This window comes from Sporosarcina sp. Y1004 (assembly GCF_057669665.1).
Window position 1 is genome coordinate 1 of record NZ_JBYHFQ010000021.1, and the last position, 57,671, is coordinate 57,671.

Consider the following 57,671-nt stretch of genomic DNA (forward strand, 5'->3'; position numbering starts at 1 on the left):
TAGCATAGGCTTTTTTTAATTGTCCTTTACACAGGGTACAGTTTAAACGTAGCTTGAGGTTTTTTCATTTTCAATCCTATTTTCCACCACCTTTTGTTGAGTTGGGGTTAAAACGCTCTTGAAAACATCCTCCTGGGATATAATTTAAAATGTAGATTCAATAAGAAACACCTGAAACTTTGTTAATTCAATGTTTCAGGTGTTTTGATCTTGTTGAGACACCTTTCATTTCACCCCACCTATGCCCTTTCTTAAGTCTCAAAATGTCCCTAGAATTTGTCCGAAGTGGCTCTAAAATCTGGCACACGTGTCACTATCTCATGTCCATATCCAGTTCAAGATCTTTTATATCAAAATTAACATTAAATTAATAGATTACGACTAATTTCGACATTATATTTAGTGAAAGTGTACTACAATATATGGAAAGGTTATTAATTAATACAACATGTAGTGAAAAGGGAAGGAAGTATTGTCGCATGACAACGGTAGAATTACAAGAAGAATTCAAGCGTATTTTAGAATATGGATATCGTCGAGGAAATGAGAATGATTCGATTAAAATGGCTGATTTTATTGGAGAGTTATCCGAGCAGCTAAGAATAGAGTTTAACAAGGATGAAATAGAAGGCCTAAATCCTAAATATAAGATAGAGGTGGAATAAAAAATGAAAAATGATGCCTGCGGAAAAGCGTGCCTGTGCACCGCACAATTCATACGCTATTCAGACAATTATAGAAGTGAATGAATGGAGTTGTTGAGTATTGCGGACAGAATGAGCCAGCTGTGCGGAGTTTTGAGCCACCGTTTGCGGACGTGAGAGCCTGAAAATCCATGCCTGTGCACCGTGCAATTCAGATGCTATTCAGATAATTGCAGAAGTGGATGATTACAGCCAAGGAAATGTACCACCCTTGACATTGTTTTTACCACTACATAACTTCTGGAAGATTTAAGATGAAAAATCATATTTTCTGTAATCAAGAAATTCGCGCTCGTTATACAAATTTGATTGATTTTCAGTAAGATCAGTCTTCCGCAAACGGGCCAAATTATTAAGTTATGGGGGGGGTATGTTTTGAATACAATAGTGTTATTTACAATACTTGTTTCTCTGCTAGTTCACACCATAACTTGCTGAGTGTTCTAACAGCATTGGTTGTAAATGCAGTAATTCTACTAATAGCAACCGTCCTTTTTAATAAATTAGATGTACAAGCATTTCATAAACAAACAGATGCCGTCTTTAGCAGTTTGGGAATACTAGTATTTGCGTTTTTTATTCCAGTGCAGCGATAATGGTATTAGAACAGGACTTGTATTAATTGCGTGAGTGGTGCTTTAAAAACAGCTTTAAATTATGAAGAGAAGGAGAATACTATGAAAGAAAAAAATGAAAAAAATCCTGAAAACGATACGGTTAAAGCAAGTGCTGAAGCTGCAAAAACTCTTGCTGATTTAGCGAAAGAAGCCCTGAAGTTTGGAAAAAGTAGTGAGGATATAACTATAGCTGATCAACAATCAACCTCGGAATACAATGCTGCCCTCTCAGAAACATTAAATTCAATTAATAAAGAAATTAGTGAAACTAACGAACCAGAAGAAAAATCTAGTCTTTACAAGCAAAGAGAAGATATTATGAATAGGATGAGAGAAGAAAAAGAAAAACAACGGCAGAATAATAACGAAAGAGAAGAAAAAGACAGAAATCAAGCAACAGGTTTTTTCACTATCGTTACAGCAGTTGCATTAGGAGCTGGAGCATTTGCAACTAAATTATTATTAGATAACAAAAAAGCTTAGATAGTAAGATCTCGATTTGATTGATTTATAAATACTTTGCCAGTCCCTTAAACTATTCAAACCTCAACCAGCCGTTTAATTGTCAGAATGGTGTGAGTGACACTTTTAGTAAGTCATAATCTGTATTGCAGTTCATCAATCGGGGGCAATTACTTAGTAGTAATCGTTCCTCCAACGATAACTAGCGGATCAATCGAAGAACGTGACAAACGAATTGCTGAGTTAACAATTAGAAGGTTTGAAGTTGTGCGCTTTTTTGAAAAGATAGTGGAAAGCATCGATTTGGCATAGTCAGAGAGCAGCAGTACGTCCCTATATGCTGCATGATGCAAAATAATGACTAAATTCAGAATATTGACTAGACTTTTACCATTCTATGGTTTATTATATTAATTAATCGAATAGTAGCGGATGAATATTATGGGAGAGACTAAACGTATTGTTTAGCACCGAAGGAGCAAGTTCCGAAAAACAGGAATCAATCTCTCAGGTAAAAGGACCATAATAGGACGCGTCTCTGGAGAGCGCCATGTGCCACCAAAGGAGTTACACTCTCAGGTAAAAGGACAGAGGAAGTATAGGTGAACACCTATATTTCCTCTGCCCTTTTTTTGTGGTGAAATGTGGTAAATTGTAAATAGGAGGGTACATCAACATAGTCTATGAGGAAATCTACTTATCAAATTATTATTGTTAATCGGCGGTCTATTATGTATTTACAATTATTGAAAATGTAAGCGCTTTATTATGAAGTGACAGAAGTGTGAAAGTATGATCAGAAGACTCGTTATTACTAACCTGAAAATTAAGGAGTGAAACATTTTATGCAGGAACAACAATTGGAAAGAGGCCTAAAAAATAGACACGTACAACTAATTGCAATTGGCGGGGCAATCGGAACCGGATTATTTCTAGGAGCAGGAAAGTCTATTCATCTAGCAGGACCTTCAATTTTATTTGCTTACCTTATTACAGGTATAATTTGCTTTTTGATTATGCGCTCACTTGGAGAACTACTCTTATCCAATTTGAAATATAATACTTTTGTGGACTTTGTACAAGATTATTTAGGGAATATGGCAGCTTTTATGACTGGCTGGACCTACTGGTTTTGCTGGATTTCAATCGCAATGGCCGATATAACAGCTGTTGGTCTCTATGCCCAGTACTGGTTCCCTGAAATACCACAGTGGGTGCCGGGGTTAATTGCGCTAGTCGTTTTGTTAATTATGAACCTTGCAACTGTAAAGCTTTTTGGTGAAATGGAGTTCTGGTTCGCATTGATTAAAGTTATTGCGATTCTAGGATTAATCGTAATTGGATCGGTTATGATTATTAAAGGATTTTCAACGAGTGAAGGTCCATCTAGTTTCACGAATCTATGGAGCCACGGCGGAATGTTCCCGAATGGCATCAGTGGATTTATTCTCTCATTCCAGATGGTAGTATTTGCGTTTGTTGGGATTGAACTTGTTGGTCTGATGGCGGGCGAAACAAAGGATCCGGAAAAGGTTATTCCAAAAGCCATCAATAATATCCCTATTCGGATTATTATCTTCTATATTGGCGCCCTGATTATCATTATGAGTATTTATCCGTGGACTGCAGTCAAGCCTTCGGAAAGCCCATTCGTTCAAGTTTTCGTAGGGGTTGGAATCATTGCAGCTGCTGGTATCGTCAATTTTGTTGTCCTGACATCCGCTGCTTCGGCATGTAATAGTGCTATGTTTAGTACAAGCAGAATGATGTACTCACTTGCTAAAGACAAATATGCACCTGAACGTTTAGCAAAACTTAATAAACGTAAAGTACCTGCCGGTGCATTGTACTTCTCAAGTATCGTTATTCTAATTGCTGTTATTTTGAACTATGTTATGCCAGAAGGCGTATTTACGCTAATTACAAGTATTTCTACAGTATGTTTCATCTTTATTTGGGGAATTACGGTTATCTGCCATATGAAATATCGTAAAACAAGACCAGAGCTAGCGAAAGCAAGCAAATTTAAAATGCCGCTTTACCCGATTGCCAACTACGCAATCCTACTTTTCCTAGCGTTCGTTCTTGTTGTTCTTGCACTTGCGGAAGATACTCGTGTTGCCTTGTTCGTAACGCCTGTTTGGTTTATTTTGCTAACTATAACGTATAAGTTCCAGGTGTCGAAATTAAAACATGTTCATCAGCCAAAAGTAGCGGAAAGTTAAGTCCGTGACCTACCTCGCGTAGGCCTCAAGTGTAATGCATTAAGTCAACGAAGAAGCAGGTCCCCAAAATGACTTAGAATCAATAGTACAGGAAAAACGACAGAAAAGGGATGCAGATGCTACCCTTCTCTGTCGTTTTTGTGTGAGGATAAAGATAGTAGGGTTAGAATATTATTCACCTTCCGCTTGTACAAACTTATAGCAAATAGGCGTTGTTATCTAAACCGCTTGAAGGGCACTTATATCGCTTTCGATTAAGTAATTGATAGGAATCTTCTAGGGCGAGGGATGGCTCTGTATCGAGTCTAGGCGATGGATTTACTTCGTAACGTTAAAGGCCACAATTACGATTGAAACTTCCGTTAAGAAAACAAACATAGATGCATCAGTGAACAGTTTTCTCCACACAATCGAATCATTCCTTCCGAATTTATATGTGTATATAAAAGTTCATGAAGGACGCCGTTTTGATTTACAGACTAAACAAGATGATATTCACTGTTTCTTCGAATCTATTCACATGTTTTTCAAAGTCGCTTCTTCTTCGATTTGAAAAACTTGGCCCGTTCCGCAACCCGACAATAGCACTCCCAGTATAAAGAAGTGAATATGGTTTTCTATTAGATAAATACTAAAGAAAGGGGGGAGTGAGGTTAAAATACTTATTGATAAAGTACTCGTAGTATTTTCGATAATTTTATTAGCTGGTTGTACTGCATTGAATGAACCTTCAATTGGATTAACCAACAAGTCTTCGGACATTCACATTGCTGAAAATGATATACAGAGTTTAGACGTAGTGTCAGGTACCTGTGCGTTGATCTATTCTGATTATTCACCACAACTACATATTCATGAACAGGAGATTAGATAGGTAGCTGATTATCTAATCTCTTTTGCTTTTTATACAATTGAGAGAGTTATTGGTTTTTTTGTTGCACAGGCACACAAACAACTACTTTGTTCGATCAATTACTATTTCACCTCGAAAGAAAACTTGCTTTATCTTTTCAATCTCAGTAATTTCTAAGCCAGGAACACCTTCCGCCACAAGGAAGTTTGCATCTAAACCCCATTCTAGCCTACCAAAGCAATCTCCTTTGCCTAAAATTTCGGCTGGATGTGCAGTTAACATTGCTAAAATCTCATTTTCATCATAGTCATGTTGCTTTAATAACTGCATGGCCGGGTTGGCAATGAGCATCAATACATCTGGTCCTTTTAGGGTTTGATCTTGAAATGGCAACCATGAAATTCCTTGATAAGGGGGTAAGTAAGCATCTGTAGAAATTGAAACACCAATATTATTATTCATTAATTTTAGAATCTCTTCAGGTGAATTAGGCCGTACATGAGTTCCGCCCATCGGTGTAGCGACAACTTTCACCTGTTGTTCTGCTACTTTAATTATTAACTGTTCCGTAATGCCATGTGCATGGTGCAACACATCAACACCAGCCTCCAAGGCCATTTGCAGAGCAACCTCACCAGCAACATGCGCACCTATTTTCTTACCAGATTGGTGATAGATTTCTACGATCTGTCTTAATTCTTCTAGTGTATAAATGATTTCACCTGCCCTTGGGACTTCATCTGCAGTAAAATTTGCTGGCGTCGCATTGATAAAAATATTTTCACCTGGATAGTCACTTGCCAGAGCAATCCGTTGCACTAAATTAGGATTGACTAACTCTTTTTTCTCTATGGTCTGTGACTGTGTGATAGCCGTATAATGAGCTAATTTTTCAAAACCAATTGATATACTCGTCGTTGCAAAGGAAACATCAAGCGGCATATCTAAAACAGCACTTCGATAATCGCTCAACGTAAAATCACAGAAAGGATGCCCGCATATTTGTTCCCCAAGTGCTGTAATCCCAGATGATAGGGCACTAAGGAGTAGCGCTTTTCCTACTGCAAAATGATTTTCGGGAGAAGTAGAATATAGTGAAGATGGTGCATACTCCAATAAGTGGGTATGGCAATCAACCAGGGATGGTGTTATGACATAATTCGAGTAATCCATAACAGGTAAACTAGGATAGTGTTCCTGAAGTTCTTCCCATTTCCCCACAGCTAAAATCTTTCCATCTTCCACAGCAAAAGCACCATTATCAATCGTCCCTAACTTACTGACAGTGACAATCTTTTTTCCCCTAACTATATAGCGATGACTCTTCATCTAAATCACCAAAAACGGAGTTAAAAAAGCAGCTAATGCCAAAGCTGTAACAACTCGGAGTAGCAGTCCAATCAGTGCAGCTTTTAAAGCTTCTTTTTCATTAAGATCAGATGTTTCCGCCCAAGTGACTGGAATCTGACCAAAAATGACGGACAAGGGCAACCCTGAATTCGCCAAAACAAATGATCCGACAATTAACCGTGGATCCACTGTACTTGCAAGATCTGCAAGTTGAGCAACTGCCAACGTAGGAGCAGCAAGGATTGAAATGATGCCCGTTGTTGGTTCAATACTTATGAAAGTTAAGATTGAAGATAAAGAGGATTCAATTACACTCCAAACACCAAAAAACTTTAAAGCACCAATAAAGAAGAACACAGCTGCAACAGCTGGAATTATGATTAACAAAAGAAGTTCTACACCTTCTTTTGCTGAGGAAAATACCGTCTCCAGAAACCTTGTTTTTGGCGTAAAGCGAGGTAGATGTTCCAATTCAACCCTTTTGGTATCTCGATAAATTGTTTTTGATAAAATAAAAGGAACCACGATAATGGGAAGGAAAATCGAGAGGACAATAAGTGGAAAGGATTGAATACCAAAAACGGAAAGTGCAATGAGCCCTAATACCAGGGTAGCGAATGATTGTGGAGATTGAATCATTGTTGCGATAGCTATTTTTTGTTCCGCCTTAGTAGCCTTTGCTTTAACGAGAATCGGACCAGAAATTTTTCCAGCCGCGTTAATATCACCAAGGATATTATAAACACTCGGGATGATAACAGCTGGATTGATTTTAAGCCACTTCATTACTGGAACAAAAAGTCGTATGAGACCATCCGTAAATCCTAACCGTTCCAATAATCGTCCAAAAATCACACTGACAATAATCGCAATCCCCACTTCACTTGTTAAAAAAACATCTACAACGATTGGTTTCACTTCCCCAATGATCGTATTAAAAAAATCAGCCAGTGAGTTAGGAGCAAATAATAGGATAATCAGTGAAATGCAAACTAACAAAACCCCTATCACTTCAAAAGGATACCATTTTGACCTTGGAGATTTGGCTTTTGAGGTAGATGCTTGTTTTTTGTCCATAGTAAGACCCCCTATCGTTTTACTAACTTATGTGTGGAGGAATTCTTGTGTGTTTGTCTAATTTTAGGTAATTTTAAGTATTGGTGCAAGGTTGTATTCGGACAATTCACTGGAATTATATATTTATGAACAGGAGATTAGATAGGTACATGACTATCTGATCTCTATTGGTTTTTTATGCAATTGGGTGAATTGTTGGTTGTTTTTGTTGCACAGGTACCGATTTTTAATATTTTGTCTCCCTATTGCAATAGTTTTTACTGCTGTATTAATTTTAATATAAGTGGTGTATTGTTAAGAATATAATGAAAACAAGATTGGAGGGATATAGATTGTTTGAGAAGTTTAAAAAAAGCAAGAAATATAATTCAGAAGAGACAAATCTAGAGGAAATAACAGATGATTTAAAGATAGAAGAGGTACAAGATGAATTGAAGATAGAAGAGTTAATAATAGAAGCAGAAAATATGGACGAGGTAGCTATTCATAAACATGAAAAGCATTACTCCAATGACGGGTTATGGAATAAGGTTCAAAAATTTTCCAAGAAGGCTGGTTCAACAGTTGTATATGCTGTTCTAATCCTTTATTTCACGTTGCAGAAACCAGAAATACCTTTGAAAATAAAAGCTACTATTCTAGGAGCACTAGGGTATTTTATACTTCCATTGGACTTAATTCCAGATGTTGCTGTAGGGGTAGGCTATGCCGATGATTTAGCTGCAGTTACCTTTGCGCTATTCCAGGTATCTATGTATATTGATGAAGATGTCAAAAAACGAGCAAAAGATAAGCTTAAGGTTTGGTTTGGAGAAGATGTAGACACATCTGAATTAGATGATAAATTAGATGGTAAATCCCAATTGGAGTAAAAAGAATTAATTTCAGGTACCTGTGAACGAAACTGCTCTGGCAATTCAATACAATTACATATTTATGAACAGGAGATTAGATAGATACTTGACTATCTAATCTCTATTGTTTTTTTACATATATAACCCCGCTAGAAAAATTCCTAACGCCTCTTGATAAATTTCATCAAACTGGTCTAATGGAAGCGGATTTATTCCTGAACCAAGTTCAACTGTGAATCCAGGTCTCCGCCATTCCTGAATAAACCAATCCTTATATCCAGCGTAGCTGTCAATTGTTTGAACTGCTTCGTATCCGCTGACCCTACTGAACTCGTTAACAAGAACTTCAGACTCAGGAGGTTCAAGGTTCTCGTACCCCCAATAAATCACTTCTCCCTGTGTATGAAAAGCGAGTACCCTTGCGAAATCACGTTTTCTTGTCAGGTCCGCAATCGCAATTGCCTCAGGTTCGGACAAAGGACTTTCACCACCATAATCTCTTGGACCCGGACTCTTAGGATTACGGGCTCTTTCCAAATCCCAATTGGCAGGAAATTGATCATTGAGATCCACACCCCTAATATTGGCTTTCCACTCCGAAAAGTCCAAGCTGCCATTATTCCATTCAACAACGCTGCTTCGCCATGGCTCATTTGCAGGCGGACCATTTAACACCAAATTTACGCCATCCGGGTTGACCATCGGAACAATGGATAATGTCGTTTGCTGGTAAAAAGGGAATGTGAAAAGACCGCGGATAGGAGTTTGGTTCGTTAAGGAAAGCAGATAATCATTTAAAAAAGTCAAAGTGATAGGGGTAGTAATCCATTCATTCGCATGAAATGAAGCATTATAATGAACTCGTTTAGTTCCACTACCTACCAAGATTTCTGGTATTTCCAGTCCTAAAACGGAATTTCCGATAGGAGGGGTTTGCAAAAATGGATAAACGGCTAGTAACCTTCTGATATCATTCATCATGATGTCGTAATCATAGTTTTGTTTCCCGTTTACAAGCCTCCAGGTAATCCTTTTAGGAATTTTAATCACCTGTCCGACTTGCAGGCGGTTCGGTTCAAGATTAGGGTTGACAAGGAAAAGTGTATACAAAGGAAGATTTTGTCTTTGGGCAATCAACCATAGAGTATCTCCTGATTGAATTGTATAATTGATAGCAACAAATCCAGGAATTTGAATTTGCTGACCTACCGTAAGTATTTGTGGGTTGATGTTTCGGTTGGAATCGATAATCAGTTGAAGAGGCATCTTGAATAGCTGGCTGTAATTCCAAAACGAATCTCCGGGTCTAACGAATATGTCCATGTCGTACCTCCTCTTAGTTAAAAATACTTAGTAATAAGAGTATATGAAGTATTGAGGATTTTAATTTCATACCTGTTCAGGCAATTCACTACATATTTATGAACGGGAGATTAGATAGGTACTTGACTTCTATTGGTTTTTTATATAATTAGGTGACCGCTCGTATATCGATAGAAACCGCCCGAATCTCGCGGCTGACCGCTCATATATCGAGAGAGACCGCCCAAAGCCCGTGCCTGACCGCTCATGTATCGAGAGAGACCGCCCGAAGCCAGTGGACGACCGCCCATATATCGGGTTGGACCGCCCGAATGTCGCGGCTGACCGTTCATATATCGAGAGAAACCGCACGAAGCCCGCGTCCGACCGCTTAATTTCAGGTACCTGCACACAAGGTTATTCCGACGATTCACCACAATTACATACTTATGAACAGGAGATTAGATAGGTACTTGACTATCTAATCTCTATTGGCCTTTTATACAATTAGTTAGATTGTTCGTCTTCGTTTGATGCACAGGTACTATTTTTAATGAAATTGATTCACTTACTTTGGAAAACACGTTTGAAATATTCCTTTTGTTCATTATCTTTTGCTGCGTTTAATTTATGTTGTCTATCCTCTTCAAGTTTAGTTCGGAGTTTGGTTTCATCTCTGTGTTGATCTAATTTGATCTTTAAATCATGGACGGTCGATGAAATATAATCACACCATTCCCCTTTGTGATTCCATTCTACTTCTATATCCTGATAAGAATGATTACGGGCATAATCAATCGTTTCATTATTCCAATCTATTTTTAGACCATCTGATTTATATACCGTAAAATTCTTATTATCATGATTTAAAACAATGGTAACGGTCCATTCTGCCCATTCAGAAAACTTAATACTTACACCTTCAAACACAAGGATTCTTGTTTTAGCTAAGAGTGCTTCTCCTTCATGCACATCTTCATTCTTAATATTTAAATTAACTTTATCACCATGTTTCACCAAGTCTAATAATGTAACGAGTTTAATATTTTCCACAACCGCCGTTTTTTTACGATAAAGGCCAAATATATTAAGTCCCCCTCATATTGAAAAGTTTAGTAAGTATATTGCTAAAAGATTAGTAGTATTCTTTAAGGCTCATAAATAAAAAGGTTTTCTCCTCCAGAGAACGAAGTGACTGCAGTACAGGAAATAATTTAGATCGCAAAACAGCTGCCGTTCGAAAATTTTATGTGCAACAAAAAACAACCAATAATTCACTCAATTCTATGTTCGCTTTATGGTCGAACCGTGTGTTACCTCTAATTACACTAGCTTTTAAATTTGAAATAAGTTCCTTACAAAACCCATATAGTGATAATAACCATAGTACAATATTTCAAAAGGAGGGATATCCTTGAGAAACATTCTAGGTCTTATTATTTCAATTCTTGTAATCGTTTTACTGCTTAAACTATTAGGCGTATTGTAAACCGTCACATTATCCCCTTTTAAATTTAAAGTCAGTTTTTTCCAGGTTCTGCTTCTATATGTTAGTTATCATACTTGATTATTTCATTTTGGTAACACCATCACCGGGGTGCCTGGGAAAACAAATTGATTCTGGCTTGATAATACCTAGTCTCCTTTTTATTTTCTGCATATGATGGATCTCCTGTTTCCGCGTGCTACGTAACAACCTCGTTACATTCATCACAATGAATAATTTTCATGTACCTGTGCACGAAACTACTCAAACAATTCATTACAAATACATATTTATAAACAGGAGATTAGATAGGTACTTGACTATCTAATCTCTTTTGGCTTTTTATATAATTGGGTGAATTGTTGGTTGTTTTTGTTGCACAGGCTCATTAAATGGTGAAATCGAAAAATCTTGATATATCAAAAAAATGCCCCCAATTGACTAGCTAATTGGGGGCCAATTTAGGGTTAAAGTTTAAGGGGAGTGATCTAAAAATGAAAGGCTAATAAATTAAGGAAGGTGGCTTTCTATTTTAGACAGGAGCCTTGGTTGCTCGATTGGCCTAGTTTGTCCGACGCCCTAGTTCCTTCTGAACCATTTCAAGAATGGACGACCGGAGCTTGCGCTCGTATGGGTCAGTCTCGGATTCCGGCTTGGCTAGATAGTCCTCGTTGTACTTGATTTCGAGGTAGAGAATGTCCGTCGATTCCATGACGGCGTGGCGTTTGGACTTCTCCACCTCTGCCTCGATTTTTCCCGCCTCGTACTCCGCAGGGTTTCGCTTTGCAATCTCCGACAGGATAACGTTGATTGATCTGGTGTCCGGTGACTTTTCGTCGTTCAGGATCGTTAGCCGTTCATACAACTTCTTGTTGGTGAACTTCTTGACCTTAGCTTCACTGTAATGTAATCTCACAATTTCTCCCCCCTCTGTAAAAATTAACTTATTCTAACATTGAGTTAATGCTTATTACACTAAACCGCATTACTATAATTCATGAAGTTAACTATAATTACATATTTATGAACAGGAGATTAGATAGGTAGCTGATTATCTAATCTCTATTGGCTTTTTATACAATTGGGTGACCGCTCGTATAACGAGTGAAACCGCTCGAAGCCCGTGGGTGACCGCCCATATATCGAGAGAGACCGCTCGAAGTCTGTGGATGACCGCTCATATATCGATAGAGACCGCTCGAAGTTCGTGGTCGACCGCTCATATATCGAAAGAGACCGCCCGAAGCCCGCGGATGACCGCCCATATATCAAGAGAGACCGTCCAAAGCCCGTGGGTGACCGCCCATATATCGAGAGAGACCGCCTGAAGCCCGTGGCTGGCCGCTTATATATCGAGTGAAACCGCTCGAAGTTCGTGGCTGACAGCTCATATATAGATAGAGACCGCCCGAAGCTCGCGGATGACCGCTCATTTATCGAGTGAAACCGCTTGAAGCCCGCGGTAAACAATTTAGTTTTCTGGTTAAAACAATTGGGATTTGGGAATGGAATAGAAAGGAGGTGGAATATTTAAATGGACACATATTTATATTTTCTTTATGCAGCATTATACACGGTATTATTGGTCTGGGGATTATACGGCATTAGAAAACAAGATTTAGCTAGATGGACGAGTGTTATTTATATTGTAATATTGCCGCTTATTTATGATAACTTGCTACTGGCAACAGGTAAGTGGATTGGTGAAGGAGAGTTATTAGAAAGTTTAAACTTCTCTCGTTTTTGCTTACATGCTTTAATCACACCCTTGCTTGTTATGTATTCGATCGGTACGTTACGGGAAAGTGGCATTGAATGGGCAAAGAAAAAGTGGCTAGTACTAGTAGGTATTCTTTATACAATTGGTTTAATCGTATTAGAATTTTCGATAGAAGTTATCGGGTTGGAACTTGAAGTAGTGAAAGAATACGGCGTCGTCAGCTATTCAAATGTAGAAGAAGCGACAGGTCCTCCTATTATGGTGTTGCTAGTTACACTAATTCTCATTGTGGCAAGTGCGATCTTGTGGAAAAAAACGAAATGGCCAGTTTTCTTCATAGGTGCCGTTGTTATGACTATTGGAAGTGCGATACCTATCAATGTAGATAGTGGGGCAGTGACGAACGCATTTGAACTATTTTTGTTATTTACATTAATTTGGACTAAAAGGAGGTTGATTACAAAACAGCTACGTGTTTGAATTTGGCGTACCTGAGCGAGAGATGACTCTGACAATTCGTTGCAATTATATATTTATAAACAGGAGATTAGATAGGTACTTGACTGTCTAATCTCTATTTGTTTTTTATTTTACATGCACACAAACACAAAGGTGGCTTTCTCTTTTAAACAGGAACCTTCGTTGCTCGATTGTCCTAGTTTCTCCGACGCCCTAGTTCTTTCTGAACCATTTCAAGCATGGCCGACCGGAGTTTGCGCTCGTATGGGTCGGTCTCGGATTCGGGCTTGGCGAGATAGTCCTCGTTGTACTTGATTTCGAGGTAGAGAATGTCCGTAGATTCCATGACGGTGTGGCGTTTGGACTTCTCCACCTCTGCCTCGATTTTTCCCGCCTCGTACTCCGCAGGGTCCCGCTGGGCAATCTCCGACAGGATGACCTTGATTGATCTGGTGTCCGGTGACTTTTCGTTGTTCAGCAGCGTTAGCCGTTCATACAACTTCTTGTTGGTGAACTTCTTGACCTTAGCTTCACTGTATCTCATTTGGACAAGCCGAACATCTTGATTGCGAACATGAAGTCTGAAGCGAATGCTGCAGACTTCTCCTTAATATCAAGGGCATCGAATTTGCCACGAAGAAGCGTCTCATCTCTAAAATAAGCTATTTCAAATTCTATTGTTCGTTCACTGTAATATAATCTCACAATTTCTCCCCCTCTGTAAAAATTAACTTATTCTAACATTGAATTAGTGCTTATTAAACTAAACTGCACTAGTGTCAGGTACCTATGCAGGAAGTACTAATCAATCGAAAGGGTCCCCAAAAAGGTGATCAAAAAGTTATTAGAGGTGGAAGTTACCTCTGTCACAAAACTTATTGTAATCGATATAGGGTAGCGGCTCGGTCACACAATACTTTAGACAGCTCTACTGGCCATATGGGGTTCCGTTGTGCAGTGGATCTACTGTAAATATAAACTGTCCTACCGCTGGAATTGGTGTCAAAATAACTGAGATAATGTATATGAATTCCATATACATTATCATTTTTTTGATTAGAAACAAAATTCTCAAATCATGTTAAACTTGTTAGTATATTATCATCATCATCTTCTTATTGTAAGCGATTCAAGCTGATGCACAAGAGATTCTAGACATTTAAAAAAATGCTTATTTACGCGAGGCCCAAATAAATAATAATTATCAAATTGCACCACTTACGGAAACATTTGATCAGATCGAAGAAGATTTTCAGAGGAAGACCATTTTAAAAGCTACATTAAACGATAAAATAGTCGGTTCGCTCAGAGGATACGAGGAAAAAGGGACTTGTAATGTTGAAAGATTGATGGTGCATCCAGACTATCAAAACAAAGGGATTGGAAAATAGGAGGGGGAAAGGATGACGATGAAAGCCAATCAGTTACTTTTGCAAAATTTACTTGATGTTAATCCACGTTCAGGCATCATTAATCTCCATGATAAACGAATGGCATTAATCTCCGTGGAGGCATTAGGAATTTTGCGTACGGATTTAATTAATACACTTGGTATAGAACGCGCAAAAGGATTTCTCATGCGATATGGCTGGGCATGTGGCAATAAGGCGGCAGAGTCTCTTGGGGAAAAATATGACTGGAAATCGACAAAAGAATTACTGTTGGCAGGTCCAGCAATGCATACATTAGAAGGAGTTGTAACTGTAGAGCCAGATGTTTTGGAAATAGAAGAGGATAAATTATACTTAACAGGTTATTGGAAAAACTCGTTTGAAGTGGGAAATCATATTGCTCAACAAGGTGTTGATAGTGAGGCGATATGCTGGACGCTAATGGGCTACGCGAGTGGTTATCTTACAAAGATTTTTGGAAAAGAAGTTGTCGCCTATGAGGAAAAATGCCGGGGGAAAGGTGACACAGATTGTTATTTTATAGCACAAACAGTTGCACACTGCGATGAAGTCCACATGAAGGACTTACGCTATTATAAAACAGAATCTTTGCAGGCAGTCTTGGAAGACATATATAAGGAAATTGAGCAGCTTAATGCAGATATCATCGAGTCAGAAAAAGTGCAAAATCAATTAACAGATCTTTTTCTAGAAGACAAAGATATCAATCATATCACGGATATGATTGGAAATGTCCTAGGGCGTAGCATCGTTATTAATCATTTAACCGAGATTTACTCATCATACTTTATGTGTAAAGAGGATGAGGAAGCATACGATAGTTGGATAAAAAGCAAGGCCTTTACAATGAAGCAAGATAACTTTTATTTCGAGTCATTTGGTTTGAAAAGTCAAAAAGTTGAATTAGGTAAACTGATTGTCATCGGTGATAAGAAGCTTGATCGAAGGGAAGAATTAATCATAAACCGCTCCCTAATGGTGTTTACAATTCAAATGTATCACCAGCGTAAAATTACAGAATCTTTATGGAGAAAAAGAGAAGATTTTTTTGCCGAAATTATTGATAATAAATTATTAGATGATGCTTTGTTAGAAAGGCAAGCGTCTATTTTTGGTTTTAAACCGGGCGAGTCTAATCAGGTTATTGCCATTACCGTTCTGCCAAAAGAAAAGGTAAGGGAAATACTAAGTTTTCTCACGAAAAGGTATGCCCATTATGTTGTATTTAAGAAAGATGGATATGTCGTTATGATTGTTCCAGAGTCTAGGGAACAACATATTGATGAATTTTCTTCCAATCTACTTCAGGAAATTAACGGAAGCTTATCAGACATAAAAGTATATATCGGTTCTGGTCGTCCTGTTGATACGATTCGAATGATGGGTAAAAGTTATTTGGATGCGACTCATATATGCAATTTTGTTCAATTAACGTACCCAATTGGTAGTCGACAGGCCGATTATAAAGAACTGGAACCCATTATGATGTTTCTCAAAGGGTCCGATCAGCAAGAATTGATTAAGTTTTACTCGGAAACAATCGCAGAATTAGTGGAATACGACAATGAAAACCAAGGAAGTTTACTCATCACACTAAAATCATATTTGGACAACAATGGGAATTTACAACAAACAGCCGATGAATTGCATTTATCAATAGCGGGAGTTCGTTATCGGATTGAAAGAATTGAATTGCTGAGTGGCGTTGATTTAAAAACGGGATCTGGTCGATTTAAATGTCAGCTTGCGACAAGGATTTATTTTGTATTACAAGTAATGAATAAAGTGTAAGGGACGAATCGGTTGCCGATACGTCTTTTTTTATGGCCTAAGAAATTATAAAATACTACTTTTCGGATAAATTGAAAGGCGGCATTCAGACTACGGTGCCTGCGCTTTTGTTTTTAGAAGAAGATCTGACATCTTGTGTTTTACTAATGTACAGTAAATTCTGCTAGTTGAAACGTTAATGTTGATGTATTTTTGCAGTTACGATTATTTGGAGTAGGCTGTAAGATGTAGTTAGTAAGCGGTTACATTACTTAAGAGGAGGAATGAAAAATGACTACAAAACAAGAACAGGCAGTAAAGTTACCTATGACGGGCGCCGAGTATTTGGAGAGTTTAAGAGATGGACGGGAAGTTTGGCTCCACGGTGAAAAAGTTGACGATGTTACAACACATCCCGCATTTAGAAATAGTGCTCGCTCAATTGCAAGTTTATATGACGCATTACATGACCCAGAATATAAAGATATATTAACAAGAGAAACTGATACTGGAAATGGTGGATTCACGCAACGATTCTTCCAACCGGATTATACACCGGAAGATTTATTCAAAACACGTGATGCAATCGCGCAATGGGCGAAAATGACTTTCGGTCAAATGGGTAGATCACCAGATTACAAAGCTGCGTTTTTAGCAACGCTTGGCTCTAATCCAGAGTATTACGGTAAATATGCAGACAATGCAAGAAGATGGTATAAAGAAGCACAAGAAAAAAACTGGTACTTCAACCACGCAATTATAAATCCTCCGGTTGATCGCGACAAGCCGATGGATGAAGTGAAGGATGTATTTATCCATTGTGTTGGCGAAACGGAAGAGGGCATCTTAGTAAGCGGTGCGAAGATGGTAGCAACTGGTTCAGCACTCGTAAACTATAACTTTGTTGCACATTATGGTGCACTTGCGGTTCCAAGTGAAGAGTTTGCGCTCGTCTTCATTGCGGATATGGATACACCAGGAATTAAAGTAATTTGCCGACCTTCATATGAAAATAATGCAGCGGTTACAGGAAGTCCTTTTGATTATCCGCTTAGTAGCCGTTTCGATGAAAATGATACAGTACTTGTTTTTGAGAATGCGCTCATTCCGTGGGAAAATGTACTTGTTTACAAAGATATTGAAAAAGCAAATAGCTTCTTCCCGGAAAGTGGATTCCTGCATCGTCTATCGTTTCATGGTGTGACAAGACTTGCTGTAAAGTTAGATTTCATCTCAGGTTTATTAATCAAGGCTTTAAAAGGGAACGGGACGGATAAATTCCGCGGTGTCCAAGCCAATATCGGAGAAGTACTTGCTTATCGGAATATGTTCTGGGCAATAAGTGATGCGATGGCCTTAAATCCAGATGAAGGTGCAAATGGTTCTAAATTACCTAACTTAGATTATGGACTGGCATACCGTGTATTTATGTCGGATGGTTGGCCAAGGGTGAAAGACATTATCGAGACAGTAGTGGCTGGAAGCCTTATTGTCCAACCTTCTAGTGCACAGGATTTTAAAAACTCAGAATTGCGTCCAATTATTGATAAGCTTTACCGAGGTTCGAATGGCATTGAAGCAGAAGAGAAAATTAAAGTTATCAAATTGCTTTGGGATGCAATTGGTAGCGAATACGGAGGACGTCACGAATTGTATGAGCGTAACTATTCCGGAAACAATGAAAACATCCGTATAGAAAACTTAACGATGGCTCAAAAATCCGGACAAGCTGCAGAGTTTGAGGAATTTGCTCAGCGATGTATGGACGATTATGACTTAGACGGTTGGGTAAATCCTACTTGGATCAATCCTGATGACGTACATGCTTATAATAAAAAATAAATAAATAAATATACTTTCTATTTATTCCAATACTAATTAGGGGGAGACGAATCATGCAAAAAGAGGCGACTAAAAAGAATGAACGTGTAGTAGAGATATTCGATTTGTTTGTCGAACATGTCCAAGCGTTTTTGAAAGAAGCGAAACTAAATCACGAAGAATACACAAATTTCGTAAATTGGGCTGATCGACTCGGACGGACAGGGGAACTTCCTCTTTTTGCGGATGTTTTCCTAGAAACCCATGTGTTAAGAGCGATGTACACGGAGAAGCCGGGAACACAACCTTCACTCTTGGGGCCTTATTTCATTGAAGGATCACCTTTACTAGAAGCAGAGGCCGGACAGCCATTGGTTTTGACGCAGCGTCCTAACGAAGAAGGCGAAGTCCTGCTCTTCAAGGGAAATGTTAGTAATGTGGACGGCAAGAAGCTTGCAAATGCGCGGGTTGAAATGTGGCAAAATGATGCTTCTGCAACCTATTCTGCTTTCGATTCTGATGCACCAAAATATAATTTAAGAGGCCATTTCTATTCGGATGAAAATGGAGATTTTGAAATAAAATCGATTGTTCCATTACCTTACCCGATTCCAACGAACGGTCCAACAGGAGAATTCTTGGATTACACTGGCCAGCATCCGATGCGTCCCGCACATCTTCACTTAATGTTTGAAGCTGAGGGCCATGAAACCCTTATTACTCAGGTGTTCTCGGAAGATGATGAATGGCTCGAAAATGACGTAGCGGATGGTGTTCGCTTGGACCTTTTAACAAAATTTGAAGATAAAGGTAGCCATGTTGAAGCATCTTTAAACTTTGTTCTGCGTACGGAATAAGAAGAGTGCAAATAATCAGGAGCATTGTAGAATGTTCCTGGTTACCTCTTATTTCTCGTTGATTATCCTCTTAGAGTTACTCCTATATCTATTTATATTTTGCGGAAAAGGAATAAATACATTTAATAGAAAGTGAGGTACTTAAATGAGGATATTTCAACAAAATCAGCTTAAACTAGAAAACTCCGTTGTCACAATTGGGGCTTTTGATGGTATTCACCGTGGGCATCAAGCGTTAATAAAAAAAGCGAAGTTACAAGCAAATCTTTACGGGGTGCCCCTTGTTGTTTATACGTTTGATCCACCGCCTAAGGTCTATTTTCAAAATCAGTCAATGCTAACTTCATTGTCGGAAAAGAAACGCTTTCTTGAAGCATTAGGCGTCTCTTATACGGTTTTTGCTTCGTTCGATGAGGCTTATGCGGCGAGGAGCGCACAGGACTTTATTGATGAGCTAAATGATGTGAATCCTAGGGAAATTTGGGTTGGGCCAGGGTTCAACTTTGGCAAAGGCAAAAGCGGTTCAATTGAAGACTTGGATAATGCGTTCAATGCCTATCAGCATCCTGTCGTTACTTGTCCAAAAGGAGAAGTTATTTCTTCAACAAGAATACGAAAACTTTTTGAGCATAAAGAAACGAAGCAAGCTTACGATTTGTTAGGCAGAAATGAATTTGCCCTAGCTAAAACTTGATTAACTTAGTTAATATATTGAACTTACAAATTAGAGGAGGGTTTTTTATGGATGTTAGAGAATTTCGAAACTGTATGGGACGTTTTGCAACTGGTGTTACCGTAGTCACATGCAAAACCGAAGATGGTTATCATGGATTTACTGTGAACTCATTTACTTCGGTGTCACTAGATCCGCCTTTAGTGTTAGTGTCTGTTGACCGAAAAACGAAGGCAATGGAACACTTAAAAAATAATGCATTCACCATAAATATTTTAAATGATCAACAAGAAGATGTGGCCATGCATTTTGCCGGACGCCCAAAGGAAGAAGAGCCGTTTACATGGGTTGAGGGAGAATATACAGCACGCCTTGAAGAATCACTTGCTTATATTGAATGTGCTCCGTGGAAAGAATATGATGGTGGCGACCATGTTCTTTTTGTAGGTGAGGTTTTGAACTTCGAATACACTGAAAGTGATGCACTTACATACTTCTCAGGAAAGTTCTCATCATTATCTTCAAAAGTCCAATCTGTTTGATGATGTTTCCCCGATAAATTACAGGTACCTATGCAAGGGGGTATTCGGGGGATTCACCGCAATTGCATATTTATGAACGGGAGATTAGGTAGGTACTTGACTATCTAATCTCTTTTGTGTTTTTAGGTGAATTGTTGGTTGTTGCACACAAACAATTATTTAACATAACAGGTACCGACTTTATAATGTATTGGCTTGCAGATAATGTGACAGATGAAATGATTTCCTGGGAAATACCGACCCTCCTCGACATTTATTCTCATGAATTTCGGGTGCCTGTGTAAGGTTGTAATCCGCGCGAATCTCCGATTGTACGATGCAGTCGAAATAATATAGCCGCTGTCTTCCAGTCTACGAATCGTTCTTTTAATCGTATCTACAGACCAAAATGGGAACTCGTCGTTTTTCCACTCTTCGTATCTTTTGTAAACCCACTTATGCCCATCCCGCACATTTGGCGAGATGAGCGATCTAAAATGCAGTTGCTGTAGTAAAATAGCCGCGTTTAATCCCACTTGCATCGCAAGCGACGGAATTACCTGAAGCGATGCCTCATTGATTAATAAATTCATTAGGGATCCTCCTTTGGTAAATGAAGTAGAAATGTGCCAGCGCCTTGCCTAGGCGACAAACACATTTCTACCTATTAACGAGTATTTTCTAGCGACAGCAAGACGTCTCTTGCCTTGACGAACGATGCCTTCACCTATACATAGACAAAAACTACGGGAAAGTGGACAACAAATGAAATTATTTTTTTGACTGCCATCCTTTTTAAAGCCCCTACCGCTTTTCTTGTGATCTAGCTCCAGGCGCAAACTCCTCGGGTCATAAGTCGGTTCGGCTAAGGAAGGATTGAACTGCATCCTTCCCGGGCAAAGAACGCCGCTCCGCCGACCCGTCTTATGCCTGTCGGAGCTGTGCGGCGCCTTGCACTTTTCTATGCTAATACAAGTCTCAATTTCGCCAGCGTTCGGTGCCTTCGTTTCTTAACCCCTTCAACCGAAATTCCAAACCGCTCAGCACATTCTGTAAGCGTACCTCCTTCTATGAATAGCCATTGAATAAGTTCCTGCTCGGCAGGGGGCAATTCGTCCAGTGCATCCTTAAGTCTATCCAGTGCTCCTTTCTGGACAGCGATTTCGGACGCCTTTAGATAGGCCAAGGGCTCTTCTTCTGTCTGCATGGTATTCTCTTCAAATACGTTTTCCATTTTTAATTCATCCAATATGGCACCCCGTATACTTCGATAGGCAAATGGCGTAAAATTCCCTTTCGCTTCGTCAAAGCGGTTCCACGCTTGCCATAAAGCGACTCTTCCCGCCTGTCTGAAAATGTCATGGTTGCGTTGAATATTCAATTTGCGGATAGATGCAGAAATCATCGGTTCATACTGCTCCAAAACGTCCTCAAAAGTCATCATTTGTGCGGCCTTCCAGACCGTGCACGGTGCTTTGTATTCCCGGGTGAGTCCATCGTAGTTCATTTGAAATAGGGAATCCAACGAGCGTTTAGGACGTTTTGGGTACCATACGTGATGTTTCGTTAGCGGAAAATGACATTTAACACATAATAATTACATTATTCATCATATTTAGATAAATGCGCTTGAATCTTTATGAGTAAATGATATCATACATATATAACAGGTAAAAAGGGGGATTCTTATTTGAGAATGTGTGATTCTTTTTTAATTAACCGAACAGTATTGGCAGTTAAATCATTTTTCATTGGGGAAAATAAAAGTGAAATTATTACAACGCATGGTACATATTACTCCAAGTTAAAACCACTAGATCTACTCAATAAGGCGTGCATTAATAATTTTTCATCGTGGCAGGGACGTACAGAGTTTGCAAAGGATTTGTTGAATTATTCAAGGAAACCGCCGTTCATTATAGTACCTAACGAAATTGGTGTATTTCCGACAAAATCATCAGAATGTCCAGATTGTGTCTTTATATTTAATCATCATATTAGCGTAGAAGAAGTGGCAAAAGGCCAATCAGTAATCACATTCATGCCGGGGATTTCCATTACCGTTAAAATCTCGAAACACATCATACTAAAGCAATATCAACGCCTTCACACACTGATGAGCGTAAGCACTCTGAAGAATCAGGAGAAGGAATTATATGATAGAGAAAATGGTTTCATTGATAGAAAAGCTAAATAAGCGAGAGCGCTAGAATTGTATAGTGACCAGTGAGGGGGAATCATTTAGCTAGTTGTGCGTGATGTTGTTTAATCAATTCACTACAATTAAATACGTATAGACTAGGGAATAGATACGTATCTATTCTCTTTTATTTTGTTGAATCCAAGGGTTGATCAGGCATACCCCGTGGGTCCAGCAAAATCTAGGAGTTGTCCAACAAAAGCCCAGAGCTGTCCAACGAACTCAGCTAAGTTCCCAACCAAACCCCGTAGATGCCAACTATTCGCATCCTGTGTTCAACTCATCTCCTCAGATTTCCAACGCACTTTGAATTCGTTGGAAACATGCATCAACTACTGTATTTCATCGATAGAAAAACGCCTCAAATGGCACGTCATAATCCATAAATGCCTCACTAAACAAAGCCTTGTCGATGAGTTCGCGCAAGACGCCTGAATAATAACCAGGTAGATTCCTAATGTTTTTAAGCTTTGTTGTTTGAATCGAAATCCGTAGTGCTTGCATAGCCAATTGCTCGAAAAGCTCCCCTTTGTCTTCGTGAATACTGAATTTCAGCATTTGCAGGGACTGTTTCCGGTAGACGCCGTAAAAGTTGCGTGCCAATTTACTTTCTCCGATTGTTGAAGAAAGAAGAGATTTCATTTTACCGAAAAGTGTAGTAGGCACAATTTCCGGAGGAGACGTTCTTTTAAGATCTTTAGTACTTAGCGCTTTAGAAAGAAAAGCTTCGTTTTGCGGTTTAGCAGGTTCCGCCTTACTGGCAGAAGGTTTTTCGTCACTCACTGGGGTGTTCAATTTCGACTGGTCATTAGTAGGATTAATGACATAAATGTTAGCGCCGAGCCCGCTCATGACTGGACGGATATAGTGAATGCGTTCGATGATTTCGAGCTTTTCTAACTTGCGTATTGCACGTCGTACAGTTGCGTTAGATTTCTTAATGGCCTTTTCGATGGTTTCGTGTTTCAAATGTGCAGCACCATATTTAACAGAGTAACGACGGATCATATCGAGAACAGCCCGCTCGGTTTGGTTCATTTCATTCCAGTGATTGAGTACATGTTGCCTAGTTGCTGCATCTAAATCGTGTTTGTTTGTGAAGTGTGCGTATCCAGAAAGGTAAGTTGTCATAAAGAATGTCCCCTTTATTCTTTATATAGAAGAAAAGTAGGGGAAAGTGGACAAGAATTTGAAAATAGTTTATTTAATTTTGTTAGAAGTAGGCAAACACATTAAAAAACTTGAAATTTAGAGCGGGGAAATGGGGCATACTACCGCGTTGGCGGAAACTGTGTGTTAATGATAATCCCACAGTATCCTCCACTCACCTTCATCTTCTGCGACATATACTTCTTGTAGGAAGCCGAACTTTCCATATTTACCTTCATAGGTTTGAATGACAATAAATTTATAAGCGACATCAAATGGTTGTGCTTCTTCAGTCATTGTCCAACCCTTGATTTTACTATCTTCATTTATTGTAAATTGAAAAGTTTCGGTACCAAAATGGCCAACGAAAACATGTAATCGGTCAGTCATGAACTGTGATTTGCTCCATCTCTCTTTCATCAAAGGGTGAAGCAATTCCCATGAATCACCAAAGTCTCCTACTTGTTCATGCATATAAAACGCTTCTACTACTTTTTTAGATTTGTAGCTCGGCGAAAACAGGTAATTAATAGAGCCTATCAACACAAGTAAAGAACATATGGATATGAGAACAAAAAGTAAGAGCTTGTTACTTTTCCTTTTTCTCATCATGAATATCCCCTTTGTTAAATTAATCTATATGAATAGGATATGATTTTAACTAGTTCATTATCAAAACTACACAGAGACCGGAAATTGCTTAGTTAATTAAAGAAGGATTCTGATTACTTATGTCGAATTGATGATGTAAAGAGGAGGGATTAATGTATGACGGATGAAGAAAGAAATGATATCGCGGATATACTGTTACACAGTCTTTACGACTATCACTTTGCGAATGATGGAGGGAGTTATGCATTGCCCAGAACTGTACTTGCAGACGTCAATAGCAAACAGGCGATTGAATACCTGATCGAACAGGAATATGCCGAGGATAGCGGGCAAGGTTCGGATAATCTGGTTTTAGCGATTACACTGCAAGGTATGGATTATATCAAAAATAATGTACTGGAGGCATTATACATTTAAAAGGAACCTCCTCATGCGGCGTTCTTTTTGTTTCATCGATTGAAATAGATAGAGTACTGATTTAGGATATGCCGGATCCTTTGAAGTGGCGATTGGGGGAGCGCGCACCTGCTTAGTAGGCGGATACTGCGTAGTTTAGTAAAGAAGGATTCCCATCTCTTCTGTCGAAATGTGTATGTAAAGGGGAGGGATTCAGTCATGATGAATGAAGAAGGCAATAAACTCGCGGATGTACTGTTACAGAGTCTTTACGACTATCACTTTGCGAATAATGGAGGAAGTTATACATTGCCCAGAGCAATGGTACAAGCAGATGTCAATAGCAAACTGGCGATTGAACAACTGATCGAAAAGGAATATGCCGTAGATAGCGGGCAAGGTTCGGATAATCTGGTTTTAGCGATTACACCAACAGGTATGGAATATATCAAAAACAAATCACTATAGGCAATAAGCGTAAAAAGGAACGTCCTCATGGGGCGTTCCTTTTTTTTCGATTGAAATAGATAGAGTACTGATTTAGGGAGAGCGCGCAGCTACGCAGTAGGAACAAACGGGGTAGTAATGATAATGGATTAGTTTAGGGTAGCTCACTAGGATGTCCAACCAAGCCCAACGACTGTCCAAGCCCCTTACTAAGGAGATAGACAATTATTTTAAGTGTTTTAGGTACCTGTGCGTGAAAAAATCCGGTATATACGCTACAATTTTATTATAAATTAATCAAAATTAGTGTCTGTCTGACGAACTTGTGTGTTCATTCAGGAAATACTTTCTACAACATTTCAATTGACTCAGTGGTGCACCCTATCCTTTAAGATTTGATTAGGGGAGGAATTACATGTACAAAATAAGCGAATTCAGCGAAATGACAGGATTGGGCAAGGAAACCCTACGCTATTATGAGCAGGAACAATTACTGGAACCTGCATTCGTGGATGCATCCAACAACTACCGTTATTATGACGATGGTTCATTTTTCCTGGCAGCGTTGTTGCAAAAACTTCGAAGTTTCGGCTGTACCATTCAGGAAATGAAAGATGTCATGCGTGATGAGTCGTTTGAGAATTTGGAAGAACTTTTACTAAAAAAGAAACAAAGTTTAGAGATTGAAATGGGATTAAAACAACAAAAGATATCGGATATTGAAGCATTTATCCGAACTGGGAGAGAGGAGCAAGACGAATGATTTGGAGAGAAGAACGACTGATTGACGCACCAATTGACGTCATATGGGCTCTATTTGAAGAAGAACAGGCAACACGTATTATGCCAAAAGTATTGGAGAATCGCTGGATTGAAAAAAAACCTGAAATGATAGGCTCAACTTACAGTCAAACTTATGAAGAAGGGAAACGTAAAGAAACGTATGTGGTGGAAATTACGGAATTTGAGGACTCAGTCAATCGAAAGCATAAGCGAATTCAATTTCAGCTGGCACGTGCATTTGAAATGACTTTAGGATTTACATTGGAAAAAGTAAGTGAAACACAGACAAATTTGATTTACTCGGGCTCGAACCGCGGCATCAATTTTGTAGGGCGTGCCATGCTAAAACTCGGTGGTGGAAAAAATGGTGATCAAGTGATTCATGACTTCATGGATCGCGTCAATCATCAAGCCATGCAGGACATGAAATGACGTGTAGCAAAAGCTTTTTATGAGCTCAAAGCTCAGCAAGTGTGCAACCAACCCCCGGAAAGTGTCTAACAAACGGAGAGGTTTCCAATAAACTCTCCGAAGTGTCCAACAAAGCCCGGCGACTGTCTAACGAACCTCGTAAAATGTTCAACCATCCCCTGAAAGTGTCCAACAAACAAGGAAGTCTCCAACAAAACCATCGAAGTGTCCAACAATGTCCAGCAAGTGTGCAACCAACCTCGTAAAATGTCCAACCAACCCTAATTGAGCTATTAAACTTAAAATAGTTAACATATCATAAAAATATAACTGAACTTTTAGTATATAATGAATACAACAGAACAGGGGGGCGTTATTTATGAAAGCGGTTCCGTCAGAAAAAGTAATTCGTTACAGAGGGACAGAATTGAATACAAAGGGTTGGGGACAAGAAGCAGCTCTTCGTATGTTGATGAATAACTTGGATCCGGAAGTGGCAGAGCATCCTGATAAACTAGTGGTCTATGGTGGGATCGGGAAAGCTGCTCGGAACTGGGAAAGCTTTGATGCGATTGTAAAATCACTGAAAGCGCTAGAAAATGATGAAACGTTACTTGTTCAATCGGGTAAACCGGTTGCTGTTTTTAAATCACATACCGATGCACCACGTGTGCTCATTGCCAATTCAAACATCGTTCCGGCGTTTGCAAACTGGGAGATGTTCCATGAACTCGATAAAAAAGGGTTAATGATGTACGGACAAATGACGGCGGGAAGCTGGATTTATATCGGTTCACAAGGCATTGTGCAAGGCACATACGAGACATTTATAGAGCTTGCGAAAAAGCATTTCAATGGCAGTTTGGCAGGAACAATTACTGTAACAGCAGGACTTGGCGGCATGGGTGGCGCACAACCGCTTGCAGTGACGATGGCGGGTGGCGTTTGTATCGGCATCGAAGTGGATGAGACGCGCATCGATCGCCGCATTGAAACACGTTATACAGATGTGAAAACGGATTCATTGGATGAAGCCATCCGTCTGGCGGAAGAAGCTAAAAAAGAAGGAAAAGCATTATCCATTGGCTTGCTCGGCAACGCTTCTGAAATTTTACCTGAAATGATTGCACGCAATTTCACGCCTGATGTGCTGACAGACCAAACGTCCGCACATGATCCATTAAATGGTTACATCCCTACAAACATGTCACTAGAAGATGCTGAGGTCCTGCGTACGAATGATCCGGATGCATATGTGAATAAGTCAAAAGCGTCAATGGCTGTACATGTTCAGGCGATGCTTGACTTGATGGACAAAGGGGCAATCACATTTGACTATGGCAATAACATCCGACAAGTGGCGAAAGACGAAGGCGTAGAAAATGCATTCGATTTCCCTGGGTTTGTTCCGGCTTACATCCGTCCCCAATTCTGCGAAGGGAAAGGTCCTTTCCGCTGGGTTGCGTTATCAGGCGATCCGGAAGACATTTATAAATTAGATGAAGCAATTTTACGTGAGTTCAGCTATAACGAACACTTATGCAACTGGATTCGAATGGCACAGGACAAAATTGAATTCCAAGGACTACCAGCCCGTATTTGCTGGTTTGGTTACGGGGAACGCGCGCGCTTCGGGAAAATCATCAATGATATGGTAGCAAGCGGTGAATTAAGTGCACCGATCGTTATCGGTCGTGACCATCTGGACTCAGGATCTGTTGCTTCTCCGAACCGTGAAACAGAAGCGATGAAAGACGGATCAGATGTCGTTGCGGATTGGCCGATTTTAAATGCCATGATCAATGCAGTGGGCGGCGCAACATGGGTTTCATTGCATCACGGTGGTGGTGTCGGCATGGGCTATTCAATTCATTCAGGAATGGTTATTGTGGCAGATGGAACGAAAGAAGCAGAAATTCGACTTGAGCGCGTATTGACGACTGACCCAGGAATGGGCATTGCACGCCATGCGGATGCGGGCTATGAAATTGCTGAACGAACGGCTCGTGAAAAAGGCGTTAACATTCCAATGCTTGCGAAAGGAAATGATCCACAATGACAAAACCGCTATTTATTAAACATGCAGCTCAGCTAGCGACGCTCACTTCCGCCGAGAAAGGACCTCGCTCAAAAGAAGCGATGTCCGAACTTGGCATACTAGAAGACGGCAGTATATGGATAGAAAACGGAATTATTCAAGCGGTTGGATCAACAATCGATCTTGAAAAGCGCTATGCAGACCGTTTACTTGAGGCGGAAATTGTAGACGCTACGGGCCATCTAGTGACTCCTGGGTTAGTGGATCCTCATACGCATGTTGCTTACGGAGGCAGTCGTGAACGCGAATTTGAAATGCGTTTAGAAGGTTCGACATACATGGATATTATGAATGCGGGGGGCGGCATCCATGCGACAACGAGGATGACACGTGCTGCATCGGAAGCGGAATTAATCGAACAAACAACTCGACGCCTCGATTTGTTCCTTGAACACGGGGTTACGACAGTCGAAGGGAAAAGCGGTTATGGCATGGATTTGGAGACGGAGTTGAAACAACTTCGTGTGATGAAGACATTGCAAGAAACGCATGCCATCGATATTGTGCCGACCTTTATGGGGGCACATGCCGTTCCGGTTGAATACAAAGGGCGGGAAGATGAATTTGTCGATGTAATCATAAATGAAATGTTGCCTGTGATTGCCGAAGAAAAGCTTGCTGTATTTAACGATGTGTTTTGTGAAAAAGGCGTGTATACACCTGAACAATCAGAACGCGTATTGGAAGCCGGTAAACGTTTGGGATTAATTCCAAAAATTCATGCCGATGAAATTGAATCATACGGTGGGGCAGAGCTTGCAGCAAAGGTCGGTGCCATTTCGGCGGAACATTTACTGAAAGCTTCCGATGAAGGAATCCGAGCAATGGCGAAATCGGGCACAATTGCTTGCCTGCTTCCTGCAACCGCGCTGTATTTGCGTGAGCAAGCAGCAGACGGGCGAAAAATGATTGATGAAGGCGTTGCTGTCGCCATTTCTACGGACTGCAATCCCGGTTCATCTCCAACGACGTCCATGCCACTCGTTATGAACTTAGCTTGTATTTCTATGCGATTGACACCTGCTGAAGCATTGACAGCGGCCACGTATAATGCAGCTTGCGCCATTAAGTGTGAAGACAAGGTGGGTTCTCTTGAAGTGGGGAAACAAGCAGATATCGTCCTATGGAATGCGAAAAACTATCAAGAAATCCAGTACTTCTTTGGCGTGAATCATGTAAAGTCTGTGTGGAAAAAAGGCGTGCAGGTGGTGGGGGAATGAATAGATGGCTGCAACCACCTGAATGGTCGTGGAATGTAGCAGGACAAGAAGTGACACATGTGCATCAATGGGTTCAGCCACTGAATGATGGAGAAAGTAAACCTGACCTCATTCTATATGGTGCGCCGCTTTCTAGGTCATCGATTAGTGTCTCGGGTGCCTCTTTGTACCCGAATGAGTTTCGTAAATTGTGGAAAAGCTTCTCCACTTATAATTTAGATGAAGATATCGACTTAAGTGCTTTTCGGGTCGCGGATGCAGGTGATGTAGAGATGCATACGACGGATGTCCTGTTATCTCACCAACGGATACAAGAAGCAACGGCCGCTCTTGTAGCGAGCAATCCGAACACGTTGACTTGCATGATTGGCGGAGATCATTCGACGACAGCATGCGCCATTCGGGGGATTAAGGATGTTCATCCTGAGCGTACAATTGGGATTTTACAGTTGGATACGCATCTAGATGTACGGGATCCGGCAGAATTAGGTCCAGCCAATGGAACGCCCATTCGGCAACTGATTGAGGGCGGCATGGTTAAGGGAAAGCATATCATCAACGTCGGGTTGCACGGCTATTATAATGCAAAACCACTCGTGGACTATGCCAAGCAGCATCATATTCAAATGGTGACTCTCAAACAAGCTCGCATGCAAGGCATAATCGAAACGATTCAAGCAGCACTTCAACAACTGTCTGCGGAAGTAGATTGCGTGTATGTCACTGTAGACATGGACGTGCTGGATATATCCGTGGCGCCGGGCGTTCCGGCATCTACACCAGGCGGAATGACGGCGATAGAGCTGTTTGATGCTTTGCTTACGATCGGCAAGCATGAAGCTGTTCAGCATATTGACTTTGTCTGTTTGGATCCAAGCAAAGATTCCGCAGTTTCGGAAACAGTTAAAATTGGGGTTTATGGGTGGTTGCAATTTGTCACTGGTCGCGTGAGTCGGTTGAAATAAACAGCACGGGAGCAATAAGGGGAAGTTTCCAACAAACTCTGTGAAGTGTCCAACCAACCCATGAAAGTATTCAACAAACATGTCCCAGAATCACTCGAAAAAGCCCGATTTCTCATTAAATGAGAAATCGGGCTTCTTTCACGCTTACTCTACCTCGGCACCACATAATCATTCGCCGCTTTAGCAAGTGCAGCTGTCGTCAAATTTCCTGGAATTCCGTCTACAACAAGACCCGACTGCTTCTGAAACGACTGTACCGCAGCCTTTGTAACGGGCCCGTGTAGGCCATCTACAGCGATCTTGTAACCTACTTTGACAAGCAAGCTTTGTATTTTTTTCACTTCATGGTCCAAAACATAACATAACGGATCAACCGCATTCGTAAATTTGTTATTCCAACGACCGACGTGGACCTCGAAATGAAGATGGATTCCTGTACTATTTCCAGTCGACCCTTTCACGCCGATACGTTCGCCCTGTTTGACTGTCTGCCCGACTCTGACACCAATTGACCGTAGATGTGCATACACGGTTTCAAACGTCTTTCCACCGATTGAGTGTACAATCATAATCGTGTTTCCATAACCATTTGTAGACTTAGAAAATGTAACTTTCCCAGCAGCTGCTGCAACAATTGTATTGTTTGATGGCGTATTTCCGTAATCCACACCAAAGTGCATCGTTCGAAAATGTGCAATCGGATGCATGCGGTAACCGAAAGGTGATGTGATACGCCCCTCGCATGGTTTAATAAACATGTATTCCCTCCTTTTTTAAATTATGGTCAACAACGGTCCACCTCTTATGGCGGACCGCCCGAATATAGATTGCAACCGCTCAATCCGCACGGCAGACCGCCCGAATATGGTTTACGACCGCCCAAACTCTACAGCACGAGCAAGTAGCCCAACTCAATTTTCTATTGATGAGAGATGATTAAGTTTCACTGCATTTTTAATGAAACCAACACATCATGGATCGCGACGAGTTTTGTTTCGAGCCGGTGCAAAAGATAGAATGATACGAATATCGGGAAACCGACTTCCTGTATGAGACTCATCCATTGTTCCATCTCGTTTCCTCCTCTCTATTTACATATAAAAAACCGGTCCCCAGTCCGAAAACTGGTGAACCGGTCGTTGTGGCTTGTTAGCTGTTTACAAGTTCTGTTACATTTCGCTCAATAACCCGAGCGCTAACAATTGATGCGAGTGGCGCTCCGTTAACTTCGAATACATTCGCAGCAATGATTTCCTGCATCGCAGCTTCGATACTTTGCGGCGTCAAATCTGCGCGGGGTTCATCCACCGACAAACTCACCCTTTTACCGCTTGCTGTGTTGAAATTCAACTGTAGTGTTTTAGCCATTTTTTATTCCTCCTTTCCCGATTAGTTAATTGTTGAATTAGTTAATCAAACTCGATGTTTCCACGATGTCCGCTCCGATGAACGGCAAAGTTGAGAGACGACCAAGTTGCTCCAGCGCTTGGTACAAGTTCTCTGCAGGTGCATTTGCCTTGATGTAGCGATACGTCTTCGCTTTGCGGATAAGCTTACCGTCCTCTGTCAAACCACCGTCGAAGAATACGCGACCCGACGCCTGTTGAAATTCGATTGTTGCTGCCATGTAATCACCTCCTTTCATCCTCTATATAGAGTAAAAGGGAGGGAAAGTGGACATTGTTTTGAAATGTTTGGTGAGTTGAAAAATATAATGTTGATTATATTAAGTCATTTGAGTAATTAGTTAGAAGGTGAATATTTCTATAATAATTGTGAAAACAAACTAGAAAACTCCATTTCCTCAGTTGATAATAGCAAATAAAGCTCCACTGGTTTACAAGTCATGGAAGCTGTTTTTTTTTGATGTCCAAATAGGGGTATTATCACAATAGCTACAGAATAGACTGAGTGACTGTCCCAAATCGGTACCCAACTATTTCCTCTCTACTTCAGCTTATTTAAAACAATGGTCATCCAATTACAAAATCTATTGTCAGAGGGAGACTATAGGCTCCTAATGTAATAGGTAAATATTCTTATAACTGACTTCACAAGACTATAAAGTTTGACTATAGTGAATATTGGAATCATTCAATAACTACTATAAAGAAAGGAGGGAAGTATGTGAGTCAAAAGTTTTGTAAGAAGTGCGGGGAAGAGCTTTCTCCGGGCATTGTTTTTTGTTCAGCATGCGGGACGCCTGTATCAGATTCGACTTCAGTTACAGCAACAGAACACAAGGTAAAACGGCGGAAACCCATGTCATTGAAAACGAAAGTTCTGCTTTCAATCATTGCAGTGGTATGTGCGTTGTCGATCGGCACTCATTTTATTTTATCTCATGTAACTGACAGTGCGAAACAGTTGGAAAGTATTTACAATGCAATCATCGATGAAAATAGTAAGGTCTTATTTGCAGAATTGACTGTTCCTGAGGGTGTTCTTTATGTAGAAGGAAGCTTTACGAAGAATTTAAATAATGACTCCTTGCCCGAATTTTACGCGGAGTTGTCTGATGCTGTTGAACGAGTGAAAGACACGGAGTTGACGGAAATTGTGCTGGATGATCATGGAATCGAAGTATTTCGCATCAAGCATGATACATGGCTTTATTTTTACCCGAGAGCTTTGATTGAACCGGTGTCGCAGTCTTTGGTGATTGATACGGATCTTACGAATACGACGTTGACCCTTGCCGGTGAGGTGTTTCCGCTTGATGGCAAACCGATTACCATCAATAAAGTATTGCCGGACGAGTACACAGTGACACTGAATGGGAAAAATACCTTCTTTGCGTCACAAGGTACTGCTAAAATCGACCGTGCCCTATTTTCAGAAACAGCGACGTTCAGTTTACTGAATACAGCCTATTCCATCGAATTTGATGGTCAATCGCCAGACAGCATCCTATATGTGAATGGGGAATCTACAAAAAAGTCAATTCAGGAGGTAGGGACAATTGGGCCGATTTTTGGAAAAGGGGCTACGTTCCATGCTGTTCGGAAAATCGAAGGCGATAAAACGGAAGCGTCCGAAAAGGTCAGTGGAAAGCCTGGAGATTTGATTTCTTTCACTTTTCCTTCGCTTATAAAAACGGAACAACAAGCCCATGAAAAAGAACAAGTGAAAGCGGCACAGGCAGAAAAAGAAGAAGAAAATAAAGAGTTGATTGGCCAAGCTTCCGAGAGTTATATCAATTTCCGAAATGCCTATGAAGACGCACTCAATAACCGAAGTTTCGGCTATATCGAATCCTATTTACAACCATCTGGGAAAGCGTATGGTGAGTTGAAAGAATTTATTGTGGGAGCGGATAGTACGTACTATTGGTATGAGTTCATGACGAATGAAGTAACTGGCGGCAAAGTGGAAGGCGATTTTATAAAGTTGCAAGTCCGTGAAACGTTCTTATTTGAAAACCACCTTGGTCAAACGACAAACTACGATCGACATAAAGAATATAATCTGATTAAGACTTCTTCCGGTCAATTTGAAATTGTAGAAATCCATATCAAAGACACGAATCGGAATAACTAGTAAACGAGGGGGAATTTTTGTTGAGTACAATACAAACAAAAATCGGCGGCGGATTGAACAAAATACAAGATACGCTGCAACAAGGTAAACAAAAGATGCAGACGGTGCAAGAAGCGAGCCAGCTCCGTCAGGCAATCGATCAGTTGCGACAAAAGCGATTGGAAAGCATCGTGGAAATTGGCAACAGCATTCATAAAAAAGTGCGGTTCGGCCTTGTTCACGATGAAGGTTTCGTGGGGATTTCCTCGCAAATCGAACAGGTTGATAAAGAGATTTATGAGCTATCCAAAAATCTTGAACAACTTCAGGTTGAAGCAAGTCAATCAAATCTGTGCTCGAATTGTAAAAACCCTGCTCAGCCAAATGATAAGTTTTGCGGCTCCTGTGGAAATGCCGTCAATATTGAAATAAGAGTAGAAGAAGAAACAAAAGTCTGTTTGCAATGCAATGAGGACATTCCGGAATCGGCGGCATTTTGTCCGTGCTGCGGGACTGTCATTTAAGGATAGGGGGAAACGGATTGTTTTGTAATGAATGTGGGACAAATCATCCCAATTACACTAATTATTGTACGGCAGACGGAGCCATACTGGATACGAAAATAATCGGCAAAGCAAATCGCTCGAAAGTAGAGTTTTGTGCGGGTTGCGGCGGAAAAGTGGCTTCATCCGCACAGTATTGTCTTCATTGCGGGGGGGATTTGTCAGGTATCAGTTTCCAATCTACACAAAGTGTCATCCAAGCGATTCAAAATCCGACGAAGAAGATTGCTTTACCGACGTTCAGCTCGAGCGGCTTTTTATCGAAAAGTAATGTGAAGAATGCTTTGATTGCAGCTTTTCTAGCGATTGTCCTCGTTCTTGTAAGTGCCGGGGCTGTCATGAATTACGCTGAACAACAGTTTCTGGACTTCATGGAAGTAACAGAAGGCGAAGTGGTATCGGCAAAAGAGTTGCGTAGTCTAAGTTTTGTTGAAGAGCAAATCATGTCAGAATTAGGTGTGTCTACATCGATACCTACAATTTACGGCATCACAACGTTTGTCACGCTACTTCATAATATAAATACGACGTTTGACTTGGATGCCAATTCGTATGGCGAATCGATGCTAGTTTTTTTTCAACAGAAAAATCTGTTGCTCGCCGGTTTGATTGTCCCAATTGTAATTCTGCTCATCGTAGGGACGGTTTTAGGGTATTTGTCAAGAAAATCGAAATCGTCATTGGTTGAACCGCTTATTATCTTCTCTGGAATTTACACGATTTTTATACTGATTAACGCTATAATCTCAAGAGTGAAATTCCGTATGGGTTCAAATGGGATATACGACGATAGTCTGTCAATCCAAGCTGTATTGAAATTCTCATTCTTTGATACTTTACTAACCGGACTTTTCTTAGCGCTGATCGTTACGGGATTGTCTGCCTATTTGACGTATTACGGAAAGAGTATTTTCGTGTTTTTACACGGGAAACCGCAGTATGTACAGTATACGGTGTATTCAATGCTGATTTTAGCAGTCATTTTCGTTGTCGTTTCAATAGTTGGGATTTCCGTAATGGATATGAGTGAACTCGAAGGTGTTGGAACTGCCTCCATTATTGCAGTGGTATTACCATTAGTGCTAACACATGCATCCATTTGGATTATGCACTTGGCTCATTTCAATCCGCTGGCATTTCAGCTGGACTTGTTGAATGGAACCCATTCCATCGCGATTAATCTATTCAGTAGCGCAAAGAGTATTCAAAAGTCGATTGCGGCCGATTATGAACTTGGAGATATGTTAAATACATTGGTTTTGACGGATGGAACGCTTCCGATGCTTATCAAACTGAGTTTTCTTTTGCCGGCTGTATTGCTCATCTATGTGGGTTTCCGTCTATTCAAAACGAACCAGCCGCAAATAAAGCAAATCCTTTTCTTCGGTGGAATTTATGCGCTTGTCATGACGGTATTAAGTGTAGCTAGCAGAATCAAGCTTGAAGTTCTTGCCGAGCAAGAAAGTACGATCATTACCATCTATTCCTCAATCTTGCCTTCTTTCCTAATTACATTTGTGATGGCGTCGATTTGCTTCGCAATTGGTGGTTTATTGAAGAATCGATTTGCAAGTAGATAAATTATAAATTGCGGGACAAGGCTTCACAAAGATACGGTTGTACCTAAACAACCTGTATCAAAAAAACGAAAAGCGGCCAATGGAATCATCGTGGAAAAGGTGGAAGAAGCCGGTATCGACACATGGCAGGTTACAACAACAGAGGAGTTTGTCATCCAGGCTCCAAAAGTAAAAAGTTTACAACGGTCTCCCTAGTGAAAAAAGTTCAAGACGAATGGCGCGTCCACGAGCTCGTGTCGACGAAGGAGATTTAATAGCAGGTACTTATTTCAGCTCTTCATTACAACTACATGCCTCTTGAGTCCTTTGAGACTTGAGGGGGTTTTCTATTTTTTCGCCCAAATCCTCCGTGGGATCGCCCGAACCCCAACGCGTACCGCTCGAATCTATCGCGCGACCACCCGAAAACCCTCACCAACCACCCAAATCCATGGCTTCCAACTTATGCTATACTTAATTAAAATCAGAATAATGGCTAGATTACTAGTCAACTAATCAACTAGGTGAATAAAAGCCTACTAGAAATACAAAAATAGTATCCCACAAAGATCGAATTAAGAAGGAAGTGTCAATCTCGTATGGCGAAAGTGAAAAAAGAAGTAAAGTTACATAAGTTTTGGATTGTCCTTTTATTAGGATCCCTTACTGCCATCGGACCGCTATCGATGGATATGTATTTACCGGCGCTTCCGATCGTTGCAACTGATTTACATACCTCAACATCGCTTGCACAATTAAGTTTGACCGCGTGTTTAATAGGGCTTGCCGTCGGACAGCTGATTTTCGGTCCATTGAGTGATATTCGGGGGAGACGTAAACCGCTCATATTTACGCTAATCGTATACGCGACTGCCTCTGTTTTATGTGCATTCAGTACGACGATTTGGGTTTTTATCGGGTTGCGATTTATCCAAGGGGTATCGGGTGCAGCGGGGATCGTTATCGCACGCGCATCAGCACGCGATATGTATTCCGGAAAAGATTTGACGAAGTTTATTGCATTACTGGCACTTGTAAACGGTGCAGCACCGATTCTTGCGCCCATTTCAGGTGGATTCGTTTTAAATTTCGCATCATGGAACGCCGTGTTTATCATATTAGGTGTAATTGGTCTTCTTATGTTTTTGGCAGTTACGCTCTTTCTCCCTGAGACGTTGCCTAAAGAAAAAAGGTCTGAGGGAAGTATGTTGGCGGTCGTCAAGACATTCGGGAATTTGTTTAAAGACCGTGTGTTTCTGGGGATATCGGGCACGCTAGCCTTGATCATGTCGAGTATGTTTGCATACATAGCGGGGTCTCCTTTTGTCCTGCAAAACCTTTACAATGTCACACCTCAACAGTTTTCCATGTTGTTTGCACTAAATGGTTTAGGCATTATCATCGCCGCTCAAGTGACAGGTAGATTGGCAAGCACCGTTGACGAAGTGAAATTGCTGTTTACAGGGGTTTTATTGTCATTCACAGGAAGTATATTACTCTTTATCGTTGTTTCAAATGACCTATCTTTATCAGCAATGACCATAGCCCTTTTTCTCGTCGTTTCAAGCGTCGGGATGGTATCGACGTCCGCATTTTCGCTCGGCATGCAAAGCCAAGAAAAAGCGGCCGGAAGTGCTTCAGCCTTTCTGGGACTGCTTCCATTTATCGGTGGGGCGATTGTTGCGCCACTCGTAGGAATAGCAGGGGACCAAACGGCGTGGCCGATGGGCATCATCATTATGACATGTAGCAGTGGTGCGCTCGTCCTGTTTTTACTTTTCGTGAGAAAGAGGTAAGTTTACGACTAGGGTGTAGGCATTCATTTTCAGGAGAGAAAAGGTTAGGCCACAATTGTATAATGAAAAAGTTGAAACCAGACAAAGTGGAGATTGTCTGGTTTTTTTGATGTATGGGATTTTAGGGATGCTGTGAAATTCACTAAATAAGGCGCGTACTTAGCTGTCTAAAATGTAATAAAACTGAAAACTTTTATTCAGGTTGAAAACTTGTTATAATAAAAACAGACCAGTCGGTATGACAGGAGGAATACATCAATTATGGATACAAAATCGATATTAATTGATACGGCGACGACCCTTTTTCAACAAAAAGGGTATAAAAGTGTCGGACTTAATGAGATTTTAACAGCCTGTAACGTTACAAAAGGAGCGCTCTATCATCATTTCCCAAATGGAAAAGAAGAATTATTGATTACTTGTTTACACGGTTTAAACGAAGTCATTACTACAGATATTGAGGCGATTTTCAGTAGGCATGAAGCAACGGAGGGCGCGATACTGTCAATGATTGATAAGTTGGTTCATAACTTTGAAAGAGACGGCACCATTATCGCCTATACATTTAGCAGCATTGTCAGTGAAATGGCAACGATGAGTGAACCAGTCCGTACTGCTTGTAGTGCTCTATATGAAAACATTCAACAGCTTTACTATGAGAAACTTATAACGGAAGGCTATTCGAATGAATCGGCTTCCGCTTGTGCGTTGTTGCTGACAGTTTCGATTGAGGGTGCAATGATGCTTTGTTTAACGCAAAAATCCGCAATACCTTTGAAAACAATTGGGTCATTATTGCCGAGTATTTTAAAAGTAAACAGATAAAGTAGACAGAGCTCTTTACGATTGGGTTGTTAAACGGAGTGCATTTTTAGTGTAAATTGCATTTACGGCAGCTTCATTGATTTGCGTTAAGTTCATAACTGTATTTGCTTTTGTATTTAGAGTAGGTCCAATACGAATTTTGAAAGGAAGAGAAAACAAACTATGCATCAAGAAAACAGACTACCTAAAAACGCTAAAGAGGGCGCGATATTCGGCGCAATTATCGTAACACTATCCGTATTATTAATAGGATCAATCAACATAATCCTTTCAGCTGGAGGATTCAACAAAGAGGTTGCAATGAGCATGTTAATCACGTTACCTATTATTTGGGTGATCGTTATGATTATTGAACCTGTCGCAATCGGTCGTTTTGCAGAATATTTATCATCAAAATTCATTTCGCCAACAGATGGTTTTGCTGCTCGTATCATGTTCCGTACCATTTTTACAGTATTGGGTATGTCATTCACAATGACAATTATTGGAGATATCGTTGGAAATGGTTTTAGAGATGATTTCGTTGCTCACTTCCTACAAACTTGGCCACGTAACTTCTTAATCGCTCTATTTTTAGAGAGCTTAGTTATCCAGCCAATTGCACGCTTTGTAATGGTTAAAATGCACGCAGCGCAGGATAGAAAAGCTGCAGTTCAAGCGAAAACACAAAACGTTTAAAAAAATGGCTCAGACTTTTATCAAAAGTCTGAGCCATTTTTTTGTTCAATTCGCAGGTGTACGTACGACTAAAACATCGCATTTAGCTGAACGGACGATTGCTTCAGATACCGAACCAATTATGTAGCGCTCTATTGGCGTATGCCCCGTAGCGCCGCAAATAATTAAGTCGGCCTCAACGGTTTTAGCAATCTCTTTTGTAATTTCCGTTTTAGGTGACCCATATTCAATAATGGACGTTGCATTTTTAACACCAGCAACTGCTGCACGTGCTTTGTAGCGATCTAAAATTTCCTGTGATTTATCTCTGACCTGCTCAGCAATATCTTTATCGAGCGCTCCGAAATATTTTGTATCTATAATGTTAACGATGTGTAATTGTGAACCTTTGTTTCGATAGGCGATATCAATGGATTTACGAAATGCATAGTCGGCCTCAACTGAACCGTCTATAGCTACTAAAATACTTTTGTATTGATTCATCTGCCAAATCCCCCTTTAAGAAGTTATTTGAAAGGTGCTTACCTGTAGATTCATTGTATTACCGTCAACATACCAAGCGGTTTGTTTTAAATATACCAAAAATTATTTCTATAAGCCAACGCTTTTTATCTAGCTTCTTGCGTGACCGCTCGAATCCACCGCGGGACCCGCTAGAACGCATCAGCGGCAATATGGTTTATGATCTTACGAATCCATCAAGCCCTGAGTATGTAACGTTTATGACAAGCCGTGACTTCACGAAAGAGGTTGCAGGAGATGTAGCGCCAGAAGGCTTAAGATTCATCCCAGCTTCCAAAAGTCCAACAGGTAACGCATTACTAGCAGCAACACACGAAATGTCAGGAACGGTTGCGGTTTATGAATTTGATGGGGCTAAACTTAAGTAACATCAGCTGTAGATGATTAAGTGTTAGGTAGGCTGCGTGGGGTACGAATCAGGTAATTCGCTAAATGGAGACCAGACAATTTGGGGATTGTCTGGTTTTTTTGTGTCCAATCAACAAGGAGGTTTCCAACGAAGCTACGAAAGCGCCCAACGAACAGGGGAGTTTCCAACAAAGTTAGCCGAGTGTCCAACAAAGTTAGCCAAGCATCCAACAAACCCGTCAAACCCTCCAACCAAACCCCTTCACCTCGGCAAAATACTCTTATACTTACTCCGCAACTCATTTAATTCCTCTAACTTTGAAATGGATTCATCCTTTTTCCGCATGCCTACGCCGATGATTAGATTCTCGATAAGAAAAGTCGGCGCAACCATTGAATGGAACTCCCATAACTCGCCTCTACTGGCATATAAGATTATGTCTGCTGTCGTATTAAAGTCTGAAATGAGTCGATCTGTAATTACGATTGTTTTACACCCAATCGTCTTACTATGATCCAAAATAACTTTTGTTTCGGGGTGTAATTGGACGAATCCGAAAACCAACACTGTGTCATCTTTTGTCATATGAATTAATGATTCAAAAAGTTCGTGTCCACTTTTAGGAAGGCAATGGAGAGATAAGCCAAATCGAGATAGTCTAAAATCTATTAATTGGGCAAGGCCTTCTGAGGGACCTGGGCTATAAATGTATATTTTATTTGAATTGGTCAAAGCGTCGACTGCCTGTTCGAATGTGTCTGATGAGAAATGTAGAAGTGTTTCCTGTAAGTGTTGGGTGCTTAGTGCGAGCATTTGTTGCTGCATTTCATTTGATTCAACCTGATTCATAATGTTTTTCAATTTGTTCGCTGGAGATATGACTTCTCGTTCTTTTAAGTCGTTTTTAAAATCCTTGAAGCTTTCAAAGCCAATCGATTTCCAAAATCGAGAGACGGTTGCATTGCTTAACTCGAGCTGTGCCGCGATTTCGGTTTCTGTCATATAGAGAATAGAATTTGTATTTTTTTGTACATAATCTGCAATCACTTTTTGATTGGGTGTTAACTCTTCTACATTCCAATTCTCTTCGTACATAATATCTCCTCCTCTACAATGTATTTTAACATGTTTTATTTGTTATGAAAAATATTTTTCATTAATTTAAAAGTGAAAATTATTTTACAATCTATTTACACGACATTCACATCTCCTTAACAACAGCTTGATATCATTTGAATTAAGAGTAAAAGGAGGAATTGAATTGACAAAAAAACGGCCCTATCAGTTAACCCAGTCACAAAAAATGATGGTCTTTATTTTATCTATGTCTTTGTATGGTCTTTCTAACATGTTTACAGAACTTTTACCAAGCGTACAACTAGGTCCAATTGAATTATCAGTAGAATACTTTGCATTTATTCCACTCACGTTATGTATTTTATTCCACCCATTATATGCGGCTATCGGGGCTGCCTTGGGTGAGGTCATTTTTGGCGAATTAATGCTTGGACAATTTGGCGGCATTGGAGAAATAGAAAAGTTTATTACCTTTTCTCTCGGAATGTATATTGCGGGGATATTAGTAAGAAATCCATTGAACCGTCTTCAGGTTGGTATTGGCGTCATGTCGGGCTTAATCGTCCATCATCTATTAGGCACTATGGTAGACATTGGGAAAGTTTGGGTCGGAATAGAAGAAATTGAGGCCGTGCAAGGATTGGCTGAGAGTATCCTGATTATAGAAGGAGTAGCATTCTTTAATGATTTGCTGTTTTCAGGAATCTTATTTGCACTTTTGCCCACACTTTATCTGGTTCCAAGACTTTACGGGAAAATTGAACCGTTGCTTGGCATGAAGCCTAGGGATAATAAGGTTAGTTATTCGTTAAACGAAATCATTACACCCAAGTTAATCGTCATTGGCGTTATCTTGACGGCTGTCGCGGTTGTGTCAGAGTTCGCGTCTGAAGCAGATTTAAATATCGGCGAATGGGAGCCTGACTTTTTAGAGATGTTTGGTAGTTGGTTTATCTGGATTATTATAGGCGTCGCAGCAATTATTGCAGCCTTAACGCTACTCACTATGATGAAAAAATCAAAAGAGAGGGATGGACTTAAACATGGCAGTTGAACCAATTGTTCAATTAAACAATGTTTCATTTACCTATCCTGGCGCAGAAAATCCCGTGTTGCAAAACGTTCATTTAACAATTAATCGGGGAGAATTTACCGCGATTGTTGGTGGAAACGGTTCAGGGAAATCTACTTTGTGCAAAACATTCAATGGTCTTATTCCACAATTTTATGTAGGGGATTTTGAAGGTGAAGTGATTGTGAATGGTTTATTGGCAAAAGACCATTCTGTCGCACAACTCTCCCAAAATGTTGGATATGTCTATCAAGATTTCGAGAATCAACTCCTAAGACCCACTGTCTTAGACGATGTTTGCTTTGTACCTTTGAATTATGGATTAGCTGACTATAAAGAGCGAGGACAATGGGCGCTTGAAGTGACCGGATTAACCGCGCTCCATAATGACTTTATTTGGCAGCTGAGTGGAGGGCAAATGCATCTCCTTGCTTTAGCAGGTGCGCTGGCGATGAAGCCGAAAATGATCATTATTGATGAGCCAATTGCACAACTGGATCCAAATCATGCGAAACAAGTATATGACATTTTAAAAACATTAAATATCGATTTTGGCATTACAATCATTGTCATTGAGCACCACACAGAGTTTATCGCCAATTACTGTGATCAAGTAATATTAATGGATCAAGGAAAGATTCTTTGGAAAAAAGCGGTGAAAGAAGCTTTATCACAAGTAGAAGACCTAATGGGCCGCCAAATCTATCCACCACAAGTGACCCAGGCGGCGTATTCTTTGAAAAGTGCGGCAGAATTGGAAAATAACTACCCGACAACATTGGCTGAAGCACTTGATTACTTTCCAAAAGTTAGACATCAACTGCCGAGGCTGGATGTAATAAATGAACCAATTGTGTCGGAAAGCATGAACGATCTTGTCGTTCAATTTAAAGATGTTTCACTTCATTACAGGACATTCAAAAGGCAAACGAAGCAAGTCTTGGCGGATATCAATGTTTCATTTCACAAAGGAGACCTCGTTGCAGTCGTTGGAAATAACGGTGCTGGCAAGTCATCCCTCCTTAAATTGATTGTAGGCATTATCAAACCGAGTAAGGGAGATGTGCTTGTACAAGGACTGAATACAAGCAAAGCTTCCCCGGAGAAGTTAAGTGACACGGTTTCCTATGTCTATCAAAATCCAGAGGAAATGTTTATCAATGACTCTGTACGTAAAGACATTGAATATTATTTAAAAGTTAGAAAAGTACCTAATTATACAGCAGTTGTTGATCAATTAATCGAAGATTTTTCACTTGTTGACATCCAACATCATGATGCCCGGCTGCTAAGTGGCGGACAACAACGTCGAGCCTCATTAGCGATTGGGGCTGCGATGAATCCCAAGGTGATTTTACTTGATGAGCCCACTGCGAATTTGGATATTGCAACAAAAAAGCAGATGATCCACATGCTTTCGAAGTTACGGCAACACGTGCAAACGGTTATCGTCGCGACGCATGACATGCAGCTCGTTTCGGAGTGGTCGAACCGAGTAATTGTGATGAATCAAGGAGAAATCATATCTGACGGCGATCGAAATTCTCTTTTCGCGGATGATGCATTGGTGGAGCGAGCCGGCCTGGCAACGCCCCAGATTTTACAACTGAGTCACAAGCTAGGGATGAATCCAGTTTGCTTTACAGTCGAGGATTTCATCGCAGGTTGGAAATCGGTTGATAAGGAGCGAGTGAATCTTGAATTATACAAGGAGTATGCGTGAAAAGTTTTCGATTGAATACGTGAAAGAAGAGTTACTGAATACCGCTTACGGCAATCGCGACACATTTCTTGCGCGCCTTGACCCGAGGTCGTTAATTGTCTGGTATCTGTTCTTCGGCCTTGTGCCGTGGTTCATTCACAATAAAGTAATCTTAAGTGGATTACTCATCTTTATGGTCTTCATGACGGTCATTTCAAAAGTGAGCCCCCTTATTATAGTGATTTTATGTCTAGGGTTATTAGGGGAAATCGCTGTACTGCTTTTCATTTCTTTGTTTTTTGGTGGTGGTTTTGAATCAATTGCGCCCCTTTTATGGTTAACGATAAAGCTTTCCATCATTGCGCTCGCAAGTATCGCCGTTTTTACCAGTATGGATCCTGAGCGCTTTAGTGATGCGTTACTTAGTTTTGGTGCACCGGGTCAAGCCTCTTTCAGTGTGGCTTTTGGCTATCGGATTTTACCTACATTAATGGAGGAATTCCAGCAAATCTTTCTATCCTATCGGTTACGTGGAAAAGCACCTGCGTCGCATGGATTTCTATACTGGCGTTCGATCTATTATTTTATGAAAATCCTAATCATGTCGTTTTATCCGCTAATTTTAAATGGCGCTAAGCGATCAAGGACGACAGTGGAAGCTTTAGAAACAAAAGGATTTAGTTATTCATTTACAAATCCTAACGTGAAAAAGATGAAGCTCTCGCACTACTCATTTAACTATAGAGAGCATTTCTTTTTGGCAGGCTCGGTGATTTATGTGTCATTTGTCTTTTGGCTAGGTTCAATCTATCAAATTTAATCGAAATGGGGAAAATAGGATGAAAATAGATTTTCATACACACGGAAAGATTTCAAAAAAGGTTCATTTTTCTTTGGATTACTTTATAGAAATGGTAAATGCAGCGAAGGAAAACGGGTTAAATGCGATTGCGCTTACGGAGCATTTTAATACGCACCAATTCAGTGATGTATATGACACGTTAGATAATGAATTCCCATATGTGCTTGATCATTACGAGGTAAATGGCGTCAAGGTTTTTCCAGGCATGGAGGTAGATATCAAGGAGACGGGTCATATTCTTTTCATTGGCAGAAAGGAAGATATACGTGGGCTTCATGCGAAACTTACGCCTTATCTCGAAAAAGGTCATTTTATTCCGTTTCATTTATTGCTGGAAGAGGCATCGGAGTTTAACTTCATCAAAATAGGCGCCCATCCATTTCGAGATAGCACTCCTTTACACCATATAGATAGAGCATTGTTAGCTAAACTGGATGCTTTCGATTTGAACGGGAAAGATTTGTTCAAACAAGGCGTAAGTGCTGCGAAAGAAAAAGTATTCCCATTCGCGGAAGAGCTAGGCCTCCCAGTGGTTGGCGGCAGTGATACACATCAATCGATGCAATATGGAAGTGTCGTCAATGTGCTTGAAGAGGAGTGTCACACGATCAGTGACCTTCAACAAGTGATTGCTGAGGGACGTTACAAGGTTGAGATTTCGCCAGATCTCAATAGTAAAGTTGAGGCGGCTCAGGCGTTAAAGAAGTTATTGAAGGCGAGTATGGAGCAGGTTGTTTAAGGGGAGTTAGAAATCGGGCTACCAGGAAGACGCACCTTCGCTGGATGGTCCAGGTTAGAAATAGATAGAACTAGATATACCACTAATACCGCTTCGGCGCTTTGTGGATGCCTCCCGCGATAAGCCGGAAAGAAGAACGCTTTCAGTCTTATCGCTCCGGCTACCACGAAGTCGCGCCTGCGCTGGATAGTAGATGTTAGAAAGCGCATTTCGTTATTAGGGATTAGACCTGCATCCTTTAGTGTGTCTTTCTTCAATGAAATTAGTATCAAATAGTAATCGCATTATAATCTCAGTGCATACATCTCAGAATTACTATCAATAATGGAACACTCCAGCGCAGGCCACTGAAAAAGTTCTTTATTATAGTAAGAACTAGTTGATTGTAGTGAAGAGCGGCGACTCCAGCGGGAACAGCGCGAGCTGAAGACCCCACAGGAACGCAGTGACGAGGAGGCTGAAGCCGTGCCCGCGGAAAGCGTCGGCTCGGAACGGAAATCAACGGGATTGAAGGAAATCGGACTTTTTCAGTACCTCCACTCGGGGCCAAGCGGTCTAAAATCCACACTCCGAATCGCAACTCTCTCAATAGCGAACACCATGTGACATCATTAAGGTTTCCACGCCTTATTCAATACAAAAAAACCAGCTATTCACTAAGAATAGCTGGCCATTTATATTAGATTTTCTTTTCAACGTCTGTTTCACTAGCATCTAACTTCGTTTCGTTTTTTTCTTCATCATTGATGATATCTCTAGTAGATGTCTTAAATTCCTTTAAAGTTTCTCCAACCGCTTTCCCCAATTGAGGTAGTTTGGAAGGACCGAAGATGACGAGAGCTAGTATTAAAATGAGTATTAAACCCGGTAAGCCGATACTTGGCATGGTAATTCCTCCTTATCTAGATGATAGGATGCACGAATACGAGAAAGAGTTATGCCAAACCATTAAAATTTGAACAATACAATTACAATCGTAAATGCCTCATTCAATTATAACATTAGACTAATTGATTTTCGCTTTTACCTTCGACCAATTGACCGCCTTTTTCGAAGAACGCGAGAATCCCTTCCGCAGCACGGTACGATAAAGCACCTACTGTACCTGTTGGGTTATATCCAGCATTTTGCGGGAATGAAGAAGCACCGACAACGAATAGATTGTCTACATCCCACATCTGAGAATAGTTATTGACCGCAGAAGTTTCAGGATCCGCGCCCATGATTACGCCACCCGTGTTATGCGTAGACTGATATTCAGCAACGTTATATGGACCAAGCTCTTTACTCGTATCTATATGATCTGCGCCCATTTCTTTTAGGATAGCTTCACATTTCTCTGCTAAGAACTTAGTCAACTCACGGTCTTGGTCTTCAAAGTCAAAGGTAATTCTAACCAATGGATCACCAAACGAATCTTTATAAATAGGATCGAGGTCAAGGAAATGCTGTTTGTAAGCCATTGATGCTCCTTCACCACTAACCGTTAACGACGCATTTGTATATTTTAAAGAAGCTTCTTTAAACTCTGCACCCCAAGTCGGAGTACCCGATGGTATTTGGTTATTGGCAATAGGTCTTTGTCCTGTTTGTCCAAGGATAATCATCCCGCCGTGGATGAAGTCTAAATCAGTGTGGTCGAAATTATCCCCATTGTAATCATCTACAATCATCCCTAAGCCGCCTGCACCTGCAAAGTTATTGAACTTTTGTTCGTCAAAGAATCCAGTTGCGCGTCCTTTTCTGATTTGGTAGGCATAGTTTTTACCGATTACGCCAGTACCCGTAGTTGCATTGTAAGGTCTGCCGATTTCTGAAAGTAGAAGTAGTCTAACGTTACTAAAGACATAGCCTGTTAATACAACAACATCTGCTGGCTGTTCAAATTCTTCGCCAGTTGTCATATCTGTATAGATTACGCCAGTAGCTTTACCGCCTGTGTGTACAATACGGCGTACTTCTGAATGCGTTCGGATTTCAAAGTTCCCTGTTTCTTTTGCTACCGGTATTACAGTAACGTTAGGGTCTGCCTTTGAACCGTACTCACAACCGAAACGTTCACAAAATCCACAATATTGACAAGCCACTCTGGAAATTCCATCAGGGTTTGTATAGTTTTCTGATAGGTTGGCAGACGGTTGAACATATGGATGAAGCTTCATGTTTTTTGTTGCTTTATCGAACAATTGCATAGCTTGTGTTTTTTTCATCGCAGGAGTCGGGAATGGATTTGAACGTTTCCCGCCTAAAGGATTGTCTTCTCCTGAAATCCCTGCCATTTTTTCGTATTGATCGTAGTAGGGCTCGATTTCATCATATGTAATACCCCAGTCTTGAATCGTCATGTCAGTTGGAATTTTACCTTCTCCATATTTTTCAATGGTTTTGCTTCGCAGTTCGAAATCATAAGGAAGAAAACGGAAGTTCTGACCATTCCAGTGTGCTCCTGAACCACCAACACCTACGCCAAGTAAAAACGAACCATATTGTCTCATCGGTAGAGAACGCATTTTGTCATGATTACGGAAAGTGATTGTTTCTTTTGAAAGGTCTTGCATCATTTCATGGCGAACCGCATATCTAAGTTCGTCATGCGCCATGTAATAATCTTCTGTTTTTCGGTCTTTCCCTCTTTCTAAACCAACTACTTTAAGTCCTTTTTTTGTCAGCTCGGAAGCGATAATACCCCCGGACCAACCAACACCAATAATAACTACGTCTGTTTTCGGTAATTTTTTCACCATTACTATTTCCTCCTCAATCGTAAAGCTCTAAATGATTACAAATTCCTTATTGGGCTATCTATCTTTGGGTACGTCTGATTAGTGATTATGTTGTGAGTTTAATGCCATCGGTTCTACTACTACAAATTCTTCTTCAATAATATTTAAGAAGCTCATTTGGTGACCAGGGAAGTTTTTCATCTTCCAACCTTCCATACCTGCATTACCGCCGTACAAAGGATCTGAGTATGCACCTTCAATTGTTGCAGACCGTAAAGTGTTGAAAAAGGCAGTAGAAGTTGTTCCTTTTAACTCTACTTTTCCTTCAGCAAAGTCAGTAAGAATTGCATCTTGCTCTTCAGCTGAAAGTCTCTCGAAAGCTTTTTCGTATTTTTTCACACTTTGATCCATAAGACCTTTTAGTCCTACTTCAAAAATTTGTTGTCTGTTTTGGCGACCTTGATAACCTTGAGTCGGCTCTCCTGGGTAAAAGGGACCAGATGTGTATTCTTTTGCGCCCATTCCCCAAGCACCCGCTAATTGATGGTCAATGTAATAAGCAACTAATAATTCTTTAGCACCAGGACCGTTTTTATCTTTAGGGAAAATTCTTTCCGCTGCGGCCTCCGTAGTTCGGTATTGCTCAGGCGTAAAGTACATTAAAGCGACATGTAGGTTTTCTGCCTGCTTAGGCGTGCTTGAGTCTTTCACTGCTGTTGTGGTTGTTGTTGTATCGCTGCTCAACAGGGTACCAACAGCACCACCCAAAACAAGTCCGCCTACCGTTAATCCTGAATTCTTTAAAAATGAGCGTCTCGAAGACTTTTTACCTTCAAAGGACTTTTTTTCTTTTTCTGACATGATAAAACCTCCAAATTCAAAGTGTTAAAACGACAACTGATTTTTTACCTAACTAAACAATGAAGCACAAATTATGTACTTTTTCCCAGTCCAAGAGATCATAATAAAGCACCCGTCAAAAAATAGATGAGATGTCTGAATCCCCAATTGTAGCCCTTCAATATAGGTAGTCATTACATTCTTCTATACTTTTTACGAGTACGCGTCGTATTATTTACAAATCAATACTGGCATGTATACTATTCGGGTGGGTCTAAGCGACTCTAATTCTACTACACTTGGCATCTAAATAGTATGAATTCAAGAGTTTTTTGTGAAATAAAAGTATAGTTTCCATTTATTGAAAACATTGAACCTTAAACAGGTTAGATGGGTGATGAAAAGCGTGGAAGAAAATATACGCTTATCGAACATTTAACGGAGTTGAGAAAGCGGCTAATTATTGTAGGGGTGACCTTTATTGTATCTCTGATAATAGGATTCCATTTTTCTAATTGTTATTCCATTGGTCATTAAAAAAATTGGCGAAAGAAGAGGAAATTTAGGCTCAAGAGGTGGAAAAAGTGGTATACTGATGTACGTACCTGAATAAAATGCACCACAACTCAAAGGAGGAACAACTCATGCCAAACATCGGTGTACCCGGTTTAATTATAATTTTAGTGATTGCGTTAATCATCTTCGGACCAGCTAAATTGCCTCAATTAGGAAGAGCTGTTGGACAAACACTAAAAGAATTTAAGAATTCAACGAAAGACATCGTCGATGATGTCGCTGATGAATTCAAATTAGACGACAAAGAATTAACAGAGAAAAAGAAAATATAATCGTTAATCCAAAAGAGCTAGCATCAAATACAATTTGTATTTGACGCTAGCTCTTTTTTGATGACAAGGCAAGTTAGAGGTTGGTGAAGTGTCCAATCAATCCTCGAAAGTATCCAATCAACAGGGAATTCTCCAACGAACCCACTGAAGTGTCCAACAAACCGGGAGTTTTATAATCGTGCTTTAAGACGGCATTGGACGTCAAGGTTTAGTTAAAAGTAGAAAACTTCCAAAAATATATCGAATTTCCTTTATCAGGGTTTCTATATCACTTGAAAGCTGATAATATAGAATTATGGAATAGGGGGTCGATGGTTTGAAGAAGATACTCACAGCAATACTTACACTCGCAATTGCTATCAGTTTCTCGTTTAACGCGTTACAAGTAGATGCAGCTAGCCCGAAAGCAGTGAGCTACAAAAATTGTACTGAACTGAACAAGGTGTATAAAGGCGGCGTGGCAAGATCAGCCTCTGTTAAAAATGTAGGCGGCAAAACAAAGTACGCTCCATTCGTTTCCAAAGCTGTATATGATCTGAACAAAAAAAGTGATCGCGATAAAGATTTAATCGCGTGTGAGCGATAAGAATAACAATAACAACAGCTTCATTCACAGTTTTAATTGTGGAATGGAGCTGTTTTTATTCACCACTGTCCATAACGTGTTCAACAATGAGTTTTTAATCTAAAGAAACAGTCACTTGATTATTCAATAGATTAAAATAACTACTATAGCGGACTACTAAAATATCCCACAATATGATACGATGGAACTATGAGATAAATTAGGACAAAGTCTACAAAAAACTATAAAATTCGACAAGTAGGAGAAGGCTATGGAGAAAAAAGACTTAGATTTACTACTCGAAAACGTATCGACTTTAAGGGCTGAAGGCAAGTACAAAGAAACAATCGAGGGGTGCCGCCATCTGTTGGAAAACGGGCTTAGGCTAAATGAATTTAAATTTGTCCTCGCGGCTCATGCGTATTCAGCCGCCGCCTACTACTCGATTGGCGATTTAACCGAAGCTTTTAACAGTATCGAGGCTCACGAAGAACTATGTACTAAATATGGCAATGAAACAGACCAACTGCATTCATATAATATGTATTATTTACTCCATGCCTATAACAAAGACTACGGTAATGCAAAAGCAACACTCGAAAAAAGCATTCATTTGGGTAAGAAATTAAAACATTACAATCTAGTTAGCAACGGATATAGCAATTACAGTCATATATGCATCGTCGAAGAAAACTATAGAGAAGCGCTTGAAATGGCTGAAATCGGACTTGAGATGGCGAAATTACATCAACCGGCAAGCCCAATTTTAGAACTAAGGGTCACATTAAACATGGCAAGTGCTTATATTGGACTGGGGGATTTAGATGCATCGAAACTATTAGTGGATGAGATGATCAACCATCCAATTTTAGCCTCGTTTATCAGGGAAAAGGCCCAATGTTATTATTTACTTGGTAAATGGTTTGCTGCGCAAAACCAATTAAGGGAAGCGTTTGATGCATACACCACTGCCAAGGATTTAGCAGCAAGCTATGATGATTTTAATTTATTGAAAGATATACAAGAACAAAGATGCGACTTATGCGAGCTTATGGATGACAAATTACTTGGCTATGAAGTTCAAAAAGAATACATCACCGTGCTCAATGAAATCACTAAGAGTGGACTAGCGTTAGCGGCACTTAAGCTTGAAGTTAAACATGGTCTTTCCATCACTGAAAAGAGAGCCAACACGGACTATTTGACAGGACTTTACAATCGCTGCTATTTGGAAAGTACTACGAATGAGTGGCTTGAAAAAGCATCACGGAACAATGAAAGCATCGTATGTATCGCATTTGATATCGATAACTTTAAGCTCATTAATGATGAATTTGGACATCTGGTGGGTGACGCTGTTATGAAGCAGATTAGTCAATATAGCTCAACGGTTTTCAGAGAAACGGACTTAATGAGTCGATTTGGCGGAGACGAATTCGTCGTTATTCTGAAAAACATTTCACTAGAAGCCGGGAAAAAGAAAGCTGAACAGCTATCGGAAACGATTAGAAGGATTCAAGTGGAAAACGAAGGGAAGTTCGTTTCAATTACTGCAAGTATTGGTGTGGCTGATAACGGAAAAGGGACAGTAGTGGAATTTAAGGAATTATTCAATTCTGCAGATATCGCACTTTATCAGGCAAAAGAGAATGGGAAAAACCAAGTTTGCGTTGTAGGTTAAAGCATAACTGCCTGTGAAACGAATCAAAAAATAGCCCTCTCCGGAATGTCCCTAACCCGTTCAGTTCTGTGGTGCGAAATTCAAAATAATTCACGAAATAGACCGCTAATTCGCATATGAATTTGCGGTCTTTAAAATGCCTATGCATCAACGTTTAAAATAAAAGCGCAACTGTTTCAACAACCAAATCGACACACGAAATTATTGTAAGGTGAAAATATCGTGTTAAAACCGCTGCTAATTCAGTAGTCAAATTGAAGGGAATTAGAGAAGAAAGATATGGTATTTATTCAACAAAAGACTGGAAATAATTCAGCGTTTTGTTTCTATAAGTAAATTTTTCCTTCTCCTCTTATGAATTCCTGCATTAAAGCATCGATATTGGATGTCTCTGTTTCAGTGGAAATTAATCGTTTCTCAAATACAGCGGCAGGCTTCAGACATAGGGCTTTTAAAAACACTTGTCTAAAAGCACACCTTCCGATATAATTACTTTATTATTTTATCACTTTACCAAGGTAAAGTAACAGATAATAAACCTATCAATTTATTATCGCTAAATTCAAGAAAGTAGGAACTTCAAATGTCACTTGAAAAGCTTCCACAACTCCTGAAAAGTAAAAGAGAGGAGTATTTGGAACAACTATTTACACTTATACGCCAAAGAAGCATCAGCACGCAAAATGACGGAATCACTGAATGTGCCGAACTTCTTAAAAATATAATGGAGGAAATCGGGATCAACACCACCATCAAGGAGACAAACGGACACCCGGTTGTTTACGGCGAGATGATCAAGGACGAAAATGCGTTCACCGTCCTTTTTTATGGACATTATGACGTCCAGCCTCCAGACCCGATTGAAGACTGGATTTCTCCACCTTTTGAACCGACAATCCGTGATGGAAGAATCTATGGCCGGGGCACTGGAGATAACAAGGGGCAATTAATGGCTACGCTGCTTGGTGTGAAGACGTATATGGAGCTAGTTGAAGAATTGCCGATTAATATAAAATTTATCTTTGAAGGCGAAGAGGAGAACGGAAGTCCTCATTTAGCCGCGTTTGTCGAGGAAAACCAAGAACTTCTAAGCGCAGATCTCGTTTATACAGCAGATGGTTCTGCTCATAACAGTGGTGCCCCGCTTGTTTTATTAGGTGCAAGAGGCTCACTCCAACTCGAAATAAAGGCGAGCGAAGCAGCATGGGATAATCATTCCGGCAATACTGGCAATATCGTGCCTAACCCTGCCTGGAGATTAATAAATTTGCTGAAGACGATGCGGTATAAAGATGGAACCGTGTTAATCGAAGGATTCTACGACAACATCCGAAAGCCGTCAGCTACCGAAAAAGAGCTGCTTAAAATCATTCCTTTTGACGCAGGAGATATCGGTGAAAAAATCGGCTATCCGCAGCTTGATATGGACGGACAAACCTATTACCATAAACTGACAATGGAACCGACATTCAATATCGCAGGAATCTCCAGCGGGTATTCTGGTGAAGGCGTGAAGACCATCATCCCTTCTACTGCTTCCGTGAAGTTAGATATCCGTCTTGTCGTGGATCAGGATCCTGCTGATGTGTTCAACAAAATCGTAAACCACATCAAAAAGCACGATCCAGGTGTTGAAGTGACACATTTAGTATCCATGGAACCGTCCAGGACACCTGCAGACCTCGAGATTGTCCAAGTCGTAACGGATGCGGTAGCGAATGCGTACAAGAAGGATCCGATTATCCAGCCAAGTTTGGGGAGTTCGCTTCCGGTTTATGTATGGACCAAAATTTTGAAGATACCGTCGATTATCGTGCCTTATGCGAATTTCGACCAACGAAATCATTCCCCAAATGAAAACATAAAAATCGATAACTTTTTAAACGGGATTGCATGTACATGTCATGTGATTCAAAATCTTGGTGCTTACGCCAAAAATCTAGCATAGATATTTCAGTCAGAAAGGATAGTTAGTTATATGGCAGAGAAAAAACAGCTTCAGACAAATACAGCCAAAACAAAGAAACAACCTAAAAAACCGCCACACATTCTTGTGATTTTGTTTTGTATGGTCATTTTTGCCGCGCTCATCACATATCTTGTGCCGGCCGGGCAATATGAACGAACGACAAATGAGGATGGTAGAGAGATTGTCGTGAACGGTACCTACCAACAGACAGAAGGGAATCCAACAGGGTTCTTGGAGTTTTTCAATTCCCTGTATGACGGTATGACCCAAGCATCAGGCATTCTATTCCTGCTGTTTATTACCGGTGGCGTATTCGGTATTTTAGGCAAAACGGGGGCGATTGAAACGGCCCTCTATCATCTCATTAAAAAAATGCACGGGAAAGAGATTATCCTGATTCCGATTCTATTCACTATTTTTTCTTTAGCCGGAGCGAGTTTCGGACTAGGTTCCGAAGCAATGGTTTATATTATTATTCTGCTCCCGCTGCTTTTACGGGCAGGTTTTGATTCCATTATCGCAGTTGCAGTGCCGATACTGGGTGTCGGAATCGGATACTCGGGCGGATTTTTAAATCCGTATAATGTTGGCGTCGCCCATGGAATTATCGGTTTGCCACTGTTCTCAGGGATGGAGGTACGGATCGTTTGCTGGATTATTCTTACCATCGTTGGTGCTACCTACCTTACGCTGTATGCAAGAAAAGTTCAGAAGGATCCAACCAGAAGTCTCGTATACTTTGAAGACCAACATAAAAATTTCGATGAAGTGACGATCGAAAACCGTTTATCTTACAAGCATATTGTCATTTTATTAGTCCTTGCAGCCACATTCGTCGCCTTACCTTTTGGCATTATCAATTATGGCTGGTTCTTTAAAGAGATTACAGGGTTGTTCTTATTAATGGGAGTGGTCGTTGGAATCATTTCGAGGATGAAGCCGAGTGAAATGGCGTCCGCCTTTACAGACGGATGTAAGGATTTAATGGAAGGTGCGCTCGCTGTGTCCTTTGCTTATACGATTGTAGTGATCCTGAACGACGGGAATATCATCGACACCATCGTATTCGGCTTATCGAATCTAGCTAGTCAATTCCCATCCAGCGTGGCAGCTGTCGGGATGTTCTTTGTTCAATTCCTGATCAACCTGCCAGTCAACTCCGGGAGCGGTCAAGCAGCATTAACGATGCCAATCATGGCGCCAATCGCAGACTTAGTTGGAATCAGCAGACAAACTGCTGTCCTTGCCTTCCAATTCGGCGATGGATTTACGAATGCCTTCTACCCTACCAACGGCGGATTGATGGCCGGGTTGGCACTTGCAGGAATCTCCTGGCTGAAATGGGCAAGATTTATGATTCCACTAGTCATCTTGATGTTCGTTACGTGTGCGATTATGGTAACGATTGTTCATTTGTTTGTGTGGCCGGCTTAGGTTTTGGTATGTAGGGGTATTGTAGTTCTGTTGTTAAGTTGAAGAACTGAATAGGTAAATCGCATACCTTTAGACAATAAAATTATACGAAAAAACGCAGAGGTTGTACCGACCCCCGAGAGTTAGAATTTTTCACTCTAACTTTCGAGGATTGTACCATTTTATCCGATGCGTTTTTTATAATTTATGATTAAGCCAAGAACACCCGTGACTTCAGACGTGGGATGAATTGGCTTTCTTTTTTTGTTTTAAAGCGACATTGCCATGCGAACACCTGTTCTTTTTGGTAGAATATTCTTAGGAAGGCAGGTGACGAACTATGGAGCCGAATAAAGAATATCGAACTATCCGATTTACACTATTCCCCGTCAACCGGAACAGTCGCATCATGCAAATGCTTTTCAAGATCAGCACGGAAATCTGCTTTCTGCGCGTCACTCCAACCAAGCTCTTTGCTCATCATTGCGATGACGGACACTTTCCACTCGTTCACCCATTGAATATCAAACAGTAATGCGCCCGTACGTCGCCAGAAAAAGTCGACGGGTGTACGGACGAATTCATCTGTGATCGAGTAAAGGACTTGCGTATAGAGGTAGACGGGTAGCCCAGAATCTTGCGCTGCCTGCTCGTTTTTCTGTAATAAATCAAAAAGGATATCTACATTTGAGCCATACTTTTTCACGAGGGACTGCGCTCTTTCCTGATCCAATCCGAGTTTTATGCCTTGTTTGATTTTCCGATACATGAACGTTTCAAAGTTTCGGGAACCTCCGACGTGTCCGCCTGAAATGGGCATATTCTTCGTGCTGGACGGAGAAAATAATACTCCTGTATCTGTTTTGAGTTTTGATGCGACGACATCTACAATCGTCTCCGCCATTTTTCGATAGCCCGTCAGTTTTCCTCCAGCAATGGTGATTAACCCCGAAGCGGACTCCCAGATTTCATCTTTTCTTGAAACTTCGGATGCCCCTTTACCTTTTTCATTGATCAAAGGCCGTAGCCCAACCCAGCTGGATTCAATATCACTCGCCGCAATGGTTAACTTCGGAAAGATGAGAGCGATGGCGTCCATCAAATAATCGCGGTCGCTTACGGTCATTCGGGGATGAACCATGTCCCCTTTGTAATCAGTGTCTGTCGTCCCGACGTACGTTTTCCCATCCCGTGGGATTGCCAACACCATCCGGCCATCTGGCGTGTCAAAGTAAACAATCTGATTCAAAGGAAATACACTTTGGTCAAAAACGAGATGAATGCCCTTCGTCAAACGAATTTCCCGTGAATCCAAGGAGTTGTCTTTCTCCCTCAATGTATCCACCCATGGTCCGGCAGCGTTCACTATTGTTTTTGCGCGTATTTCACTAGTTTTGCCATTTAATTGGTCAACGACGGATACGCCTGTAACGTTTCCTTCATTGTAAATAAAATCAGTCACTTTTGTATAATTGAATACAGTAGCGCCTTGACTGACAGCTTCTTTCATCACTTCAATCGTCAGTCTCGCATCATCCGATCGGTATTCAACGAAACGGCCAGCCCCAAGTAACCCTTCAGTTCTGAGTTTAGGCTCCGCATGCAACGCTCTTTCTCTAGTCAACATACTTTTTCGTTCTTCTTTTTTCACGCCCGCCAAAAAATCATAGACGCGTAACCCGATAGAGGTACTGAATTTACCCATTGATCCGTCCTTATAAATCGGCAATAGCAGCCACTCGGGCTTCGTCACATGGGGTCCGTTTTCATAGACGACCGCCCGTTCCTTGCCTGTTTCCGCAACGATCTTCACTTCAAGGTTTTTCAGGTAACGCAAGCCGCCATGAATCATTTTTGTGGAACGACTGGACGTCCCAGCAGCAAAATCCTGCATTTCCACAAGCACTGTTTTCATGCCGCGACTG

Annotated in this window: 58 protein-coding genes, 1 pseudogene and 1 riboswitch (1 of these 60 running past the window's edge); of the genes and pseudogenes, 37 read left to right on the top strand and 22 right to left on the bottom strand. The window is 40.5% G+C overall.

Translation table 11 applies throughout. The features are described 5' to 3' along the window. Positions 1 to 479: 479 nt before the first annotated feature. The 4 genes from AC25Y6_RS13755 to AC25Y6_RS13770 all read left to right on the top strand — a co-directional run bounded on the left by AC25Y6_RS13755 (position 480) and on the right by AC25Y6_RS13770 (position 4,008). Complete coding sequence (locus tag AC25Y6_RS13755; RefSeq protein WP_482104222.1) at positions 480 to 665, top strand: YwzD family small protein; 186 nt, start codon at positions 480 to 482, stop codon at positions 663 to 665. Between the two features lie 665 nt (positions 666 to 1,330). Continuing rightward, positions 1,331 to 1,804 carry a hypothetical protein gene (locus tag AC25Y6_RS13760; protein WP_488143425.1) on the top strand — a complete coding sequence of 158 codons (474 nt, stop codon included), beginning with the start codon at positions 1,331 to 1,333 and terminating at the stop codon, positions 1,802 to 1,804. A gap of 96 nt (positions 1,805 to 1,900) precedes the next feature. Then, the gene (locus AC25Y6_RS13765; protein ID WP_488143426.1) at positions 1,901 to 2,095 is read left to right on the top strand and encodes a hypothetical protein; all 195 of its coding nucleotides are present in this window, start codon (positions 1,901 to 1,903) and stop codon (positions 2,093 to 2,095) included. Between the two features lie 120 nt (positions 2,096 to 2,215). Further along, positions 2,216 to 2,316, top strand: a riboswitch (glycine riboswitch). 312 nt (positions 2,317 to 2,628) lie between these two features. Then, the gene (locus tag AC25Y6_RS13770; protein ID WP_488143427.1) at positions 2,629 to 4,008 is read left to right on the top strand and encodes an amino acid permease; all 1,380 of its coding nucleotides are present in this window, start codon (positions 2,629 to 2,631) and stop codon (positions 4,006 to 4,008) included. Positions 4,009 to 4,963: 955 nt separating this feature from the next. Here AC25Y6_RS13770 and AC25Y6_RS13775 read toward each other — a convergent pair. Both AC25Y6_RS13775 and AC25Y6_RS13780 read right to left on the bottom strand, forming a co-directional pair. Continuing rightward, complete coding sequence (locus tag AC25Y6_RS13775) at positions 4,964 to 6,190, bottom strand: amidohydrolase family protein (RefSeq protein WP_488143428.1); 1,227 nt, start codon at positions 6,188 to 6,190, stop codon at positions 4,964 to 4,966. Then, entirely contained in the window at positions 6,191 to 7,288 is a 1,098-nt protein-coding gene (locus AC25Y6_RS13780; RefSeq protein ID WP_488143429.1) for a hypothetical protein, read from the bottom strand. Between the two features lie 467 nt (positions 7,289 to 7,755). Here AC25Y6_RS13780 and AC25Y6_RS13785 point away from each other — a divergent pair, with 467 nt between their 5' ends. Continuing rightward, positions 7,756 to 8,160 carry a YkvA family protein gene (locus tag AC25Y6_RS13785; protein ID WP_488143478.1) on the top strand — a complete coding sequence of 135 codons (405 nt, stop codon included), beginning with the start codon at positions 7,756 to 7,758 and terminating at the stop codon, positions 8,158 to 8,160. A 114-nt stretch (positions 8,161 to 8,274) separates the two neighbouring features. Here AC25Y6_RS13785 and AC25Y6_RS13790 read toward each other — a convergent pair whose 3' ends face one another. The 3 genes from AC25Y6_RS13790 to AC25Y6_RS13800 all read right to left on the bottom strand — a co-directional run bounded on the left by AC25Y6_RS13790 (position 8,275) and on the right by AC25Y6_RS13800 (position 11,846). Continuing rightward, positions 8,275 to 9,465: a M14 family metallopeptidase gene (locus AC25Y6_RS13790; protein WP_488143430.1), complete on the bottom strand. Its 1,191-nt coding sequence runs from the start codon at positions 9,463 to 9,465 to the stop codon at positions 8,275 to 8,277. Between the two features lie 543 nt (positions 9,466 to 10,008). Next, a complete protein-coding gene (locus tag AC25Y6_RS13795; RefSeq protein WP_488143431.1) occupies positions 10,009 to 10,497 on the bottom strand; it encodes a hypothetical protein in 489 nt (162 codons plus the stop codon). A 995-nt stretch (positions 10,498 to 11,492) separates the two neighbouring features. Then, complete coding sequence (locus AC25Y6_RS13800) at positions 11,493 to 11,846, bottom strand: hypothetical protein (RefSeq protein ID WP_488143432.1); 354 nt, start codon at positions 11,844 to 11,846, stop codon at positions 11,493 to 11,495. A 618-nt stretch (positions 11,847 to 12,464) separates the two neighbouring features. Here AC25Y6_RS13800 and AC25Y6_RS13805 point away from each other — a divergent pair. Beyond that, positions 12,465 to 13,130 (top strand): hypothetical protein, encoded by a 666-nt coding sequence (locus AC25Y6_RS13805; protein WP_488143433.1) that lies wholly within the window; start codon positions 12,465 to 12,467, stop codon positions 13,128 to 13,130. Positions 13,131 to 13,305: 175 nt separating this feature from the next. Here AC25Y6_RS13805 and AC25Y6_RS13810 read toward each other — a convergent pair whose 3' ends face one another. Together AC25Y6_RS13810 and AC25Y6_RS13815 are read right to left on the bottom strand one after the other, a co-directional pair. Continuing rightward, the gene (locus AC25Y6_RS13810; protein ID WP_488143434.1) at positions 13,306 to 13,653 is read right to left on the bottom strand and encodes a hypothetical protein; all 348 of its coding nucleotides are present in this window, start codon (positions 13,651 to 13,653) and stop codon (positions 13,306 to 13,308) included. Continuing rightward, complete coding sequence (locus tag AC25Y6_RS13815; RefSeq protein WP_488143435.1) at positions 13,650 to 13,814, bottom strand: hypothetical protein; 165 nt, start codon at positions 13,812 to 13,814, stop codon at positions 13,650 to 13,652. Before AC25Y6_RS13815 ends, AC25Y6_RS13810 begins: the two co-directional genes overlap by 4 nt. A 102-nt stretch (positions 13,815 to 13,916) precedes the next feature. Here AC25Y6_RS13815 and AC25Y6_RS13820 point away from each other — a divergent pair. The 7 genes and pseudogenes from AC25Y6_RS13820 to AC25Y6_RS13850 all read left to right on the top strand — a co-directional run. Continuing rightward, positions 13,917 to 14,081: pseudogene (locus AC25Y6_RS13820) on the top strand (formylglycine-generating enzyme family protein); the annotation flags it as partial. A 236-nt stretch (positions 14,082 to 14,317) separates the two neighbouring features. Then, complete coding sequence (locus tag AC25Y6_RS13825) at positions 14,318 to 14,500, top strand: GNAT family N-acetyltransferase (protein ID WP_488143479.1); 183 nt, start codon at positions 14,318 to 14,320, stop codon at positions 14,498 to 14,500. 12 nt (positions 14,501 to 14,512) lie between these two features. Beyond that, the gene (locus AC25Y6_RS13830) at positions 14,513 to 16,312 is read left to right on the top strand and encodes a XylR N-terminal domain-containing protein (RefSeq protein ID WP_488143436.1); all 1,800 of its coding nucleotides are present in this window, start codon (positions 14,513 to 14,515) and stop codon (positions 16,310 to 16,312) included. A 270-nt stretch (positions 16,313 to 16,582) separates the two neighbouring features. Beyond that, a complete protein-coding gene (locus AC25Y6_RS13835) occupies positions 16,583 to 18,133 on the top strand; it encodes a 4-hydroxyphenylacetate 3-hydroxylase family protein (protein WP_482104207.1) in 1,551 nt (516 codons plus the stop codon). A 53-nt stretch (positions 18,134 to 18,186) separates the two neighbouring features. After that, positions 18,187 to 18,969: a dioxygenase family protein gene (locus tag AC25Y6_RS13840; protein ID WP_488143437.1), complete on the top strand. Its 783-nt coding sequence runs from the start codon at positions 18,187 to 18,189 to the stop codon at positions 18,967 to 18,969. Positions 18,970 to 19,114: 145 nt separating this feature from the next. Beyond that, a complete protein-coding gene (locus tag AC25Y6_RS13845; RefSeq protein ID WP_482104205.1) occupies positions 19,115 to 19,663 on the top strand; it encodes an FAD synthetase family protein in 549 nt (182 codons plus the stop codon). A gap of 47 nt (positions 19,664 to 19,710) precedes the next feature. Further along, positions 19,711 to 20,184 carry a flavin reductase family protein gene (locus AC25Y6_RS13850; RefSeq protein ID WP_488143438.1) on the top strand — a complete coding sequence of 158 codons (474 nt, stop codon included), beginning with the start codon at positions 19,711 to 19,713 and terminating at the stop codon, positions 20,182 to 20,184. A 155-nt stretch (positions 20,185 to 20,339) separates the two neighbouring features. On the opposite strand, the gene AC25Y6_RS13855 is transcribed toward AC25Y6_RS13850, so the two are convergent. Next, positions 20,340 to 20,756: a hypothetical protein gene (locus tag AC25Y6_RS13855; protein WP_488143439.1), complete on the bottom strand. Its 417-nt coding sequence runs from the start codon at positions 20,754 to 20,756 to the stop codon at positions 20,340 to 20,342. Between the two features lie 368 nt (positions 20,757 to 21,124). Beyond that, a complete protein-coding gene (locus AC25Y6_RS13860; RefSeq protein WP_482104202.1) occupies positions 21,125 to 21,607 on the bottom strand; it encodes a sigma-70 family RNA polymerase sigma factor in 483 nt (160 codons plus the stop codon). Between the two features lie 252 nt (positions 21,608 to 21,859). On the opposite strand from AC25Y6_RS13860, the gene AC25Y6_RS13865 reads away from it, so the two are divergent. Further along, positions 21,860 to 22,360 (top strand): competence protein ComK, encoded by a 501-nt coding sequence (locus AC25Y6_RS13865; protein WP_488143480.1) that lies wholly within the window; start codon positions 21,860 to 21,862, stop codon positions 22,358 to 22,360. 345 nt (positions 22,361 to 22,705) lie between these two features. Here AC25Y6_RS13865 and AC25Y6_RS13870 read toward each other — a convergent pair whose 3' ends face one another. Both AC25Y6_RS13870 and AC25Y6_RS13875 read right to left on the bottom strand, forming a co-directional pair. Beyond that, positions 22,706 to 23,494, bottom strand: a complete 789-nt coding sequence (locus tag AC25Y6_RS13870; RefSeq protein WP_488143440.1) for a helix-turn-helix domain-containing protein — start codon at positions 23,492 to 23,494, stop codon at positions 22,706 to 22,708. Between the two features lie 165 nt (positions 23,495 to 23,659). Then, entirely contained in the window at positions 23,660 to 24,121 is a 462-nt protein-coding gene (locus AC25Y6_RS13875; RefSeq protein WP_488143441.1) for a hypothetical protein, read from the bottom strand. 159 nt (positions 24,122 to 24,280) lie between these two features. Between AC25Y6_RS13875 and AC25Y6_RS13880 the strand changes: the two genes are divergently transcribed. The 4 genes from AC25Y6_RS13880 (at position 24,281) to AC25Y6_RS13895 (ending at position 26,182) form a co-directional block, all read left to right on the top strand. Beyond that, positions 24,281 to 24,541, top strand: a complete 261-nt coding sequence (locus AC25Y6_RS13880) for a hypothetical protein (RefSeq protein WP_488143442.1) — start codon at positions 24,281 to 24,283, stop codon at positions 24,539 to 24,541. Between the two features lie 198 nt (positions 24,542 to 24,739). Next, positions 24,740 to 24,988, top strand: a complete 249-nt coding sequence (locus tag AC25Y6_RS13885) for a hypothetical protein (protein WP_488143443.1) — start codon at positions 24,740 to 24,742, stop codon at positions 24,986 to 24,988. Between the two features lie 394 nt (positions 24,989 to 25,382). Next, positions 25,383 to 25,730, top strand: a complete 348-nt coding sequence (locus AC25Y6_RS13890) for a MerR family transcriptional regulator (protein ID WP_488143444.1) — start codon at positions 25,383 to 25,385, stop codon at positions 25,728 to 25,730. Beyond that, a complete protein-coding gene (locus tag AC25Y6_RS13895; protein WP_488143445.1) occupies positions 25,727 to 26,182 on the top strand; it encodes an SRPBCC family protein in 456 nt (151 codons plus the stop codon). The genes AC25Y6_RS13890 and AC25Y6_RS13895 overlap by 4 nt, the downstream gene beginning before the upstream one ends. 147 nt (positions 26,183 to 26,329) lie before the next feature. Here AC25Y6_RS13895 and AC25Y6_RS13900 read toward each other — a convergent pair whose 3' ends face one another. Beyond that, complete coding sequence (locus tag AC25Y6_RS13900; protein ID WP_488143446.1) at positions 26,330 to 26,476, bottom strand: hypothetical protein; 147 nt, start codon at positions 26,474 to 26,476, stop codon at positions 26,330 to 26,332. Between the two features lie 64 nt (positions 26,477 to 26,540). Here AC25Y6_RS13900 and hutU point away from each other — a divergent pair, with 64 nt between their 5' ends. The 3 genes from hutU to AC25Y6_RS13915 are packed head-to-tail and all read left to right on the top strand — an operon-like array spanning position 26,541 to position 30,444. Beyond that, on the top strand, positions 26,541 to 28,220 hold the full coding sequence (gene hutU / locus AC25Y6_RS13905) for a urocanate hydratase (protein WP_488143447.1): 1,680 nt from the start codon (positions 26,541 to 26,543) through the stop codon (positions 28,218 to 28,220). Beyond that, the gene (gene hutI / locus AC25Y6_RS13910) at positions 28,217 to 29,479 is read left to right on the top strand and encodes an imidazolonepropionase (protein ID WP_488143448.1); all 1,263 of its coding nucleotides are present in this window, start codon (positions 28,217 to 28,219) and stop codon (positions 29,477 to 29,479) included. The genes hutU and hutI overlap by 4 nt, the downstream gene beginning before the upstream one ends. After that, complete coding sequence (locus AC25Y6_RS13915) at positions 29,476 to 30,444, top strand: agmatinase family protein (protein WP_488143449.1); 969 nt, start codon at positions 29,476 to 29,478, stop codon at positions 30,442 to 30,444. Before hutI ends, AC25Y6_RS13915 begins: the two co-directional genes overlap by 4 nt. Before the next feature lie 149 nt (positions 30,445 to 30,593). Here the strand turns inward: AC25Y6_RS13915 and AC25Y6_RS13920 are convergent, their stop codons facing one another. From AC25Y6_RS13920 to AC25Y6_RS13935, 4 genes are all read right to left on the bottom strand, one after another. Beyond that, entirely contained in the window at positions 30,594 to 31,202 is a 609-nt protein-coding gene (locus AC25Y6_RS13920) for a peptidoglycan DD-metalloendopeptidase family protein (RefSeq protein WP_488143450.1), read from the bottom strand. A gap of 185 nt (positions 31,203 to 31,387) precedes the next feature. After that, a complete protein-coding gene (locus AC25Y6_RS13925) occupies positions 31,388 to 31,516 on the bottom strand; it encodes a YvrJ family protein (RefSeq protein WP_082786727.1) in 129 nt (42 codons plus the stop codon). A gap of 77 nt (positions 31,517 to 31,593) precedes the next feature. After that, the gene (locus AC25Y6_RS13930) at positions 31,594 to 31,812 is read right to left on the bottom strand and encodes a DUF2922 domain-containing protein (RefSeq protein ID WP_482102387.1); all 219 of its coding nucleotides are present in this window, start codon (positions 31,810 to 31,812) and stop codon (positions 31,594 to 31,596) included. Positions 31,813 to 31,849: 37 nt separating this feature from the next. After that, a complete protein-coding gene (locus AC25Y6_RS13935; RefSeq protein WP_488143451.1) occupies positions 31,850 to 32,089 on the bottom strand; it encodes a DUF1659 domain-containing protein in 240 nt (79 codons plus the stop codon). Between the two features lie 482 nt (positions 32,090 to 32,571). On the opposite strand from AC25Y6_RS13935, the gene AC25Y6_RS13940 reads away from it, so the two are divergent. The 6 genes from AC25Y6_RS13940 to AC25Y6_RS13965 all read left to right on the top strand — a co-directional run bounded on the left by AC25Y6_RS13940 (position 32,572) and on the right by AC25Y6_RS13965 (position 39,384). Continuing rightward, a complete protein-coding gene (locus tag AC25Y6_RS13940; RefSeq protein ID WP_488143452.1) occupies positions 32,572 to 33,984 on the top strand; it encodes a TcaA NTF2-like domain-containing protein in 1,413 nt (470 codons plus the stop codon). Between the two features lie 20 nt (positions 33,985 to 34,004). Then, complete coding sequence (locus tag AC25Y6_RS13945; RefSeq protein WP_488143453.1) at positions 34,005 to 34,487, top strand: zinc ribbon domain-containing protein; 483 nt, start codon at positions 34,005 to 34,007, stop codon at positions 34,485 to 34,487. A 17-nt stretch (positions 34,488 to 34,504) separates the two neighbouring features. Next, positions 34,505 to 36,106, top strand: coding sequence for a hypothetical protein (locus AC25Y6_RS13950; protein ID WP_488143454.1), 1,602 nt, complete (start codon positions 34,505 to 34,507; stop codon positions 36,104 to 36,106). Between the two features lie 578 nt (positions 36,107 to 36,684). Beyond that, a complete protein-coding gene (locus AC25Y6_RS13955) occupies positions 36,685 to 37,881 on the top strand; it encodes a multidrug effflux MFS transporter (RefSeq protein ID WP_488143455.1) in 1,197 nt (398 codons plus the stop codon). A 261-nt stretch (positions 37,882 to 38,142) separates the two neighbouring features. Next, on the top strand, positions 38,143 to 38,706 hold the full coding sequence (locus AC25Y6_RS13960) for a TetR/AcrR family transcriptional regulator (RefSeq protein ID WP_488143456.1): 564 nt from the start codon (positions 38,143 to 38,145) through the stop codon (positions 38,704 to 38,706). A 162-nt stretch (positions 38,707 to 38,868) separates the two neighbouring features. Beyond that, complete coding sequence (locus tag AC25Y6_RS13965) at positions 38,869 to 39,384, top strand: DUF2798 domain-containing protein (RefSeq protein WP_488143457.1); 516 nt, start codon at positions 38,869 to 38,871, stop codon at positions 39,382 to 39,384. Between the two features lie 45 nt (positions 39,385 to 39,429). Here AC25Y6_RS13965 and AC25Y6_RS13970 read toward each other — a convergent pair whose 3' ends face one another. Beyond that, entirely contained in the window at positions 39,430 to 39,867 is a 438-nt protein-coding gene (locus tag AC25Y6_RS13970) for a universal stress protein (RefSeq protein ID WP_488143458.1), read from the bottom strand. Positions 39,868 to 40,058: 191 nt separating this feature from the next. Between AC25Y6_RS13970 and AC25Y6_RS13975 the strand changes: the two genes are divergently transcribed. After that, on the top strand, positions 40,059 to 40,274 hold the full coding sequence (locus AC25Y6_RS13975; protein WP_488143459.1) for a hypothetical protein: 216 nt from the start codon (positions 40,059 to 40,061) through the stop codon (positions 40,272 to 40,274). Positions 40,275 to 40,516: 242 nt separating this feature from the next. Here the strand turns inward: AC25Y6_RS13975 and AC25Y6_RS13980 are convergent, their stop codons facing one another. After that, positions 40,517 to 41,350, bottom strand: coding sequence for a MurR/RpiR family transcriptional regulator (locus tag AC25Y6_RS13980; protein ID WP_488143460.1), 834 nt, complete (start codon positions 41,348 to 41,350; stop codon positions 40,517 to 40,519). A gap of 208 nt (positions 41,351 to 41,558) precedes the next feature. On the opposite strand from AC25Y6_RS13980, the gene AC25Y6_RS13985 reads away from it, so the two are divergent. The 4 genes from AC25Y6_RS13985 to AC25Y6_RS14000 are packed head-to-tail and all read left to right on the top strand — an operon-like array spanning position 41,559 to position 45,707. Beyond that, complete coding sequence (locus AC25Y6_RS13985; protein WP_488143481.1) at positions 41,559 to 42,386, top strand: DUF8171 family membrane protein; 828 nt, start codon at positions 41,559 to 41,561, stop codon at positions 42,384 to 42,386. Continuing rightward, entirely contained in the window at positions 42,376 to 44,127 is a 1,752-nt protein-coding gene (locus tag AC25Y6_RS13990; RefSeq protein WP_488143461.1) for an ABC transporter ATP-binding protein, read from the top strand. Before AC25Y6_RS13985 ends, AC25Y6_RS13990 begins: the two co-directional genes overlap by 11 nt. Further along, the gene (locus tag AC25Y6_RS13995) at positions 44,102 to 44,926 is read left to right on the top strand and encodes an energy-coupling factor transporter transmembrane component T family protein (RefSeq protein ID WP_488143462.1); all 825 of its coding nucleotides are present in this window, start codon (positions 44,102 to 44,104) and stop codon (positions 44,924 to 44,926) included. Before AC25Y6_RS13990 ends, AC25Y6_RS13995 begins: the two co-directional genes overlap by 26 nt. A 19-nt stretch (positions 44,927 to 44,945) precedes the next feature. Next, a complete protein-coding gene (locus AC25Y6_RS14000) occupies positions 44,946 to 45,707 on the top strand; it encodes a PHP domain-containing protein (RefSeq protein WP_488143463.1) in 762 nt (253 codons plus the stop codon). A 679-nt stretch (positions 45,708 to 46,386) separates the two neighbouring features. Here AC25Y6_RS14000 and tatA (AC25Y6_RS14005) read toward each other — a convergent pair. The 3 genes from tatA (AC25Y6_RS14005) to AC25Y6_RS14015 form a co-directional block, all read right to left on the bottom strand. Continuing rightward, a complete protein-coding gene (gene tatA / locus AC25Y6_RS14005) occupies positions 46,387 to 46,593 on the bottom strand; it encodes a twin-arginine translocase TatA/TatE family subunit (protein WP_488143464.1) in 207 nt (68 codons plus the stop codon). Positions 46,594 to 46,708: 115 nt separating this feature from the next. After that, entirely contained in the window at positions 46,709 to 48,451 is a 1,743-nt protein-coding gene (locus AC25Y6_RS14010; protein WP_488143465.1) for a GMC family oxidoreductase, read from the bottom strand. Positions 48,452 to 48,529: 78 nt separating this feature from the next. Next, positions 48,530 to 49,291 (bottom strand): gluconate 2-dehydrogenase subunit 3 family protein, encoded by a 762-nt coding sequence (locus tag AC25Y6_RS14015; protein ID WP_482104180.1) that lies wholly within the window; start codon positions 49,289 to 49,291, stop codon positions 48,530 to 48,532. 623 nt (positions 49,292 to 49,914) lie between these two features. Between AC25Y6_RS14015 and tatA (AC25Y6_RS14020) the strand changes: the two genes are divergently transcribed. From tatA (AC25Y6_RS14020) to AC25Y6_RS14040, 5 genes are all read left to right on the top strand, one after another. Next, positions 49,915 to 50,118 carry a twin-arginine translocase TatA/TatE family subunit gene (gene tatA, locus AC25Y6_RS14020; protein WP_482102415.1) on the top strand — a complete coding sequence of 68 codons (204 nt, stop codon included), beginning with the start codon at positions 49,915 to 49,917 and terminating at the stop codon, positions 50,116 to 50,118. Between the two features lie 316 nt (positions 50,119 to 50,434). Beyond that, the gene (locus AC25Y6_RS14025) at positions 50,435 to 50,704 is read left to right on the top strand and encodes an excalibur calcium-binding domain-containing protein (protein ID WP_482102416.1); all 270 of its coding nucleotides are present in this window, start codon (positions 50,435 to 50,437) and stop codon (positions 50,702 to 50,704) included. 250 nt (positions 50,705 to 50,954) lie between these two features. Beyond that, positions 50,955 to 52,364 carry a GGDEF domain-containing protein gene (locus tag AC25Y6_RS14030; RefSeq protein WP_488143466.1) on the top strand — a complete coding sequence of 470 codons (1,410 nt, stop codon included), beginning with the start codon at positions 50,955 to 50,957 and terminating at the stop codon, positions 52,362 to 52,364. Positions 52,365 to 52,947: 583 nt separating this feature from the next. Next, positions 52,948 to 54,312 carry a M20/M25/M40 family metallo-hydrolase gene (locus AC25Y6_RS14035; RefSeq protein ID WP_488143467.1) on the top strand — a complete coding sequence of 455 codons (1,365 nt, stop codon included), beginning with the start codon at positions 52,948 to 52,950 and terminating at the stop codon, positions 54,310 to 54,312. A gap of 30 nt (positions 54,313 to 54,342) precedes the next feature. Further along, entirely contained in the window at positions 54,343 to 55,767 is a 1,425-nt protein-coding gene (locus AC25Y6_RS14040) for a YfcC family protein (protein ID WP_488143468.1), read from the top strand. Between the two features lie 358 nt (positions 55,768 to 56,125). Here AC25Y6_RS14040 and AC25Y6_RS14045 read toward each other — a convergent pair whose 3' ends face one another. After that, on the bottom strand, positions 56,126 to 57,671 hold the 3' portion of the coding sequence (locus AC25Y6_RS14045; protein ID WP_488143482.1) for a glycerol-3-phosphate dehydrogenase/oxidase. 125 nt of this gene lie beyond the right edge of the window; the window shows 1,546 of its 1,671 coding nt (coding positions 126-1,671); its start codon lies off the right edge, out of view; the stop codon is at positions 56,126 to 56,128.

Excerpts from the sequence above, each read along its gene's own strand:
- AC25Y6_RS14015 (WP_482104180.1), bottom strand. The coding sequence starts at position 49,291 with ATGTCAGAAAAAGAAAAAAAGTCCTTTGAAGGTAAAAAGTCTTCGAGA.
- AC25Y6_RS13850 (WP_488143438.1), top strand. The coding sequence starts at position 19,711 with ATGGATGTTAGAGAATTTCGAAACTGTATGGGACGTTTTGCAACTGGT.
- AC25Y6_RS13790 (WP_488143430.1), bottom strand. The coding sequence starts at position 9,465 with ATGGACATATTCGTTAGACCCGGAGATTCGTTTTGGAATTACAGCCAG.
- AC25Y6_RS13925 (WP_082786727.1), bottom strand. The coding sequence starts at position 31,516 with ATGGAACAATGGATGAGTCTCATACAGGAAGTCGGTTTCCCGATATTC.
- AC25Y6_RS14035 (WP_488143467.1), top strand. The coding sequence starts at position 52,948 with ATGTCACTTGAAAAGCTTCCACAACTCCTGAAAAGTAAAAGAGAGGAG.
- AC25Y6_RS13955 (WP_488143455.1), top strand. The coding sequence starts at position 36,685 with ATGGCGAAAGTGAAAAAAGAAGTAAAGTTACATAAGTTTTGGATTGTC.
- AC25Y6_RS13845 (WP_482104205.1), top strand. The coding sequence starts at position 19,115 with ATGAGGATATTTCAACAAAATCAGCTTAAACTAGAAAACTCCGTTGTC.
- AC25Y6_RS13865 (WP_488143480.1), top strand. The coding sequence starts at position 21,860 with ATGTGTGATTCTTTTTTAATTAACCGAACAGTATTGGCAGTTAAATCA.
- AC25Y6_RS14010 (WP_488143465.1), bottom strand. The coding sequence starts at position 48,451 with ATGGTGAAAAAATTACCGAAAACAGACGTAGTTATTATTGGTGTTGGT.
- AC25Y6_RS13830 (WP_488143436.1), top strand. The coding sequence starts at position 14,513 with ATGACGATGAAAGCCAATCAGTTACTTTTGCAAAATTTACTTGATGTT.
- AC25Y6_RS13900 (WP_488143446.1), bottom strand. The coding sequence starts at position 26,476 with ATGTTAACTATTTTAAGTTTAATAGCTCAATTAGGGTTGGTTGGACAT.
- AC25Y6_RS13810 (WP_488143434.1), bottom strand. The coding sequence starts at position 13,653 with ATGAGATACAGTGAAGCTAAGGTCAAGAAGTTCACCAACAAGAAGTTG.
- AC25Y6_RS13880 (WP_488143442.1), top strand. The coding sequence starts at position 24,281 with ATGACGGATGAAGAAAGAAATGATATCGCGGATATACTGTTACACAGT.
- AC25Y6_RS13855 (WP_488143439.1), bottom strand. The coding sequence starts at position 20,756 with ATGAATTTATTAATCAATGAGGCATCGCTTCAGGTAATTCCGTCGCTT.
- AC25Y6_RS13890 (WP_488143444.1), top strand. The coding sequence starts at position 25,383 with ATGTACAAAATAAGCGAATTCAGCGAAATGACAGGATTGGGCAAGGAA.
- AC25Y6_RS13915 (WP_488143449.1), top strand. The coding sequence starts at position 29,476 with ATGAATAGATGGCTGCAACCACCTGAATGGTCGTGGAATGTAGCAGGA.
- tatA (WP_482102415.1), top strand. The coding sequence starts at position 49,915 with ATGCCAAACATCGGTGTACCCGGTTTAATTATAATTTTAGTGATTGCG.
- AC25Y6_RS13990 (WP_488143461.1), top strand. The coding sequence starts at position 42,376 with ATGGCAGTTGAACCAATTGTTCAATTAAACAATGTTTCATTTACCTAT.
- AC25Y6_RS13780 (WP_488143429.1), bottom strand. The coding sequence starts at position 7,288 with ATGGACAAAAAACAAGCATCTACCTCAAAAGCCAAATCTCCAAGGTCA.
- AC25Y6_RS14000 (WP_488143463.1), top strand. The coding sequence starts at position 44,946 with ATGAAAATAGATTTTCATACACACGGAAAGATTTCAAAAAAGGTTCAT.
- tatA (WP_488143464.1), bottom strand. The coding sequence starts at position 46,593 with ATGCCAAGTATCGGCTTACCGGGTTTAATACTCATTTTAATACTAGCT.
- AC25Y6_RS13835 (WP_482104207.1), top strand. The coding sequence starts at position 16,583 with ATGACTACAAAACAAGAACAGGCAGTAAAGTTACCTATGACGGGCGCC.
- AC25Y6_RS13755 (WP_482104222.1), top strand. The coding sequence starts at position 480 with ATGACAACGGTAGAATTACAAGAAGAATTCAAGCGTATTTTAGAATAT.
- AC25Y6_RS13935 (WP_488143451.1), bottom strand. The coding sequence starts at position 32,089 with ATGAAAGGAGGTGATTACATGGCAGCAACAATCGAATTTCAACAGGCG.
- AC25Y6_RS13985 (WP_488143481.1), top strand. The coding sequence starts at position 41,559 with ATGATGGTCTTTATTTTATCTATGTCTTTGTATGGTCTTTCTAACATG.
- AC25Y6_RS13975 (WP_488143459.1), top strand. The coding sequence starts at position 40,059 with ATGGTTTATGATCTTACGAATCCATCAAGCCCTGAGTATGTAACGTTT.
- AC25Y6_RS13860 (WP_482104202.1), bottom strand. The coding sequence starts at position 21,607 with ATGATGACTTTTGAGGACGTTTTGGAGCAGTATGAACCGATGATTTCT.
- AC25Y6_RS13980 (WP_488143460.1), bottom strand. The coding sequence starts at position 41,350 with ATGTACGAAGAGAATTGGAATGTAGAAGAGTTAACACCCAATCAAAAA.
- AC25Y6_RS13930 (WP_482102387.1), bottom strand. The coding sequence starts at position 31,812 with ATGGCTAAAACACTACAGTTGAATTTCAACACAGCAAGCGGTAAAAGG.
- AC25Y6_RS13770 (WP_488143427.1), top strand. The coding sequence starts at position 2,629 with ATGCAGGAACAACAATTGGAAAGAGGCCTAAAAAATAGACACGTACAA.
- AC25Y6_RS13840 (WP_488143437.1), top strand. The coding sequence starts at position 18,187 with ATGCAAAAAGAGGCGACTAAAAAGAATGAACGTGTAGTAGAGATATTC.
- hutI (WP_488143448.1), top strand. The coding sequence starts at position 28,217 with ATGACAAAACCGCTATTTATTAAACATGCAGCTCAGCTAGCGACGCTC.
- AC25Y6_RS13920 (WP_488143450.1), bottom strand. The coding sequence starts at position 31,202 with ATGTTTATTAAACCATGCGAGGGGCGTATCACATCACCTTTCGGTTAC.
- AC25Y6_RS14040 (WP_488143468.1), top strand. The coding sequence starts at position 54,343 with ATGGCAGAGAAAAAACAGCTTCAGACAAATACAGCCAAAACAAAGAAA.
- AC25Y6_RS13965 (WP_488143457.1), top strand. The coding sequence starts at position 38,869 with ATGCATCAAGAAAACAGACTACCTAAAAACGCTAAAGAGGGCGCGATA.
- AC25Y6_RS13970 (WP_488143458.1), bottom strand. The coding sequence starts at position 39,867 with ATGAATCAATACAAAAGTATTTTAGTAGCTATAGACGGTTCAGTTGAG.
- AC25Y6_RS13785 (WP_488143478.1), top strand. The coding sequence starts at position 7,756 with ATGGACGAGGTAGCTATTCATAAACATGAAAAGCATTACTCCAATGAC.
- AC25Y6_RS13775 (WP_488143428.1), bottom strand. The coding sequence starts at position 6,190 with ATGAAGAGTCATCGCTATATAGTTAGGGGAAAAAAGATTGTCACTGTC.
- AC25Y6_RS13960 (WP_488143456.1), top strand. The coding sequence starts at position 38,143 with ATGGATACAAAATCGATATTAATTGATACGGCGACGACCCTTTTTCAA.
- hutU (WP_488143447.1), top strand. The coding sequence starts at position 26,541 with ATGAAAGCGGTTCCGTCAGAAAAAGTAATTCGTTACAGAGGGACAGAA.
- AC25Y6_RS13805 (WP_488143433.1), top strand. The coding sequence starts at position 12,465 with ATGGACACATATTTATATTTTCTTTATGCAGCATTATACACGGTATTA.
- AC25Y6_RS13875 (WP_488143441.1), bottom strand. The coding sequence starts at position 24,121 with ATGAGAAAAAGGAAAAGTAACAAGCTCTTACTTTTTGTTCTCATATCC.
- AC25Y6_RS13895 (WP_488143445.1), top strand. The coding sequence starts at position 25,727 with ATGATTTGGAGAGAAGAACGACTGATTGACGCACCAATTGACGTCATA.
- AC25Y6_RS13885 (WP_488143443.1), top strand. The coding sequence starts at position 24,740 with ATGATGAATGAAGAAGGCAATAAACTCGCGGATGTACTGTTACAGAGT.
- AC25Y6_RS13870 (WP_488143440.1), bottom strand. The coding sequence starts at position 23,494 with ATGACAACTTACCTTTCTGGATACGCACACTTCACAAACAAACACGAT.
- AC25Y6_RS14030 (WP_488143466.1), top strand. The coding sequence starts at position 50,955 with ATGGAGAAAAAAGACTTAGATTTACTACTCGAAAACGTATCGACTTTA.